The organism is Anaerostipes sp. 494a (genome assembly GCF_001940315.1).
In the GTDB taxonomy this organism is placed as follows: domain Bacteria; phylum Bacillota; class Clostridia; order Lachnospirales; family Lachnospiraceae; genus Anaerostipes; species Anaerostipes faecalis.
In genome coordinates, this window is the sequence record NZ_MJIF01000001.1 from 995,418 (window position 1) to 1,053,088 (window position 57,671).

At 36.3% G+C, this 57,671-nt stretch carries 61 protein-coding genes and 1 other annotated feature (2 of these 62 cut by a window edge); of the genes, 17 read left to right on the top strand and 44 right to left on the bottom strand.

From position 1 onward, the window contains the following. The 6 genes from BHF70_RS05020 to BHF70_RS05045 form a co-directional block, all read right to left on the bottom strand. Positions 1 to 57 carry the 5' end (the start) of a response regulator transcription factor gene (locus tag BHF70_RS05020; RefSeq protein WP_075759237.1) on the bottom strand. It extends 612 nt beyond the left edge of the window, so 57 of the gene's 669 nt are visible here — the first part of the coding sequence; its start codon is at positions 55 to 57; its stop codon lies off the left edge, out of view. Then, positions 54 to 1,376, bottom strand: a complete 1,323-nt coding sequence (locus BHF70_RS05025; protein ID WP_075759238.1) for a sensor histidine kinase — start codon at positions 1,374 to 1,376, stop codon at positions 54 to 56. Before BHF70_RS05025 ends, BHF70_RS05020 begins: the two co-directional genes overlap by 4 nt. A gap of 13 nt (positions 1,377 to 1,389) precedes the next feature. Further along, positions 1,390 to 2,367: a sugar ABC transporter substrate-binding protein gene (locus tag BHF70_RS05030; RefSeq protein WP_075759239.1), complete on the bottom strand. Its 978-nt coding sequence runs from the start codon at positions 2,365 to 2,367 to the stop codon at positions 1,390 to 1,392. Between the two features lie 59 nt (positions 2,368 to 2,426). Then, the gene (locus BHF70_RS05035) at positions 2,427 to 3,242 is read right to left on the bottom strand and encodes a Cof-type HAD-IIB family hydrolase (RefSeq protein WP_075759240.1); all 816 of its coding nucleotides are present in this window, start codon (positions 3,240 to 3,242) and stop codon (positions 2,427 to 2,429) included. Next, a complete protein-coding gene (locus BHF70_RS05040; RefSeq protein WP_075759241.1) occupies positions 3,227 to 3,979 on the bottom strand; it encodes a DeoR/GlpR family DNA-binding transcription regulator in 753 nt (250 codons plus the stop codon). The genes BHF70_RS05035 and BHF70_RS05040 overlap by 16 nt, the downstream gene beginning before the upstream one ends. 68 nt (positions 3,980 to 4,047) lie before the next feature. After that, entirely contained in the window at positions 4,048 to 5,058 is a 1,011-nt protein-coding gene (locus BHF70_RS05045; protein ID WP_075759242.1) for an NUDIX domain-containing protein, read from the bottom strand. Between the two features lie 94 nt (positions 5,059 to 5,152). Between BHF70_RS05045 and BHF70_RS05050 the strand changes: the two genes are divergently transcribed. After that, positions 5,153 to 5,983, top strand: a complete 831-nt coding sequence (locus BHF70_RS05050; RefSeq protein WP_083638297.1) for a Cof-type HAD-IIB family hydrolase — start codon at positions 5,153 to 5,155, stop codon at positions 5,981 to 5,983. Here BHF70_RS05050 and BHF70_RS05055 read toward each other — a convergent pair. Then, entirely contained in the window at positions 5,976 to 6,743 is a 768-nt protein-coding gene (locus BHF70_RS05055) for a DeoR/GlpR family DNA-binding transcription regulator (protein WP_075759244.1), read from the bottom strand. The two genes, BHF70_RS05050 and BHF70_RS05055, sit on opposite strands and share 8 nt — an antisense overlap. 196 nt (positions 6,744 to 6,939) lie before the next feature. Between BHF70_RS05055 and BHF70_RS05060 the strand changes: the two genes are divergently transcribed. Then, a complete protein-coding gene (locus tag BHF70_RS05060) occupies positions 6,940 to 7,158 on the top strand; it encodes a hypothetical protein (protein WP_075759245.1) in 219 nt (72 codons plus the stop codon). Beyond that, the gene (locus tag BHF70_RS05065; protein ID WP_075759246.1) at positions 7,139 to 7,450 is read left to right on the top strand and encodes a YbjQ family protein; all 312 of its coding nucleotides are present in this window, start codon (positions 7,139 to 7,141) and stop codon (positions 7,448 to 7,450) included. Before BHF70_RS05060 ends, BHF70_RS05065 begins: the two co-directional genes overlap by 20 nt. 75 nt (positions 7,451 to 7,525) lie before the next feature. Here BHF70_RS05065 and rd read toward each other — a convergent pair whose 3' ends face one another. Both rd and BHF70_RS05075 read right to left on the bottom strand, forming a co-directional pair. Then, complete coding sequence (gene rd / locus BHF70_RS05070; protein WP_075759247.1) at positions 7,526 to 7,684, bottom strand: rubredoxin; 159 nt, start codon at positions 7,682 to 7,684, stop codon at positions 7,526 to 7,528. Between the two features lie 3 nt (positions 7,685 to 7,687). Continuing rightward, on the bottom strand, positions 7,688 to 8,056 hold the full coding sequence (locus tag BHF70_RS05075; RefSeq protein WP_075759248.1) for a desulfoferrodoxin family protein: 369 nt from the start codon (positions 8,054 to 8,056) through the stop codon (positions 7,688 to 7,690). Positions 8,057 to 8,158: 102 nt separating this feature from the next. On the opposite strand from BHF70_RS05075, the gene BHF70_RS05080 reads away from it, so the two are divergent. Further along, the gene (locus BHF70_RS05080) at positions 8,159 to 8,836 is read left to right on the top strand and encodes a Crp/Fnr family transcriptional regulator (RefSeq protein WP_075759249.1); all 678 of its coding nucleotides are present in this window, start codon (positions 8,159 to 8,161) and stop codon (positions 8,834 to 8,836) included. Here the strand turns inward: BHF70_RS05080 and sfsA are convergent. Continuing rightward, on the bottom strand, positions 8,810 to 9,517 hold the full coding sequence (sfsA, locus tag BHF70_RS05085; protein ID WP_075759250.1) for a DNA/RNA nuclease SfsA: 708 nt from the start codon (positions 9,515 to 9,517) through the stop codon (positions 8,810 to 8,812). The genes BHF70_RS05080 and sfsA overlap by 27 nt on opposite strands. A gap of 30 nt (positions 9,518 to 9,547) precedes the next feature. Then, positions 9,548 to 10,576 (bottom strand): threonine aldolase family protein, encoded by a 1,029-nt coding sequence (locus tag BHF70_RS05090; RefSeq protein ID WP_075759251.1) that lies wholly within the window; start codon positions 10,574 to 10,576, stop codon positions 9,548 to 9,550. Positions 10,577 to 10,750: 174 nt separating this feature from the next. On the opposite strand from BHF70_RS05090, the gene BHF70_RS05095 reads away from it, so the two are divergent. Further along, complete coding sequence (locus BHF70_RS05095; RefSeq protein WP_075759252.1) at positions 10,751 to 11,515, top strand: ABC transporter ATP-binding protein; 765 nt, start codon at positions 10,751 to 10,753, stop codon at positions 11,513 to 11,515. Continuing rightward, positions 11,505 to 12,305: an ABC transporter permease gene (locus BHF70_RS05100; RefSeq protein WP_075759253.1), complete on the top strand. Its 801-nt coding sequence runs from the start codon at positions 11,505 to 11,507 to the stop codon at positions 12,303 to 12,305. The genes BHF70_RS05095 and BHF70_RS05100 overlap by 11 nt, the downstream gene beginning before the upstream one ends. 298 nt (positions 12,306 to 12,603) lie before the next feature. On the opposite strand, the gene BHF70_RS05105 is transcribed toward BHF70_RS05100, so the two are convergent. The 5 genes from BHF70_RS05105 to BHF70_RS05125 all read right to left on the bottom strand — a co-directional run bounded on the left by BHF70_RS05105 (position 12,604) and on the right by BHF70_RS05125 (position 15,238). After that, positions 12,604 to 12,996 carry an arsenate reductase ArsC gene (locus BHF70_RS05105; protein WP_075759254.1) on the bottom strand — a complete coding sequence of 131 codons (393 nt, stop codon included), beginning with the start codon at positions 12,994 to 12,996 and terminating at the stop codon, positions 12,604 to 12,606. Positions 12,997 to 13,046: 50 nt separating this feature from the next. Next, a complete protein-coding gene (locus BHF70_RS05110; RefSeq protein ID WP_075759255.1) occupies positions 13,047 to 13,343 on the bottom strand; it encodes a thioredoxin family protein in 297 nt (98 codons plus the stop codon). Between the two features lie 21 nt (positions 13,344 to 13,364). Next, a complete protein-coding gene (locus tag BHF70_RS05115) occupies positions 13,365 to 14,372 on the bottom strand; it encodes a permease (protein ID WP_075759256.1) in 1,008 nt (335 codons plus the stop codon). A gap of 86 nt (positions 14,373 to 14,458) precedes the next feature. Further along, positions 14,459 to 14,767 (bottom strand): ArsR/SmtB family transcription factor, encoded by a 309-nt coding sequence (locus BHF70_RS05120; protein ID WP_075759257.1) that lies wholly within the window; start codon positions 14,765 to 14,767, stop codon positions 14,459 to 14,461. A 165-nt stretch (positions 14,768 to 14,932) separates the two neighbouring features. Continuing rightward, a complete protein-coding gene (locus BHF70_RS05125; protein WP_075759258.1) occupies positions 14,933 to 15,238 on the bottom strand; it encodes a TIGR04076 family protein in 306 nt (101 codons plus the stop codon). 427 nt (positions 15,239 to 15,665) lie between these two features. On the opposite strand from BHF70_RS05125, the gene BHF70_RS05130 reads away from it, so the two are divergent. Further along, positions 15,666 to 17,099 carry an alanine/glycine:cation symporter family protein gene (locus BHF70_RS05130; RefSeq protein WP_075759259.1) on the top strand — a complete coding sequence of 478 codons (1,434 nt, stop codon included), beginning with the start codon at positions 15,666 to 15,668 and terminating at the stop codon, positions 17,097 to 17,099. Between the two features lie 199 nt (positions 17,100 to 17,298). On the opposite strand, the gene BHF70_RS05135 is transcribed toward BHF70_RS05130, so the two are convergent. Next, positions 17,299 to 18,654, bottom strand: a complete 1,356-nt coding sequence (locus BHF70_RS05135) for a citrate/2-methylcitrate synthase (protein WP_075759260.1) — start codon at positions 18,652 to 18,654, stop codon at positions 17,299 to 17,301. A gap of 136 nt (positions 18,655 to 18,790) precedes the next feature. On the opposite strand from BHF70_RS05135, the gene BHF70_RS05140 reads away from it, so the two are divergent. The 3 genes from BHF70_RS05140 to BHF70_RS05150 are packed head-to-tail and all read left to right on the top strand — an operon-like array spanning position 18,791 to position 20,899. Next, on the top strand, positions 18,791 to 19,213 hold the full coding sequence (locus tag BHF70_RS05140; protein ID WP_075759261.1) for a MarR family winged helix-turn-helix transcriptional regulator: 423 nt from the start codon (positions 18,791 to 18,793) through the stop codon (positions 19,211 to 19,213). Between the two features lie 55 nt (positions 19,214 to 19,268). Further along, positions 19,269 to 20,129 (top strand): PHP domain-containing protein, encoded by an 861-nt coding sequence (locus tag BHF70_RS05145; RefSeq protein WP_075759262.1) that lies wholly within the window; start codon positions 19,269 to 19,271, stop codon positions 20,127 to 20,129. Next, on the top strand, positions 20,126 to 20,899 hold the full coding sequence (locus tag BHF70_RS05150) for a Cof-type HAD-IIB family hydrolase (RefSeq protein ID WP_075759263.1): 774 nt from the start codon (positions 20,126 to 20,128) through the stop codon (positions 20,897 to 20,899). The genes BHF70_RS05145 and BHF70_RS05150 overlap by 4 nt, the downstream gene beginning before the upstream one ends. 22 nt (positions 20,900 to 20,921) lie before the next feature. Here the strand turns inward: BHF70_RS05150 and BHF70_RS05155 are convergent, their stop codons facing one another. The 4 genes from BHF70_RS05155 to amrA are packed head-to-tail and all read right to left on the bottom strand — an operon-like array spanning position 20,922 to position 25,091. After that, positions 20,922 to 22,322, bottom strand: coding sequence for an NAD(P)/FAD-dependent oxidoreductase (locus tag BHF70_RS05155; RefSeq protein ID WP_075760530.1), 1,401 nt, complete (start codon positions 22,320 to 22,322; stop codon positions 20,922 to 20,924). A 5-nt stretch (positions 22,323 to 22,327) separates the two neighbouring features. Beyond that, positions 22,328 to 23,167: a GNAT family N-acetyltransferase gene (locus BHF70_RS12850; RefSeq protein ID WP_075759264.1), complete on the bottom strand. Its 840-nt coding sequence runs from the start codon at positions 23,165 to 23,167 to the stop codon at positions 22,328 to 22,330. Next, the gene (locus BHF70_RS05165) at positions 23,164 to 23,697 is read right to left on the bottom strand and encodes a GNAT family N-acetyltransferase (RefSeq protein WP_075759265.1); all 534 of its coding nucleotides are present in this window, start codon (positions 23,695 to 23,697) and stop codon (positions 23,164 to 23,166) included. Before BHF70_RS05165 ends, BHF70_RS12850 begins: the two co-directional genes overlap by 4 nt. 5 nt (positions 23,698 to 23,702) lie before the next feature. After that, positions 23,703 to 25,091 (bottom strand): AmmeMemoRadiSam system protein A, encoded by a 1,389-nt coding sequence (amrA, locus tag BHF70_RS05170; RefSeq protein ID WP_075759266.1) that lies wholly within the window; start codon positions 25,089 to 25,091, stop codon positions 23,703 to 23,705. Between the two features lie 165 nt (positions 25,092 to 25,256). Here amrA and BHF70_RS05175 point away from each other — a divergent pair, with 165 nt between their 5' ends. Continuing rightward, positions 25,257 to 26,732, top strand: a complete 1,476-nt coding sequence (locus BHF70_RS05175; RefSeq protein WP_075759267.1) for a TRM11 family SAM-dependent methyltransferase — start codon at positions 25,257 to 25,259, stop codon at positions 26,730 to 26,732. 130 nt (positions 26,733 to 26,862) lie between these two features. Here BHF70_RS05175 and aspS read toward each other — a convergent pair whose 3' ends face one another. After that, on the bottom strand, positions 26,863 to 28,608 hold the full coding sequence (gene aspS / locus BHF70_RS05180; RefSeq protein WP_075759268.1) for an aspartate--tRNA ligase: 1,746 nt from the start codon (positions 28,606 to 28,608) through the stop codon (positions 26,863 to 26,865). Between the two features lie 132 nt (positions 28,609 to 28,740). Then, positions 28,741 to 28,977 (bottom strand) — a binding site (T-box leader). Positions 28,978 to 29,089: 112 nt separating this feature from the next. Here aspS and nox point away from each other — a divergent pair. Beyond that, on the top strand, positions 29,090 to 30,427 hold the full coding sequence (gene nox / locus BHF70_RS05185; protein ID WP_075759269.1) for a H2O-forming NADH oxidase: 1,338 nt from the start codon (positions 29,090 to 29,092) through the stop codon (positions 30,425 to 30,427). 169 nt (positions 30,428 to 30,596) lie between these two features. Here the strand turns inward: nox and BHF70_RS05190 are convergent, their stop codons facing one another. Continuing rightward, the gene (locus tag BHF70_RS05190) at positions 30,597 to 31,541 is read right to left on the bottom strand and encodes a tRNA dihydrouridine synthase (RefSeq protein WP_075759270.1); all 945 of its coding nucleotides are present in this window, start codon (positions 31,539 to 31,541) and stop codon (positions 30,597 to 30,599) included. 188 nt (positions 31,542 to 31,729) lie between these two features. Here BHF70_RS05190 and BHF70_RS05195 point away from each other — a divergent pair, with 188 nt between their 5' ends. Continuing rightward, positions 31,730 to 33,115, top strand: coding sequence for an alanine/glycine:cation symporter family protein (locus BHF70_RS05195; protein ID WP_075759271.1), 1,386 nt, complete (start codon positions 31,730 to 31,732; stop codon positions 33,113 to 33,115). An 84-nt stretch (positions 33,116 to 33,199) separates the two neighbouring features. Here BHF70_RS05195 and BHF70_RS05200 read toward each other — a convergent pair whose 3' ends face one another. The 5 genes from BHF70_RS05200 to BHF70_RS05225 all read right to left on the bottom strand — a co-directional run bounded on the left by BHF70_RS05200 (position 33,200) and on the right by BHF70_RS05225 (position 40,341). Continuing rightward, positions 33,200 to 35,338, bottom strand: a complete 2,139-nt coding sequence (locus BHF70_RS05200) for a glycogen debranching protein (RefSeq protein ID WP_075759272.1) — start codon at positions 35,336 to 35,338, stop codon at positions 33,200 to 33,202. A 132-nt stretch (positions 35,339 to 35,470) separates the two neighbouring features. Continuing rightward, positions 35,471 to 36,367, bottom strand: a complete 897-nt coding sequence (locus BHF70_RS05205) for an ABC transporter permease (protein ID WP_075759273.1) — start codon at positions 36,365 to 36,367, stop codon at positions 35,471 to 35,473. Beyond that, a complete protein-coding gene (locus BHF70_RS05210) occupies positions 36,354 to 37,277 on the bottom strand; it encodes an ABC transporter ATP-binding protein (protein WP_075759274.1) in 924 nt (307 codons plus the stop codon). The genes BHF70_RS05205 and BHF70_RS05210 overlap by 14 nt, the downstream gene beginning before the upstream one ends. 163 nt (positions 37,278 to 37,440) lie before the next feature. Continuing rightward, a complete protein-coding gene (locus BHF70_RS05215) occupies positions 37,441 to 39,432 on the bottom strand; it encodes a thioredoxin domain-containing protein (RefSeq protein WP_075759275.1) in 1,992 nt (663 codons plus the stop codon). 249 nt (positions 39,433 to 39,681) lie between these two features. Then, positions 39,682 to 40,341 carry a YARHG domain-containing protein gene (locus BHF70_RS05225; protein ID WP_075759277.1) on the bottom strand — a complete coding sequence of 220 codons (660 nt, stop codon included), beginning with the start codon at positions 40,339 to 40,341 and terminating at the stop codon, positions 39,682 to 39,684. A 289-nt stretch (positions 40,342 to 40,630) separates the two neighbouring features. Between BHF70_RS05225 and BHF70_RS05230 the strand changes: the two genes are divergently transcribed. Both BHF70_RS05230 and BHF70_RS05235 read left to right on the top strand, forming a co-directional pair. Further along, on the top strand, positions 40,631 to 40,999 hold the full coding sequence (locus BHF70_RS05230) for a BlaI/MecI/CopY family transcriptional regulator (protein WP_075759278.1): 369 nt from the start codon (positions 40,631 to 40,633) through the stop codon (positions 40,997 to 40,999). Positions 41,000 to 41,015: 16 nt separating this feature from the next. Next, positions 41,016 to 42,815, top strand: a complete 1,800-nt coding sequence (locus BHF70_RS05235) for a BlaR1 family beta-lactam sensor/signal transducer (RefSeq protein ID WP_075759279.1) — start codon at positions 41,016 to 41,018, stop codon at positions 42,813 to 42,815. Positions 42,816 to 42,826: 11 nt separating this feature from the next. On the opposite strand, the gene BHF70_RS05240 is transcribed toward BHF70_RS05235, so the two are convergent. Together BHF70_RS05240 and BHF70_RS05245 are read right to left on the bottom strand one after the other, a co-directional pair. Next, a complete protein-coding gene (locus BHF70_RS05240; RefSeq protein WP_075759280.1) occupies positions 42,827 to 44,077 on the bottom strand; it encodes a DUF6070 family protein in 1,251 nt (416 codons plus the stop codon). A gap of 141 nt (positions 44,078 to 44,218) precedes the next feature. Then, on the bottom strand, positions 44,219 to 44,656 hold the full coding sequence (locus BHF70_RS05245; RefSeq protein ID WP_075759281.1) for an RrF2 family transcriptional regulator: 438 nt from the start codon (positions 44,654 to 44,656) through the stop codon (positions 44,219 to 44,221). Positions 44,657 to 44,782: 126 nt separating this feature from the next. Here BHF70_RS05245 and BHF70_RS05250 point away from each other — a divergent pair, with 126 nt between their 5' ends. Then, positions 44,783 to 45,544 (top strand): EFR1 family ferrodoxin, encoded by a 762-nt coding sequence (locus tag BHF70_RS05250; RefSeq protein ID WP_143249374.1) that lies wholly within the window; start codon positions 44,783 to 44,785, stop codon positions 45,542 to 45,544. Between the two features lie 213 nt (positions 45,545 to 45,757). Here BHF70_RS05250 and BHF70_RS05255 read toward each other — a convergent pair whose 3' ends face one another. From BHF70_RS05255 to BHF70_RS05265, 3 genes are all read right to left on the bottom strand, one after another. Then, entirely contained in the window at positions 45,758 to 46,615 is an 858-nt protein-coding gene (locus tag BHF70_RS05255; protein WP_230973553.1) for a magnesium transporter CorA family protein, read from the bottom strand. Between the two features lie 384 nt (positions 46,616 to 46,999). Further along, positions 47,000 to 47,179, bottom strand: a complete 180-nt coding sequence (locus BHF70_RS05260; protein ID WP_075759283.1) for a hypothetical protein — start codon at positions 47,177 to 47,179, stop codon at positions 47,000 to 47,002. Positions 47,180 to 47,181: 2 nt separating this feature from the next. Further along, positions 47,182 to 47,502 carry a multidrug transporter gene (locus BHF70_RS05265; protein ID WP_075759284.1) on the bottom strand — a complete coding sequence of 107 codons (321 nt, stop codon included), beginning with the start codon at positions 47,500 to 47,502 and terminating at the stop codon, positions 47,182 to 47,184. Positions 47,503 to 47,805: 303 nt separating this feature from the next. Between BHF70_RS05265 and BHF70_RS05270 the strand changes: the two genes are divergently transcribed. Next, the gene (locus BHF70_RS05270) at positions 47,806 to 48,735 is read left to right on the top strand and encodes an Abi family protein (protein WP_075759285.1); all 930 of its coding nucleotides are present in this window, start codon (positions 47,806 to 47,808) and stop codon (positions 48,733 to 48,735) included. Between the two features lie 176 nt (positions 48,736 to 48,911). On the opposite strand, the gene BHF70_RS05275 is transcribed toward BHF70_RS05270, so the two are convergent. The 11 genes from BHF70_RS05275 to BHF70_RS05320 all read right to left on the bottom strand — a co-directional run. Next, positions 48,912 to 49,106, bottom strand: a complete 195-nt coding sequence (locus BHF70_RS05275; RefSeq protein WP_075759286.1) for a hypothetical protein — start codon at positions 49,104 to 49,106, stop codon at positions 48,912 to 48,914. A gap of 118 nt (positions 49,107 to 49,224) precedes the next feature. Next, the gene (locus tag BHF70_RS05280) at positions 49,225 to 49,572 is read right to left on the bottom strand and encodes a MobC family plasmid mobilization relaxosome protein (RefSeq protein WP_075759287.1); all 348 of its coding nucleotides are present in this window, start codon (positions 49,570 to 49,572) and stop codon (positions 49,225 to 49,227) included. Positions 49,573 to 49,778: 206 nt separating this feature from the next. Then, positions 49,779 to 51,002 (bottom strand): restriction endonuclease subunit S, encoded by a 1,224-nt coding sequence (locus tag BHF70_RS05285; protein WP_075759288.1) that lies wholly within the window; start codon positions 51,000 to 51,002, stop codon positions 49,779 to 49,781. A gap of 47 nt (positions 51,003 to 51,049) precedes the next feature. Beyond that, positions 51,050 to 52,756: an HsdM family class I SAM-dependent methyltransferase gene (locus tag BHF70_RS05290; RefSeq protein ID WP_242946312.1), complete on the bottom strand. Its 1,707-nt coding sequence runs from the start codon at positions 52,754 to 52,756 to the stop codon at positions 51,050 to 51,052. Then, positions 52,753 to 53,067 carry a VRR-NUC domain-containing protein gene (locus BHF70_RS12625; protein WP_230973550.1) on the bottom strand — a complete coding sequence of 105 codons (315 nt, stop codon included), beginning with the start codon at positions 53,065 to 53,067 and terminating at the stop codon, positions 52,753 to 52,755. The genes BHF70_RS05290 and BHF70_RS12625 overlap by 4 nt, the downstream gene beginning before the upstream one ends. Before the next feature lie 29 nt (positions 53,068 to 53,096). Continuing rightward, on the bottom strand, positions 53,097 to 54,728 hold the full coding sequence (rlmD, locus tag BHF70_RS05295; protein ID WP_075760531.1) for a 23S rRNA (uracil(1939)-C(5))-methyltransferase RlmD: 1,632 nt from the start codon (positions 54,726 to 54,728) through the stop codon (positions 53,097 to 53,099). A gap of 125 nt (positions 54,729 to 54,853) precedes the next feature. Then, on the bottom strand, positions 54,854 to 55,360 hold the full coding sequence (locus tag BHF70_RS05300; protein ID WP_075759289.1) for a metallophosphoesterase: 507 nt from the start codon (positions 55,358 to 55,360) through the stop codon (positions 54,854 to 54,856). A gap of 13 nt (positions 55,361 to 55,373) precedes the next feature. Continuing rightward, the gene (locus BHF70_RS05305) at positions 55,374 to 55,958 is read right to left on the bottom strand and encodes an XTP/dITP diphosphatase (RefSeq protein WP_075759290.1); all 585 of its coding nucleotides are present in this window, start codon (positions 55,956 to 55,958) and stop codon (positions 55,374 to 55,376) included. Further along, complete coding sequence (locus tag BHF70_RS05310; RefSeq protein WP_075759291.1) at positions 55,958 to 57,103, bottom strand: THUMP domain-containing class I SAM-dependent RNA methyltransferase; 1,146 nt, start codon at positions 57,101 to 57,103, stop codon at positions 55,958 to 55,960. Before BHF70_RS05310 ends, BHF70_RS05305 begins: the two co-directional genes overlap by 1 nt. A 131-nt stretch (positions 57,104 to 57,234) precedes the next feature. Next, positions 57,235 to 57,537 carry a rhodanese-like domain-containing protein gene (locus tag BHF70_RS05315; RefSeq protein ID WP_075759292.1) on the bottom strand — a complete coding sequence of 101 codons (303 nt, stop codon included), beginning with the start codon at positions 57,535 to 57,537 and terminating at the stop codon, positions 57,235 to 57,237. 98 nt (positions 57,538 to 57,635) lie between these two features. Continuing rightward, positions 57,636 to 57,671 carry the 3' portion of a hypothetical protein gene (locus BHF70_RS05320; protein WP_075759293.1) on the bottom strand. The gene runs 147 nt beyond the window's last position, so 36 of the gene's 183 nt are visible here — the last part of the coding sequence; its start codon lies beyond the right edge, outside the window — the gene reads right to left on this strand; the stop codon is at positions 57,636 to 57,638.

The following is a 57,671-nucleotide window of genomic DNA, read 5'->3' on the forward strand; positions in this document are numbered from 1 at the left end:
AATCTGAAGACTTTGTCTAATTAATTCCTGATCATCTGCAATTAAAACTTTAATCATAACTGTTCTCCCCATCGTATTGGTATTTTAGCAATAATATGAAATCCATTGCTTCCATCATAGCTGACTTCTCCATTCAGCATCTGAATTCGTTCTTTAATATGCATTAACCCGAATCCGCTTTTTATCTCTTCACATCCGATTCCATTATCCTGAATGGATAAAATGAGCCATTTATTTTCTTTCTTTATATTTACGCAGATTTTTGTAGCTTTTCCATGACGTATGGCATTTGTAATACCTTCCTGAACGACCCGATAGATCATATCTTCTTCATCTGCATTAAACTTCATAACCGGAATCTCACATTTATAATCTATAAATACCTCTGATACATTCATTGTATCCTCCATCATTTTTTCCAATGCCTCTTCCAGATTAAAATGTTCAAGTGCATCCGGCCGGAGCTTATTAACAGATCGTCGAATATCTTTAATACCCTGTCTGGCAACCTTAGCAATAACATTTAACTGTTTTTTTGTTCCTTCTACTGAATAATCAATCATGGCAATACATGCATCTATTCCCGCCGAAAGTCCGGTCATGGTATGTCCTAAGGTATCATGAATTTCCCTTGCAATCCGATTTCGTTCTTTGGTTTCTCCCATTTTTTCACGTATTCCCGCATATTCCTGAAGCTGCTGATTCATCTCTTTTAATCTTTCATTTGCTGTCTGAAGCTGAATATTTAATAATGCGATTCTTGCATTTTCTTTCATCTGATTTCTCATTAAAATAATCATATAAACAATAAACGCCAGAATATTCATAGATATAAGCATGTTTCGTATGCCAATTAACAGCATATTGATTTTTGTACTGTATACTCCAAGAATTTCCTGAAAAGATACCATCTTAACTTGCATAGATACAAGATTATAATCTGAAAAAATATAAATAATTCCCATAATCACAAGGAATAAAACCCTGTTATGCTTGTCACGAATGGATGTTACAATATCTGCAACAACAAGCAGAATAATCCCGTTGTAGCTGACATATAAACATTTGATGATCAGCAGACACAGGAAAATCTCCATTCCATAAATACTAACTGATATAAAAGTGTACTTTGTCTCTTTTCTACGTATTTCGATTATAAGCAAAAGCAAAAAGAATGCAATAAAAACAGTAATCGATGCTTCCAACGGTTCCATTGGAAGATAAGTTACATTTTCCAGAAAATTTCTTGCTGAGAAGCTTTCATTTATATTCTGAATTGTAACGATTGTAACAATAGAAAAGAATGCAAGGATCATAAAATTTATGAAACTCATAAAAATTTTCAAATAATATAAATTTCGGTTTTTTACATCCATATTTACTCTCCTGTTACCACCGATTAATGTCAAACTGATCAATATTTTTCTCTGTTATCATTTTCACCGGTATAATTCTATTTTTTGAAATCTTTTTTCCATCCAGCAGCTGATATGCAGATTCAATGGCCGTATCCCCCATCTGTTTTGGAAACTGTGCAGATGTTCCTGTCATCATTCTTTCTTTAATCAGTTTTTTTGCTTCCGGAGAACCATCTACTCCATATACCAGAACATTTCTCTGATAATCTTCACTATCCAATGCAGCAAGTGCTCCCATAGCAGCCGGATCATTTAATGCCATAATTACATCAATATCCTCATGATCCTTGATAATCTTTTCTACTTTCGGCAGTGACCTTTCAATCTGTCCTTCTGTATCTGCTGATGCGATAACCTGATACTGGTTGTGTCCGTCAATGGCATCTAAAAATCCCTGAATACGATCCACACCGGATTTGGTTTTCGTATGAGTCAGTAATACAATATTGGCATGATTTTTCTTTTTCATCATATCTTTGGCACATTGAACTCCTGCTTTGTAATTATCTGATACAACGGTCATATCTACCAGTTCTTCATTATATACCGGTGTATCGATAACAATTACAGGAATTCCCGCTTTTTTTGCTGCCTGAAGTCCTGATTTTACCTTTTTCCAATCCACGGGATTAAGAAAAATCACATCGACTTTTTTCTTAACGAGATATTTTATCTGTTCATTTTGCTTTTTCTGATCCAGGGCAGGATCCAGTGTGATTAGTTGATCACCCTTTTTTTCTATCTGCATCTGAATTTCATTATTTACAATCTTATAGAACTGATTATTCATAGTCATATAGGTTGCACCAAACACTCTTCTATGCTTTCCGTATTGCTGCGAATATGATATATATGTTTTCATATATATCAATAGAAATAAGCAAAAAAAGGAAATAACAATTCCAACTCCAAATCTTTTTTTCCATTTTTGTTTTTCATTATTATCCATCCAATATTTCTCTCCATTTTCATATTATACTTTATATTATAACATGAAATTAATATCAATTAAAATGCCATATCAAGAACTTGCCGCAACCCTTCCCGATCATTGATATCAGTCACATAATCAGATGCTTCCTTTACCTCATCTGACGCATTTCCCATAGCCACACCAAGACCTGCATATCTAAGCATATCTATATCATTATGTCCATCTCCAAAAGAAATGATTTCCTCCTGATTAACGCCAAATACTCCTTCCAGCATATGGACAGCATCTGATTTGGATGCTTTCATGGACATAATCTCCAGATATGTATCTTTGGATTTATAAATTCTAATTTGCGGAAACAATTTCTGCAGTTCTTTTTCCAGTAACGTAATATCCTCTGCCTTTCCCATACACAAAATTTTATGCACTTCCTCAAAGACCGTTTCATCCTCAAAAGAAACTTCTTTTGCCATAACTCCTGTAATATCCATTTCCTGGGCAACCCAATATTCTTCCAGATCCTCTGCCATCCAGCAATCATTTGAATAAATATTGACTGAAACTTCCGGCACAATTTCCCTTATACTTTTACATAGCTTTTTTGATTCATCTTTCTTTAATGCCACACTATAGACAGGCTGCAGATTTCCATCCACTACCAGTGCTCCGCTATAACAGATCATTGGATTTTTTGCACCTAATTCATCTCTGATCGCCTTCATTCCTTTTGGCATACGGGCAGAAACCAATACAAAAGGCACTCCCTGACCACTCATTTCCATGATTTTTTCCTTTGTCTGCTCTGGAATTTTATGTGAAGTATTTAATAAAGTTCCATCAATATCACTAAAAACTGCTTTATATATTCCTTTTTCTATACGACAATCCATTGTACATCCTCCTCTATTAACCTTTGTTTCCATCCTGCCTCTGGCTCACGGTCTAAAATCAATAAATCAATCTGATTCAGACCTACGGCTCGATATTTGCTTACTCTTTGAAATTTAGGATAGTCTGCCATCACAATAACTTGTTTTGCCCTTTGTGCTGCCAGCGCTTTTACTTGAGCATCTTCTTCCTCTTCATAATAAAGACCATCTTCTGCTATTGATGCAACTCCAAGTAAAGCTGCATCAAAATTCAAATTTAATATCTTCTCCCAAACCTCAAATCCATAAAAAAACCGATTTTCTTTCTGTAAAACACCACCCAGACTGTGTACCTGAATCTTTGGCTCTGATGCCAGTAAAATCAGATTGTCCAGAGAATGCGTATATATTTTCATATGGCTGTTCAGCGATTCACACACATATGGCATATGAGTTGATACATCAAAAAAATAAATTCCCTGTTCTCTTAATAATTCTGCTGCCTTCACTCCAATTTTCTTTTTTCCTTCTGCATTCTGCATCATTCTGGACTGATAATTTTCCACTCGAACCTGAAAATCCGTTCTTGCAATTCCTCCATGGGTACGAATTGCTTTTCCTGCTTCCGTCAGTTTAATAATATCTCTTCTGGCAGTATCCCTGGAAATTTCTAAACGTTCCATCAACTCCTGATTGGATAATGTCTGTTCCTTTTGTAGCCAGTCTGTAATTTTTCGTAATCGTTCTTCCTGATACATAATACCTCCTTTTTAAGTAATTATAAGTATTTTTACCTATAATTTCAAGTATTTATAAGTATTTATGCTTATTTTTTCTCCAGCATTTCAAATTCATCTTCAAAGATACAATGCTTTAATTCCCCACTTTTCATCTTCTTTTTACATTCTTCATAATCCACCCATCTAACAGATTCTACTTCCTCTTTCTGAAGTTTTAAGTTTTCTATTTCTACAGGCTCTTTGTAAATATAGACCGCACTGATTTCATGATTGAAAAACTCTCGTCCATAAAAAACATCTTTTATAATTCCATGATGAACTCCTATCTGCTGCAATTGATTCTCCGTTGCATGAATTCCAAGTTCTTCTTCCAGCTCCCTCACGGCAGTTTCCAGATAATCATCTCCTGCTACCATATGTCCGGCAGAAGAAATGTCATAACACCCCGGAAAAGAATCTTTATGGGCACTTCTTTTTTGCAGCAGTACATCAAACCCTTGTTCTTTTTCTCGAATCACCCAGATATGTACCGTTCCATGAGGATCTCCATCTTCATGAACCAATGATCTCTCCTTGATGCGCCCAGTGCGATTTCCTTCTTCGTCCATCACATCAAAAAACTCCAAATCACTTCCATCCAGACAGGCTGAAATCAGATTTCCTTGAATATACTCTAATTTTAAAGAGAAAAATGGCCGTTTTTCTTCCATATAACGTAAAAACAGACGGTCACCTTCCCACAATTCCAGTTTTAAGATATCTTCTTTCTTCACCCACTCCAGAGTTCCTTCATCGCATTCTTTCAATTCTCCTTCGAAACCATCCGCATGATATAAACACATATATTCCCATGCTTCTTTTGAAGTTCCCATATCTGAAAGAAAAGTAACAATGCCGCAGAACCTGAAAGATGTCAGTGTCAGACCTGTTTCCTCCTTTACTTCACGAAACAGACAGTCTTCCGGACTTTCTCCGTGTTCAAAGTGTCCTCCAACTCCAATCCATTTGTCTTTATTAATATCATTCTTCTTTACAATCCTATGCAGCATCAGATAACTGTCATTTTTTTCTATATAACATAGTGTGGTAAGACCCATTTTCTATTTCCTCCATATTTCATCAGCTAAATGTATTGTAAATGCAAAGAACAAAAGATACAATAGTATGAACAATGATAAAGGAGGATTTGCTATGGATATTAAATGTATTGCACTGGATCTGGATAAAACAACTTTAAATAGACAGGGAAAACTTTCCAAGGGAAACAGGGAAGCTTTGATCAGTGCCATGAAAAAAGATGTCCACATTGTCATTGCAAGCGGACGGGCCTTTTCCACACTTCCCAAAGATGTGACCAGTCTTCCGGGAATCGAATATGCTATTACTTCTAATGGTGCTGCCATCTATCATATTCCAACAGGCACGTGCATGCACCGTTATCATCTGACTCCTGCATCTGTCAATGATATTCTGACTGTATGTAAATCTTATCCTGTTGTATTTGAAGCTTTTATTGACGGGACTGCCTATGGAGAAAAACATTATATAGAAAATCCTGTCTTTTACGGAACACCACCAAATGTAATTTCTTATGTTCAGCAGACAAGAAATCCCATTAACCATATGCCTGATTTTATCAGACAGCATGCAAACTGCCTTGACAGCATCGATGTTGTCACAGGAGATATACGGATAAAACAAAAAATCCAGACAGAACTTGCCCGGATTTCCAATGATATCTATATAACTTCTTCTGTCCCCCGCCTTCTGGAAATTTCCCATAAAGATTCTGGAAAACATTCTGGGTTGAAATATATCCAAAATCATCTCCATCTTAAACCGGAACAGACTGCCGCATTTGGTGACGGAGATAACGATATTGATCTTTTACTGGCTGCCGGTACTGGAATTGCTATGGAAAATGCTTCTCCTTCATGCAAAACAGCAGCCGATGCCATTACAAAACACCATGATGAAGACGGTGTTGCCTGGGGAATGAGACATATATTGCATATTATATGATTTCTACATTATATTTACCTAACTGATCCTGTATTTCTCTGGATGGAATTTTCTCGCAGATTATACCGTCAATTTGCGAAAAAGTGGTATAAACATAGTTTGCCTGAAACTCAAATTTCTTGCTTTCCATACCAAGATATACCTTACTGCTTCTTTCAACTACACTGCTTTTCATTAATCCGTCATCTGGCACATACGTAGTGATAATGTTTTCTTCCACGTTAGCCCCTACAACACCCATAAAGCAGATATCAAACCGGAAATTATTCATCATCTGCAATGTAAGAGGTCCAAGAAATCCATTCTGAGAACGGTTAAACTCTCCTCCAATGAGAATAAATTTTACATTCTTGCTGTTAGAAAAAACTGCAGCAATATCCATCATGCAGCTTACAACTGTTACATCCAGCCCGGAATCTATTATTTCTTTTGCCAATTCAATATTAGTTGTTGAAGTATCAAGGAAAATCATATCTCCATTATGAATCAGTTTCACTGCTTTTTTGGCAATCTTAATCTTTTCTTTGATATTCTGATTTTTTCTGGTTGAGACACTGTTACTATGACCTGGATGCAGTGCATCCTTTAAAACTGCTCCTCCATATGTTCTTTTTAGAAGATTTTTTGCTTCAAGGCTTGCCAAATCTTTTCGAATACAATCATCTGTTACCTGAAATCGTTCACTTAATTCTTTTACTTTTACTTTTTCGTTTTTTTTCAATAATTGTAAAATTTCCTGATGTCTCTCTTCTACAAACATATTTATATTTCCCCTTCTGTTTTATTGTTTTTTATTATTTTATTTCGTTATTATTGTTTTGTCAACTTCATTCCTTTCGATCTTTTTCACGATTTATTATATGATCTTTTTCTTTACAGCAAGAAAACTTCTGAAATCGAAACTGAAGCTTTTATAAATCTGGTGCCTATAGTATAATAAAAACAAGGAGGAGCTTATGATAAAAAAGATTATTGCACCCATTATAATTACCATCATTTTAATCTTTGTGGAACTTATCTATCTGGGTATTTATATTGCACTGATTCCATGGATATGGTTAAAAATAATTCTTGCAGTAATCCCTCTTGGATCTATTGGTGTTACAATCTATGTTCTGATAGAACGTATCCATGAAGTAAGGAGTGGTGAGGAAGATGATCTTAGTCAATACTGATTATATTAGTGGAAAAGAATTGGAAACTCTTCAACTGGTAAAAGGAAGTACCATCCAGTCAAAAAATATCGGAAAAGATATTACACAAGGCTTTAAAACACTTGTTGGCGGAGAATTAAAAGCCTACAATCAGATGATGGATGAAGCCCGTGCCCTGGCAACCAAAAGAATGGTACAAGAAGCAGAAGAACTGGGAGCAGATGCCATTGTTAATATTAGATATTCCTCATCTGCTGTTATGCAAGGTGCTGCAGAAGTTATTGTTTATGGTACTGCCGTAAAATTCAAATAAAAACAGGAAAATACGACAAAAAATTCCCGGTAAAACATTGATTTTACCGGGAATTTTTATGTACATTTTCACAATTTATACTTCGACAAACACTTCTTTTCCTAATCCGCAGACCGGGCATACCCAATCTTCTGGAAGATCTTCAAATTTTGTTCCAGGAGCAATTCCATTATCTGGATCTCCAGCTGCCTCATCGTAAATATATCCGCATGGTTCACATTCAAATTTTTTCATAATTTATCCCTCCTGATATTCTGCTTTCCATAATCCATGTAAGTTGCAATATTCATAAGCTGCAATCAACTCATCACCTTCAACCAGTGTGAACACTGCCTTTGGTTCATCATCTGGCTGAAATTTGTGAAGCTGTCCACCGTTTTTCGTTTCAATATATACTCCCTGAATATAATGTTCTTCCAACATTGGATGTGCAACAGAACCAACTTCTACAATAACTTCCTGTCCATTTACGGTAATCTGCGGTACATGTTTTTCTCCTGCTGCATCCGTAGAATTTGCTTTTAACTGCTCAATTCCTTCTAACGATGGGCTAGAACCAAAAATGTCAAATAAAATATGTTTATCTTTTTTATAGAATCTGCTCATTGGCATTTCCTCCTTTACTCTCATTGATTATGGTTCTATAATAACCTTGAATATAAATTATTTCTGTAACATATGTTACCAATCTAAGAAAAGGTGAAAAAAATGGAAATAAAAGATACTCTGTTATTCCAAAATCTAAATACAGATGAGATTCAGCGAGTTCTTCATTGTTCCAGTGCAAAGCTGCTGGCTTTTGAAAAAAATGAAGAAATTATATCTCCAGAAGATCAGCCAAAAGTCATCTATTTAATTTTAAAAGGGAAAGTCATCCTGGAACAATTTAATTATATGGGAAAACCAATGAATATTGAATACCGCATGCCGGGGGAATTATTTGCTCAGGAAGACCTTTTTCTTGACAAAAATACCTTTGAATATTCCGTTCGAACAACCGAACCCTGCCAGATATTAACCGCAAATAAAAATTTCTTTTTCCAGACCTGTGAAAAAAGCTGTGAACACCACAGTAAAATTATTTATAACATGCTCCATATTTTTGCTTTGGAAAACCAGCAGAAACAACAGCGTCTTGAATTGCTGACCTGCGGGGATCTGGAACAGCGGATTGCCCGCTATCTTATGGAAGTCAGCAACGGAAATCCCTTTGTTGATTTATCCATGAACCGCAATGAACTGTCGGCATATTTAAATGTCACAAGACCATCTCTTTCCCGAACTTTATCTTCCATGCAGGAACAAAATATCATTCAGATTCATGGTCGAAACCAGATTGAAATTTTAGATTTTGAAAACTTACATGCCATGATTGACGGTCTGTGATTCTAAACAGATCGGGACCGGCTGGTCAATGACCAGCTGATCTTCTTCCACCTGACAATCCATGGCAAGAATATGAACACCTGCTTTTTCTGCCCTCCGCAATGTATCACCAAAGGCTTTATGAGTACGATCATTTGGTTCAAAAACATGTACACCTTTCATCTGGATCACAAATACAATATAGGCATCATACCCTTCTTCTTTGGCTTTCATCAGCTCTTCTATATGCTTAATTCCTCTCTCTGTGGGTGCATCCGGAAATCGAGCCACCCCCTCTTCCTCAAGTGTTACCCCTTTCACTTCCAGATAAGCTTTCTTCCCATCACCTTCCAAATAAAAATCAAAACGGGAATTCCCATATTTCTGTTCTGCCTTTACAAGATCAGGACTTTTATAGATTCCTCCATCCATAAGCCATTCTCCAACCACCTGATTGGGTGCCTGAGAATCCATATTAACCATTCTGTTCCCCTTCATGACTCCAATTAACGAAAAACGGGTTTTCCGATTGGGATTATCATGCTCCTGCAGAAATATTTTCGTCCCCGGAACCAGCAGCTCCCTGCATCTTCCAGTATTCTTTACATGGGCCTTTTCTTCTTTCCCGTCAATTTCCACTATTGCAATAAATCGATTTGGACGGCTGATAAATTTCCCTTCTGTCATTCTTTCATATTTCATAGTGAAAACTCCTTTTACCGACTACTTTTGCTAATCTATTATATCAAACAATTCCTCAATATTTTCTTTCTTTGTTGCCCAGCTTGTTGCAAAACGTACAACTGTATGATTATCATCCTGCTTTTCCCAAAAACTGAATTTTATCTTTTCCTGAAGCTTTTTCATTTCTTTATTATCCAGAATAATAAATTGCTGATTGGTTGGTGAATTCAAATAAAATGTATAACCTCTGTCTGCAAACCCTTTCTTTAATAACTCTGCCATGTCAATAGCATGTCTGCTGATTTTAAAATAAAGATCATCTGTAAACAATGTATCAAACTGAACCCCAAGAAGTCTTCCTTTTGCCAGCAGAGCTCCATGCTGTTTTACAATAGTCATAAAATACTGTGGTGTATTATTTTTTGTAAAGACCACTGCTTCTCCACATAAAGCACCTACTTTTGTTCCTCCAATATAGAAAACATCACATAATTGTGCAATCATTGGCAATGTTACATCGGTTTCACTGCTCATTAGTCCATATCCAAGCCGAGCTCCATCTAAATAAAGCGGAATCTTATATTCACGACAAATTCCTGAAATAGCTTTCAATTCATCTGCGGTATACAATGTACCATATTCTGTTGGATGAGAAATGTATACCATCCCTGGAAATACCATATGTTCATGATTCTCATCATTCCAGAACATACTCAAATAAGATTTTAAATCTTCTGCTTTTATCTTCCCATTATATTCCGGTATTTCTAACACTTTATGTCCTGTATATTCAATAGCTCCAGCCTCATGAACGTTTATATGTCCTGTCTTTGCCGAAATCACACCTTCATAGGGCTTTAAAAGACTATCAATTACTATTTCATTAGTCTGGGTCCCGCCTACCATAAAAAAAATATCCGCTTCAGGACATTCACATAATTCTTGAATCTTTTTTTTTGCACTTTCACAATATGGATCACTTCCATATCCGGATACCTGTTCCATATTTGTTTCCACAAAACGTTCTAATATTTTCTCATGAGCTCCTTCTGTATAATCACTTTCAAAGGATAACATATTAAATTCCTCCTTTTATTCTATTACCTTTTCCTTCAATTATACAAAAGTCTCACAATTGAAACAATTGAAAGTTCGTGACTCACTCAGGAATCAGCTCACATCTGATATACCTCTTTCACATTTTCTATTTATTTACATAAACTATCTTATGATAACTTTTTGGAGAATGCCATGGCCACTGCTCTATCAGTAAATCACGTTTCTTACGCATATCACTCTTTGCAGCAGGAAACACTTGCTCTTCTTGACGTTTCCTTTCAAATAGAATCCGGAGAATTTGTATCTGTTGTTGGTCCAAGCGGATGTGGCAAATCAACACTTTTGCATTTGATTGCCAGACTCCTTCCTTTAAAAACAGGAGAAATTTTTATTAATGGCTATCCTTTGACTATCTCTAAAGAGAAGGTTGGATATATGCTTCAGCAAGATCAGCTTCTTCCATGGAAAACAATTTATGAAAATGTCATTCTTGGATTAAAAATACAGAAAATTCATAATCCAGATATTCTGGAGAAGGTAGACGGACTGCTATCGGCCTATGGGCTCAATGATTTTCGTAATTCCTATCCAAGTCAGTTATCCGGAGGAATGCGTCAGCGTGCTGCACTTATAAGAACGCTGGCACTGTCTCCCAATCTTCTTTTACTTGATGAACCATTTTCTGCTCTTGACTATCAGACACGTTTAAATGTTTCCAATGATATCGCCTGTATACTAAAAAAGGAGAAAAAAACCGCCCTGTTAGTAACTCATGACCTGTCAGAAGCAATCAGTATGTCAGATCGTGTTATCGTTCTCTCCAAAAGACCTGGAACAATTAAGGCAATTGTTCCGATTAAACTTTCCTGTAAAGAAAAAACCCCGCAGAATGCCAGAAATTCTGTAGAGTTTAAAGATTATTTTAATTTGTTATGGAGTGAAATCAATGAAACCTGAAATATCAAGGGAACAACAATTGTATATTCAAAAAATACAAAAGGAAAAATACTGGGTTCTTGTTACCCAGATATCACTTTTGCTACTGTTTCTTTTTCTGTGGGAATTTTCTGTGGATGAAGGTTATCTAAACGGTTTTATTTTCAGCAGCCCCAGCCGGATTATTCAATGCTTTTATTCCATGACAAAAGATCACAGTATCTTTTTCCATGTTGGTATAACTTTACTGGAAACCATGATTAGTTTTTTTCTCATTATGTTTCTGACCCTTGCCTTTGCCATTCTTCTATGGTGGTTTCAAATCCTTGCAGATATTCTAGAACCTTATCTGGTAGTTTTAAACAGTCTTCCGAAATCTGCCCTTGCTCCCATATTAATCGTATGGCTGGGAAATAATATGAAAACCATTATTATTACCTCTATTTCCATTGCAGTATTTGGCAGTATCCTGAATTTATACAATGGCTTTATGAAGGTTGATCCCCAACGGCTTATGCTTATCCGAACTTTAGGCGGAACTAAAACAGACTGTCTTCGATTGGCTGTTATCCCGAGCTGTATACCTTTGTTTATAAGTCTTATGAAAGTCAGTATTGGATTATCTTTAGTTGGTGTCATTATTGGAGAATTTTTAGCCGCCCGAGCCGGACTGGGCTATCTAATTATTTATGGAAGTCAGGTATTTAAAATGGATTGGGTTATGATGTCAATTATCATTCTATGTCTGATTGCCATGCTCCTTTATAAACTTTTACACATTTTAGAAAAATATGCCGTAAAAAATATGTAGAACATCAAAAAGCCCCACCGTTTTCCGATGGGACTTTTACTTTTATGAAAAGAGAGGATTAAAATTAAAGACTCGCGGAGCGTATATCAGATGGGGGATTGAAACCCGCCACTGATACATAATTGTTGCTCACCGCCTACAGAGGCGGGAGTCATCCCTCATCTGATATATATGAAAAACTATGTCTTTATTATACCTGATTCTTCTCCCGATTCAATTTACTCCCTGTAAACTTTTCTAAACAAAATATAAAATCATTCCAGATATTTTCAAACATTAAACAATTCATGTTGCTTTGTCATTCAACTAATTTTTTTATATTTTTCTCTATCTGCTGTATTACCTGAAAAAATGTTTCATCATCTTGTCCTGTCGGATCAGGTAATCCCCAATCATCATCAAATGGTCTTCCAATAAAAGGACATCTTACTCCGCATCCCATGGAAATTGCGATATCAGGTTCGGGTATGTCTGAAATAAGTTTATTGTATTGTCCGTTCTGTTCCATATCAATCCCATATGTTTCTTTCATAATGCGTACGGCATCTTGATTAATTTCCGATTTTATCTCTGTTCCTGCAGAATAGAACTCAAAATAATCTCCCAGATAGTAATTACCTAAAGCCTCTGCTATCTGACTTCTGCAGGAATTATGTGTACAGATAAAAGCCACCTTTTGTTTATTATTCATTTTTAACCATCCTCTCGTATTAGTTACCACCTTTCCAATCACAGCATGACCTAATATCCTAACTTATGAAGCAGTTTTTCCACATCATTAGCCTTTAACACTTTCCCCATGGAAGCTACTTTATCGTTTACAATCAGTGCAGGCATAGACATAACACCATAAGACATAATTGTTTCCATATCTGTGATATACTCCACTTCCATATTAAGCTGCATAGCTGATACAGCAGCTTTTGTATTTTCAAGCAAAGCGTGGCATGATTTACATCCAAAACCAAGTACCTTTAAGCTGGTTAGTGTCGCTTTTGTTTCTTCCTCTTTTTTCTTTTCTGATCTAAATAAACCCATCTTAAAATCCTCCGTTTAATTTCATATTAAAATTCCTTGTATTAAATTAAAGAAATAGCCTACAAGGATAATTCCCACTGTACAAATTGCAATAAATATTCCAATTAGTTTCGGTTTTACTGCTTTTTTCAGCATAATCATAGATGGCAGTGAGAGTGTTGTAACCCCCATCATAAACGACAACACAACACCCAGCCTGGCTCCTTTTGCAAGTAAAGCTTCTGCAATCGGAATACATCCAAAAATATCTGCATACATAGGAACACCTGCAACTGTTGCAATAATGACACCCAATGGATTACCTGTTCCTAAAAATCTTACAATAATATCCTCTGGTATCCAGTTATGAATAAATGCACCAATCAGCACACCAATCAATACATAAGGAGTAACCTTTTTGACGGTATCTAATACTTGATTCCATGCAAATTTCACTCTATCCCTCTTTATTAATTTTTCCTGCGGAACATCTATAGAATGTCCATTACGAATAAATTCTTCTACTTGACTTTTCAAATGCAGCCGCTCAATTAAAGTGCCTCCGGTAACTGCAATGACAAGTCCAACGATTACATATACAATTGCTACCTTTGCTCCAAAAATACTCATTAAAAGAACAAGAGAGCCTAAATCCACCATTGGAGAAGATATTAAAAAAGAAAAAGTAACTCCTAATGGCAGTCCTGCACTTGTAAAGCCCATAAAAAGCGGAATTGATGAGCAGGAGCAAAATGGAGTTACTGTTCCAAGTAATGCAGCAGCTATATTTGCCCATATTCCATGAAATCTCCCTATAATCTTTTTTGTTCTCTCTGGTGGAAAATAGCTTTGAATATATGAGATTATAAAAATCAACATTCCAAGCAAAACCATAATTTTAATACAGTCATAAATAAAAAAATGAATAGAACCACCTATTTTCTCATTTGTATTCAGTCCCAACTGATTAAGACCAAGCTCAATCAGCCCCTTTAACCATTCCATTCCAAGAATATCATCTTGAAAAAAAGACCAGATACTCTTTATCATTTCATCTTCTCCTTATACATTTAATTATATGCATATTTAAATATATCGATTTGTATTTCAAATGCAATCGCACCATAAAGGCTATATTATTCTTTACAGCACGACTTTTCGTTTTGGATTGATTTCTTTCCTTTGATTTTTGCAAGGTACTCAATCAGTTGTGAAATACCATCATCTGCTATCCTATAGTGTGTCCACCTGCCTTCCTTCCAGCACTCCACAACACCAGAATCACAAAGTATCTTCATATGATGAGAAAGTGTTGGTTGGCTGATTTTCATCTCATCAAGCAGATTACAGGCACATCGTTCACTGCCCATTAACAGTTCAATAATCTGTATTCTATTTTCGTCTCCTAGAGCCTTAAACATATTAGCAATTTGTTTCTGTATCACATTATCACCTCATATTCATGTTTATCTATTTGTCATTATATCATTATATTTACATATGTCAATATAAAGGTAGAGGTTGCAATAAATATAAATTATGCTTGTATATTATCTTCTCGTGCCAGACATGTGATATACTCTGTTCAGATATGCCTGTGTTACTGGTACCTATTCATCTATAGTTTCCAGCAAAAAGCTAACTGGTCGAAACCCATCATTACAGGATATCATTGCAGACTTTTTATTCTTCATCCAGCCATCATAAAAATTCTCTCCACCATGAGCAAGCGTCATAACAAATGCTGAGATACTATCCCATGCACTATCGCAAAAGCCCTCTGGTTTCTGCCATCCATCGGCAATAAATACCTGTCCCTCTTTCATGTCACAGGCATGTTCCATTGGATTTTCATATTTTTCCATTAGATCTGTATAACAGGCTATTTTCATAACAGTAATTCTTACTTTCTTCATATAGTTAATCTCCATAAATTAGTTGTATATTAATTTTTTTGTCTATTAAATATCTATCTCCATGTAATTATAAAAAATTTATTCCTTCATTACAATTATATGTAACCAAGAAAACGTCAAAAAGTCCCACCGTTTTCCGATGGGACTTTTGCTTTTATGAAAAGAGAGGATTAAAAATATATGAAAAACTATGTTTTTATTATACCCGATTCCTGTCCTTATTCAATTTACTTCCTATAAACTTTTCTAAAGAAAAAATAAAATTATATAAAGAAAATTTTGTATATCTTATAATTTTCTTATTGACAATTAGAAATGAAGGGCGTAGAATAAAAACCAATTTAAAGCGTAAAAAGACAAAGGGGTCTTATCCTTGTTTCTTTTTACGCTTTTTCTTTTAAAAATTATTATCACGGAGGGAATTTATATGGATACTTTGAATTTAATCGTCCAACAGATTGACAGTTTTGTCTGGGGACCTGTTATGCTGGTTCTTTTAGTTGGAACTGGAATCTTTTTAACCATTCGAACCCGCTTTGCTGCATGGCGAAATCTTGGATACGCATTACATAGCGTTCTTAGTAAAGAAGCACGTACCACAAAAAGAGGAAGCGGTGACGTTTCTCCTTTTTCAGCCTTAATGACTGCTTTGGCAGCAACCATTGGTACCGGTAACATTATCGGTGTTGCAACTGCCATGTTTGCAGGTGGTCCTGGTGCGTTGGTATGGATGTGGATTTCCGCATGTTTTGGATTGACATCAAAATTCAGTGAATGTATGCTGGCAATTAAATACAGAACAGTAAATGAAAAAGGTGAAATGTCTGGTGGTCCTATGTATACCATGCGCAATGGACTGAAGAATAAAACCTTTGGAAAAATTCTTGGATTTTTATTTGCCTTATTTACCGTCCTTGCTTCTTTTGGAATTGGTAACATGACACAGGCAAACTCAATTTCCGGTTCTGTAAAAGAAATCTTTGGTATTTCTACTAACATTACAGGAATCATAATTACAATATTAGCTTTAGTTATTATTTTAGGTGGTATTACAAGTATTTCCAGAATTTCTTCTGTTGTTGTTCCTGGAATGGCTATTTTCTACGTAATTGCCGGATTAATTGTTATTATCATGAACATAACCAATCTTCCAGCTGGTCTGGCTCAGATCTTTATTATGGCTTTCCATCCACAGGCCGTAGGTGGTGGTGTTGTTGGTGTCATTACTGTCACTGTTATGAATTCTGTTCGTTATGGTGTTGCCCGTGGAGTATTCTCCAACGAAGCCGGTTTAGGTTCTGCAGCTATTACTGCAGCAGCTGCAACAACAGATGATCCGGTTCGTCAGGGATATATTAATATGACCGGTACTTTTTTCGATACCATTGTAGTATGTAGTATTACAGGTCTTGCAATTGCTTCTTCCGGTGTACTTGGAACTGTTGACGGTACTGGTGCCGCACTGGAAGGTGTACAGCTTACCATGGCAGCATTCTCAAGTGTACTTGGACCTCTTGGAAAATATCTGGTAGGTATCGGTATTATTTTATTTGCATTTTCTACCATTCTTGGCTGGGAATACCATGGCGAAAAGGCTTTTGAATATTTATTCCAGAGTCACAAATATAACATCATTTACCGTGTATTTTTCTCTCTGATTGTTTACGTAGGTGCTACACAGACTCTTGAGCTTGTTTGGAACTTATCTGATATCATGAATGCATTAATGGCAATTCCAAACTTAATCTGTATGCTGATTATGAGTAAAGAAATTGCTCAGGAAGTCGAACGTTTCCAGCCTATTATCGAAAAAGAAAAGGCTGCCGCAAAGATTCGCAATCGGGCAAATGTCGAAGCATAAATACACCTCAAATTCAAGACTCGCTCGCGAGTCTTGGCGCGGAGCGTATATCAGATGGGGGATTGAAACCCGCCACTGATACATAATTGTTGCTCACCGCCTACAGAGGCGGGAGTCATCCCTCATCTGATATATCATATCTAAAAAGTGGACTGTCAAAATTGACAATCCACTTTTTTATTATAAAAATTATATAATACTACCGGTTTTCTAACTCTGTATACTCTTTGTTCTGTAATACACTCTGATATGCAGGCCGGATAATCTTGTCCACATTTGTTAGTTCTTCTAAACGATGGGCACTCCATCCTACGATTCTTGCCATAGCAAAAATTGGCGTAAACAGTTCTAATGGAATATCCAGCATACTATAAACAAATCCACTATAAAAATCTACATTGGCACTTACCCCTTTATAGATTTTTCTTTCTTCTGCAATCACTTCCGGTGCCAGCTGTTCAATCATGGAATAAAGTTTAAAGTCTTTTTCCCTTCCTTTTTCCACTGCCAGTTTTTCTACAAACCCTTTAAAAATCTGTGCTCTTGGATCTGAAATACTATAAACAGCATGTCCCATACCATAAATCAATCCTTTTTTATCAAATACTTCTTTATGCAACAGCTTTTTTAAATATTCCCGTACCTGATTTTCATCTGTAATATCGTTTACATTCTGTCTCAGATCCTGCATCATTTCCACAACTTTAATATTAGCGCCTCCATGCTTTGGTCCTTTTAGTGAAGACAATGCTGCTGCAATAACAGAGTAGGTATCTGATCCGGCAGAGGTTATCACATGAGTGGTAAAGGTAGAATTATTTCCTCCTCCATGCTCCATATGAAGCACTAATGCAATATCTAATACTTTTGCTTCCAGTTCCGTATATTTTTTATCCGGACGAAGCATTCGCAAAATATTCTCAGCCATAGTACAATTTCCATCTGGCCGGTGAATGTAAAGGCTGTCATCATTTTCATAATGATTGTAGGCCTGATATCCATAGACCGCAAGCATTGGAAATACACTGATCAGCATCAGACATTGACGCAATACATTTTCCATAGAAATATCAGATGCTTTATCATCATAGGATGCAAGCGTTAAAATACTCTTGGTCATTGAATTCATTATATCTTTACTTGGTGCTTTTAATATAACGTCTCGTGTAAAATTTTTCGGCAAAGTCATGCTACCTGCAAGTACCTGCCTGAACTCTTCCAATTGCTTCTCATCGGGCAACGTTCCAAACAACAGCAGATATGTTACTTCCTCAAAACCATATCTTTCGCCCTTTAGAAATCCCCTGACAAGATCATTTATGTCATATCCTCTATAAAATAATTTTCCCTGACAAGGTACTTTCTTCCCGTTGACAACTTTATTTGACTGAATGCATGAAATATTGGTAAGCCCTGCCAGGACCCCCACTCCATCTACATCTCGAAGTCCTCTCTTAACTCCAAGTTCAGTAAATAAATTTTTATCAATTTCACAGTTTTCTCGGCAGATGTTTGCCTGATTTTTCATATATTGTTCCATTCTTTCTGTTTCCATTCTGCTTCCTCCTAACTGTTTTATTTGATATTTATCAACAAACATTCTACATGAATATTTGATTTTTGTCAAATATTGACCTTTAGCAACAACATGCTATAATAGAAAAGATATGAAAAATGGAGGATACACTATTATGAAAGATATTTCTGCACTTTTTGAAATATTTCCAATCTGCCAACGTATTTTAATGAATACTGTTGTCTTACATGATACACAATTTACAAAAACACAACTGTTTATTTTATACACTTTGTCTGCCAAGGGAAGCGTAAATATGTCCGAAATTGCATCCTATATTGCATCATCCAAAGAACAGGCAACCCGTGCAGTAGCTCCTTTGGTAAAACAAGGGTATGTAGCCCGTTTTCACAATGAATCCAACCGTAAAAAAGTTTACATTCGTCTTACAGACCAAGGCTATGACGTCATAAAACAGGAAAAAGGACTAATCAAAGATTTCCTTGCCAATAAATTAAATTCTCTCTCAGAAGAAGACCTTGAAATACTCCGCGAGTCTCTATCAAACCTTTTGAAAGTTTTAAGAAAACTCGAATAAGCTGTAATTTTATGCTATACTTAGCTTAATTCAAAAAAGTTATTGGAGGATTCATATGAAAGCTGATTTACATTGTCACACTGTCCTGTCTGATGGAGCCATGGATCTGGATTCACTGCTTCGCTATGCAAAACGAATTGGTCTGGATTATATTGCCATTGCGGATCATTCATCTACACATTCTATTCCTGTTGCCATAGAGCTTGGAAAAGAACTTGATTTACATACAATTCCTGCAGTGGAAATACCTGCCAATCACAAAGAAACATCTATTAATGTCCATCTTCTTTGCTATTATCCAGTAGACACAAAACGTCTTCAAAAACATTTGAACAAAGATTTATCCGCATTTTCTGATTCAGTTACACGTTCCTACAAAGCTCTGATGGACAAATACCCTGTCACAATGGACCAGCTCTACGAAGCATCTAGACAAAGTACCGGTATATATTATACTCATATTATGCAGGTTTTATCTCTGATGGGATACACAGCAACTCCCATTGGTGAATTGCACAACGAACTATTCCATTCTGGAAGTCCTTACAAATTTCCTAATAAATATATGGACGCCAAAGAAGCCGTTGAATTAATCCGATCCTGCGGAGGTGTTGTAGTACTGGCACATCCCGGTCAATACAAAAATCCAATGCTGATGGAAATGATGATAGAAGAAAATATGATTGACGGTATAGAAATCAATCACCCAAGAAATGATAAAAAAACAATGGATCAGATTCGTGCTTTATGTAAGGAACATGATTTGTTTATGACTGGAGGAACAGATTTCCACGGTCTCTACACAAAAACACCGTATCCTTTAGGATCTTTCCTCTGTCCTGAAGAAGAACTGGAACGATTAATCGATGCTGGAAAAAAAGCCAATAAAGCATTTTATGAAAAGAGGAAATCATGACAAAGAAACTTATTTTTTTTGATGTAGATGGAACTTTAGTAGACCCTGCAACAGGTCAGATACCTGACAGCACTTTAACCACACTGGAAGAATTACAAAAACGTGATCATCTCATCTGTATTGCTACAGGACGTCCTCTTTTCCACCCGGAAAATCCGAAATTTTTCTCAACAATTTCCTGGGATGGATATATCTGCTGTAACGGACTTGCTGTTTACAACAACAAAAAGGAACCTGTTTCCCTTCATGCAATGACTTCAAAGTCCATTGAACAATGTATCCAGGTTACACAACAAAACAACTTTAATTTACTTTTTGAAGAAGAACATAATTTTTATCTTCTGAATGACCAATTGGAATATGTGGAAGAGACCCAGCGTTTTCTGAACCAAACCATTCCTCCTTTGGGAACATATAACGACCAGGATATTTACGGATTGATGGTCTATGCTCCAAAAGGATATGATTACAAAGAATATTTTTCCATTGATGGAATCGATGTTTTTCCCGGACAGTCTGCCTATGCAGATATTGTGAAAGTCGGTGCAAACAAATACTCTGGAATTTCTGAATTGATGGATTACTATGGTTATTCGTCCTATATTGCTTTTGGAGATTCCAACAACGATCTGGAAATGCTTGAAAACGCAGATCTTTCCATTTGTTTAGGACAAGGTTCCAAGGAGGCAAAGTCTGTCAGCAAATATATCACAACACCTGTTGATCAAGATGGTATTTATCTTGCTTGTAAATATTTTAAACTTATTTAAAAAAGAGGCACAGGCCTCTTTTTTAATTCATCTTTTTCAAAATGCTCTTAGCTACACTTAAACCATTGGCAGATGCCTGTTGCAGTCCTCTCGTGACTGAAGCCCCATCACCAATAGCCCGTAATCCTTGAATATTTGTTTCAAAATCGTCATTCACCAAAATTTTATTGGAGTAAAATTTAACTTCTACTCCATAAAGCAATGTTTCATCACTGGCCATTCCCGGAGTAACCTGATCCAGTGCATATATCATTTCTTCAATATCTTTCATAATTCGATACGGAAAAACCAGTGATAAATCCCCTGGTACTGCATCTTTCAAAGTTGGAGTTATATTATTTCGAACCAACCGCTCTTCTGTCGTTCTTCTTCCTCTTACAAAATCTCCAAAACGCTGCACAAGAATTTTTCCATCACATAGCATATTAGACAACTGGGCAATATGTTTTCCATACTGAATCGGTTCTTTAAACGGCTTGGTAAAATTTTTAGAAACCAGCAAAGCAAAATTGGTATTTTTCGTCTTATAGGATTCTGCCTTATATGCATGTCCATTTACAACTGCAAGTCCATTTTCATAATACTCTGTTGCCACTTCACCTGACGGATTACTGCAAAATACCCTGACTTTATCATCAAATGTCGGTGTGTAGTACACAAGCTTTGCTTCGTAAAGGCTTCTGTTTAGTTCCTCCATAATTTCATCCCGAACTTCAACACGAACACCTACGTCAACTGTTCCTACCTGAGTTTCAATATTATATTTTCTGCAGATATCACTTAACCATTCAGAACCTTCTCGTCCAACAGCGGCAACGATTTCGTTGGCATAATATATCTCATCCTGATCTGTAATAACAGCTTTTGCCTGTCCCTCTTCAATCATGATATCCCGCACCATTGTATTAAATTCCATTTCAACGCCCTGTTCCTGCAAATGATGCTGAAGTCGGGAATAAATCTTATACCCCTCTTCTGTTCCCAGATGACGGATTGGACATTCAATCAGCTTAAGATTTGCCCGAATGGCTTTTTTTCGTATTCTAGCTATTTCTTCCTCTTCATCAATTCCATATACTTTTGTATCTGCACCAAATTTCAAATAGATATCATCAGACTCTTTCAAAAGTTCAACGGTTTTGTCGTATCCCAGTATTTCCGGAAGATTTCCTCCTACATCTGGCGATAATGATAATTTCCCATCAGAAAACGCTCCTGCTCCTGCAAATCCTGTTGTTATGGAACAAGGTTTACAGCTGACGCACACTTTTGTATCTCGTTTCGGACATTTTCTCTGTTCAATTCTTCTTCCTTTTTCAATCATCAGGATTTTAATTCCCGGACGGTTTTTCACCAATTCATAAGCACAAAATATAGCAGAAGGACCTGCTCCAATTAAAATAACATCATATTTTTTCTGCATAAGAATCACCTCGTCTTATCTTCCTGAATTTTCATTTTTATAATCGGACGTTCTTTTCCCTGTCCATCATATTCATTACAGTCGTATTCTTCAAATCCCATATGGCGATAAAAACCTGCTGCCAGTGGATTTTGTTCATTAACATCAACAAATGTCAGGTGATCATTGGAAAACAGATACTCCATCATCTGTCTTCCATATCCACAGCCTCTCCAATCTGGATCAAGAAACAGCATTTCCAGTTTATTTTCTTTCATTCCAGCAAATCCTAAGCTAACTCCGTTTGAGTCTGTCAGAATATATAGTCTTGGAATTTCTTCCAGACTGGTTAAAACGAAAGGTTTTAATTCCCTGATATCCTCCTTTGATAAAAATGCATGGGTTGCCCATACAGATTTCTCCCATATTTTTAAGAGGTTTTCAATTAATGCTGTTGATCTGTTCCCTGCAGAAGTATCTCTGATAATAACGGGTTTGGTTGTATTTATACTATATCCATATAACTTTAGCATTTCCAAAGCCCTCTGAAAATGCTCTTCTTTGGTAAAGATATAATCTGTATTATAGGTGGATACTGCATAAATGCCAATTTGTGCTTCTGCAAGAATTCCTGTTATCTGTGACAATATTCCAACCAGTGAAAAATCCAGCTTTCCTTCTATTCGAAATCCCTTCCAGCCTTTGTCACACTCCAGACAGTCATTTGGTAAACAATCTATTGAACAAACCAATGATAATTCTTCATCTGTCTTCCCGATAAAACAATATTCATCTGAAAAATCAATCTCATTTATGTCCCTGATTTTGCATATAGCAAACTCATTCTCCAGTATTTTCAATTTCATTGATTTTCACTTCCTTTCCCAAATAACTGTTTCCTCATGATAATTCTTGGAAGACCTCCGTATTTTAATTTTTCCATAGCTTCTTCATATCCCATAGCAAGCAGATTTCCTCTGCTGTAGCGGTTTTCCGGGTGAACTGTTGCCAGAGCATACCGGTATATTCTTCCTTCAAGCCACTTTTCTGCCTCATAAAGTAATTTCCTTTGAAGTCCCATTCCTCTTGCTTCAGGTCTTACAATAGCTGACTCCATCAATACTGTTAATTCTCTTTCCTTTTTAGAAAAGCCTAGATCAAATCCCAGATTTTCCTCGTCTTCACCTGGTATATCCACAATGAGAAAACCCATAATCTTATTTTGTCCACAGGCTTTTAAAGTTATCCCATTTTCTCCTAAATGCCTTTTTACATATTCCCTGTTATCTTCCACAAACCAATCTGGGTTCTCCACTGTATCTCTGGCAGTAGTCATCATCTCCATGATTTCATCCAGATCCTCCATTTCTGCCACTGTAATATTTATGTCCATCATTACAATCACCTATGCCTTATGACTTCAAATCGCTCCATTTTTACATTTTCATCATCTTCTGCAATTCCTGCTTTTTGTCTGGTTACCTCTATCTGCTGTTCAATGGTATCAATACCTTCCAGGTTTGGAAGCAGTAACCCTCGTTTTACACCTTTTGTTAAGATTAATCCATATTTCTTCACATCCAGCTGTTCTTTCGATGTGATTTCCTCTGGTTCTCCAAGAACATCTACACTATATTCAATCTGACTTAGTTCATCCGCTCTAACTTCTGGAAATCTTGGATCTTTGTATCCTGCACTCACTGCATTTTGTATGATTTCTTCCGCAATAGAATCAGTTGTAGAACAAATGGTTCCAATACAGCCCCTCAGTCTTCCGTTTTTCTTTAAAGATACAAAAACTCCTGCTTTATGATCCATCATTTCATCTGGCAGTCCTTCCGGAACAGAAATAAGTGTTCTTCCAGTCATATATTCTTCCAGAGATTTCCTTGCCAGTTTAACAAATTCATCCTCTTCCTGCTTTTGTTTCTCCAGTCTTTCCCGCTGACATTCCATATACTTTTCCCGGAAATTCCGGTTTGTATCGTCACCATTTGGACGGTATGCACAGATTCCATATCCGACACCAAACGGTCCTTCATAGGATAATTTTTCTGTATCCACAGCTGTCTGGTCCAATGCACCTGCCATAATCAAAAATGCTCTCTGTCCGCACTCCCCAGCTTTCTGACAAAATTCTTCTGATAACCCGAACAGTTCACCAAAATCTGCCATTCCCATAATTTTCATGATTTTCTGATCATAAACCGGTCCCTCTTCTGCAAATCCATATGGTCCGTCTTCCTTTAATCTATGAGATAAATCTCCACTGGCAATTACCACTGTTCGTCGTCCCAAACGTAATGCTGTTTCTTTTATATATTCACCTAGCTGATAGTGCTCTGCAAAGGATAATCCTGATAATCCAATTCTCACAGTTTTATAGCCACTGTATATCTGATTAATAAAGTACAGCGGTATCATAAATGCATGATCCAGCCTTCTGTCTCGCTCTCCCAGTGTTCCTGCCATAAAATCATGTTCATCTGCCTCAAGGCTTAATTCCTGCACAAAAGGAACATCATAATCCACATGTATTTTCACATCTGGTGCACGAAACTGTCCAAAATCCCCATCTGCACCGGTTCCTGGTGAAATATGAAAATAATCACCATACATAACAGAATGAGGTGTCGCAATCACAATAGTTTCAGGCTTTAAAGCTGCAATTTTCCCAGCTACTTTTTTATATGCTGCCACAGTATCGCTTATTTTCTGCTGCTCTCCACATCCAACCTCAGGTATAATCAATGGAGGATGCGGAACCATAAATGCTCCTACAATTGCCATATATCATCCAACCTTTCTCATCATTTTCTATTTATATTTCTATTTTTATCGTATCATAAACCTCAGAGAAAAAAAAGCAGACAAATCTTTCAGACTGGACGCACCTGGTTCAATAAGGTATACTCCTAATAAGATATTATGTCTATAAAGTGAAAGGATTTATCTATGATTTATAATTTATGTCGAAGATTAAAAAATGAAATAGAAGTACGTAAGACCTTAAGTCAGTTACGTCAGGAAATAAAAGATTCCACAAACAAGGAAATGGTCATATCCTGGCTTTTGAAAGATGGTCTGGATCTTTCTCATTTTCTACAAAATGATGATGCCAAAACACGTAAAAATGCGGCCTTGCTGATTGGTGACCTTAATCTGTCCAGTTATGCAGACAACTTATTCCAGGCTTACGAAAAAGAAAAGACCTTATTTGTTAAGGAAGCCTATCTCCGTGCCATGCAGCATATGGATATTACACCTTTTCTTCCACAATTAAAGGAGCATCTGCAAGCTCTTTCTGAAACAGAAACAACCTCTGAAAATAAAAAACATATGGAAAAGGAACTTCATGCACTAACAGATCTGATTCTTTCTGCCAACGAAGATCAGATTCACTCTTTCCGTGACGGAAAAAATACGTTCCACTGCCTGTTTCGTACAAATTCACTGTTTCCTGAAATCACAGAGAAACAAATGAATACCTCTGAAACTTCAACATCCAGACTGGGAGTCCGTATTTCCACAAAAAATATCCGGCACTTATTGAATATCCGTACCTGGAACGAACTATTATTTCAGATACCAGGCATGATATCATGTGGTCCAGAACCTGAAGTTCTTGGAAAAACTATTGCTTCCTCCAGTTTATTGGATTTTTTATTCAAATCCCATGATGGTTCTTTCCCATTTTATTTTCGTCTTGGCGTAAAAAATAAAATGGCATTAAAGGATCGCAGTATTTTTACTCAGAAAATTGCTTCATCCATTGAAAAATACAGTCATCGTAAACTGATAAATTCTACTTCAAATTATGAATTTGAAATCCGCCTGATTGAAAGAAAAGATGGAAACTATTATTTATTTTTAAAATTATATACCATAGATGATCATAGATTTGATTACAGGAAAGAATATATTCCAACAAGCATTAAACCTGTAAATGCAGCACTTCTTGTACAGCTTGCGAAAGATTATATGAAGCCTGATGCCCAGATCCTGGATCCGTTTTGCGGAGTTGGCACAATGCTGATCGAACGTCAGAAAGTTATTAAAGGAAATACTTCCTATGGAATTGACCATTCTCCAGAAGCAATTGAAAAAGCCATTATCAATACTAATCTGGCAGATCAGATCATTCATTATGTCAACAAAGACTGTTTTGCATTCGCCCATGAATATCCATTTGATGAAATCTTCACAGAAATGCCTTACGCAACCGGACAAAAAAGTGAAAACGACATTTACGAAATCTATAAAAATTTCTTTCCAATGGCAAAACGACTCCTGCGCCCAGAAGGAACCATCATTATGTATACCAGAAATCACGAATATGTAAAAAAACTCTGCACAAAATGTAATTTTCAGATCATCAAACAGTATAAGATAACGGAAAAACCGGAAACATGGCTGATAATCCTCAGATAAGGACATTATTTTGGGGCTGGTGCCTTCCTATTTATCGTCATCTATATTAAACGAAAAACCCACTTCATAAGCAATCAATCTGCAGGACTGTAAGGTCCGAAGCCGTTGCTTAGAAGTGGGTTTGTAGTATTTAGTCTCTTACTTTAATGTGTACTTCTCTTAACTGCTGTTCTGTGATTTCACTTGGGGCTCCACACATAAGATCCTGTGCGGTTCCGCTCATTGGAAATGCAATAACTTCACGAATATTTTCTTCGTTACGAAGCAGCATAATCATTCGATCGATTCCTGGTGCCATTCCTGCATGAGGTGGTGCACCAAACTGGAATGCATTGTACAATGCTCCAAATTTATCTTTTAATGTCTCTTTATCATATCCTGCAATTTCAAATGCTTTTTCCATGATTTCCATATCATGGTTACGAACTGCTCCAGATGATAATTCAACACCGTTACATACAATATCATACTGATAAGCCAGAATATCCAGTGGATTCTTTGTATTTAATGCTTCCAGCCCACCCTGTGGCATTGAAAATGGATTATGTGTAAATCCAAGTTTTCCTGTTTCTTCATCAATTTCATACATTGGGAAATCATTGATGTAACAGAAACGATAAGCATTCTTTTCAATTAAATCCAGACGTTTTCCTAATTCATCACGAATCTGTCCTGCAAAAATACATGCTGCTTTTTCAGGTGCAGCAATGAAGAAAATAGTATCGCCTTCTGCCAATCCTGCCATTTGTGCCAGTTCCATTTTCATATCATCTGGAATAAATTTATCGATTGGTCCTTTGTACTTCATTTCTTCTTTCACTTCTAAATATCCCAGACCACCCATACCGATGGATTGAGCAAATTTCAGAAGTTTCTCATGCTGTCCCTTTGACAGTTTAGCGTGTACATTGATGGCACGAACTGTCTGACCATGGAATGGCTTAAAAGTACATCTCTGGAAAAATTCTGTAACATCTACGATCTTTAATGGATTTCTAAGATCTGGTTTATCTGTACCATATTCCAGCATAGCCTGTTTATAACTGATAATCGGATATGGTGCTTCTGTAATTTCAAATCCTTCTGGTGCAAATTCTTTAAATGCTGCAGTCAGTACTTCTTCTCCAACTTGAAATACATCTTCCTGAGTTGCAAAACTCATTTCATAATCCAGCTGATAAAATTCTCCTGGAGAACGGTCTGCACGGGCATCCTCATCACGGAAGCATGGTGCAACCTGATAATATTTATCAATTCCAGATACCATCAGAAGCTGCTTATACTGCTGTGGTGCCTGAGGAAGTGCATAGAATTTTCCTTTGTATTTTCTTGATGGAACCACATAGTCACGAGCACCCTCTGGAGAAGATGCACAAAGAATTGGTGTCTGAATTTCCACAAATCCAAGTTCTTCCATCTTTTCTCTTAAGAAACGAATCACTTTGGAACGGAACAGAATATTATCTTTTACCTTTTTGTTTCTCATATCCAGATAACGATATTTTAAACGAACATCTTCTCTGATTTCCTTAGATGTCGCAATTTCAAACGGAAGATCTGTATAAACCTTTCCTAAAATATCAATTTTATGTGCTTCCAATTCAATGGTTCCTGTAGGAATCTTAGGATTGTATGTTTCCTCATCTCGGTGCTCTATTACACCTTCCACAGATAAACATTCTTCTTTTCTGATGTCATGTAAGAGGCTTGTATCTCTTAAAACCACCTGCATGACTCCATACATATCACGTAAATCAATAAAAGATACGCCACCATGGTCACGAATATTTTCCACCCAGCCGGCAATCTTTAATTCAGATCCGATATCATTTTCAGAAATCTGATCCATTGTCTTTGTGCGATACATGTCTGACATTTTCAATCTCCTTCTCTATGGTTTTTGTTCTTGTATTCATATTCAGGCGAGGCATTCTGGTTTCACAGAAAGACTCTTACGCTTTAGCATAACAAGTTCTTTCCCAATGAAAAAAGGCCCGTCCTGAAAATATTTCAGGACGAACCTGTATAGTCCGCGGTACCACCTGATTTACTGTCTTACCAGTCTCTCTTGTGTGCCTGTTAACGCCAAGCTTACGTCTCACCTACTGCCGTTGACACTTTTGTATCCGGGTTCAGATCGATGCTCTGAAGTGTTCTTCGCATAAATTCACTTTGCAGGGTTCTCACTATCTCCTGCTCACTGGGAACGATAATTTATGTTACTTTTCTCCGTCATCGCCTATTGAATCATTATAATGGAGTAAAATAATATTTGTCAATTGGTTTTTTATTTTTATTTCTGAATGTTTTTCCCATTTTGTGGAATACTCTTGAAAAACAAGCAGGAGGTTTTACTTATGTCACAAAAAATCATTGTAGTCGGTGCCAATCATGCCGGTACTGCTGCATTAAATACAATTCTTGACAATTATAAAGATATAGAAGTTACTGCATTTGATGCAAATTCCAATATAAGCTTTCTTGGCTGTGGTATGGCTCTTTGGATTGGAGGGCAGATTTCCGGTCCTGATGAATTATTCTATTCCAGCAAAGAGCTTTTAGAAAGCAAAGGAGCTTCTATTCATATGAATACTAAAGTTACATCCATTGACTTTAATCAAAAAACAGTAAAAGCAAAAAGTCTTTCCGGAAATTACTATGAACAGATTTATGACAAATTAATTCTTGCCACAGGTTCTGCTCCTGTTTCACTTCCCATCAAAGGGGTGAATTTGGAAAATGTACAATTTGTAAAATTATATCAAAATGCACAGGATGTCATAGAAAAACTAAACAATCATTCTATCGAGAAGATAACTGTAATCGGAGCAGGATACATTGGAGTTGAACTTGCAGAAGCATTTCAGCGAAATGGAAAGGAAGTTACATTAATTGATTCTGCCGACGGATGCCTGACCAGCTATTTTGACCGCCCTTTTACTCAAAAAATGGAAGAAAATCTTAAACATCACGGAATCCGTCTTATTTTTAATGAAAGTGTCCAATGTCTGGAAGGAGAAAAGAAAGTTGAGAGTGTGAAAACAAATCATTCCTCTTATCCGGCAGATATGGTGATTTTCTGCACTGGTTTCCGCCCAAATACAAAACTTGGAAATAGCATCATCCAGCAATTTTCCAATGGTGCATATTTAGTAAACAGTCGTCAGGAGACCAGCATAAAAGATGTGTATGCTGTCGGTGACTGTTCTACTGTATACAATAATGCATCCAGACGAACCGACTATATTGCCCTTGCCACAAACGCAGTACGTTCAGGAATCATTGCTGCTCACAATGCCTGCGGCACACCTATGGAATCACCTGGTGTTCAAGGCTCCAATGGCATCAGTATATGGGATTTAAAAATGGTCAGTACCGGCCTTACCTTAAAAAAGGCCCTGCAGCTTGGATTTAATGCCGCATCCACAGACTTTGAAGATTACCAGAAAGCCTTATTTATGAAGAAAAATAATTCCAAAGTCATGATACGTATTGTCTACGAAAGAAAAAGCCGGGTAATTTTAGGTGCCCAGCTTTGCTCAGAATATGATATTTCCATGGCAATCCATATGTTTTCCCTTGCCATTCAGGAACAGGTTACTATTGATCAGTTAAAACTATTTGATTTATTTTTCCTTCCACATTTTAATCAGCCATATAACTATATTACAATGGCTGCTCTAAAAGCTTTATAGGTTTCCATCTTCAAGACTCGCTCGCGAGTCTTGGCGCGGAATTCGGGTCTGCATAGCAGACATACTTCCAATCCGAATTCCTGCGCATCCTCGCGGAGCGTATATCAGATGGGGGATTGAAACCCGCCACTGATACATAATTGTTGCTCACCGCCTACAGAGGCGGGAGTCATCCCTCATCTGATATAAAATCTTCTTCAAATAATGCTTTCACTGCATTTTCATAATCCTTAAGTTTTTGTGCCTTTCGAATTTTTTTGGCATGTTTCTCGTGATTCTTAAACAGTTTAACAGGATTAGACCAGAAATCTTTCATTTTAAACAAAACATTTTTATCTCCTGACACATAACCCTGATATGCTTCATATATACGATCATGGAGCATTTTCAGGTCCTGCTTTTGTAATTCCTGTTTGTATTTTATCTGATGAATCAATGCAGGATTATGCAGTAATCCTCTTCCTATCATCACCTTATCAATTTTTGGAAAACGCTGTGTTATGGTTTCATAATCCTCAACCGTAACAATATCCCCATTGTAACAGACAGAATTTACACTATCTTTCCATGCCCTCTCAAAGATATCCAGATGCGGTTTTCCCTGATAGTATTCTTTTTGAATGCGAGGATGAATAATCAGTTCTTCCAAAGGATATCTGTTGTATATCTCCAGCAACTCCTCAAATTCTTCTGGTCCATTTAATCCTATTCTTGTCTTTATAGAAATTTTCATATCCAATGAATCAAATATCTCTGATAAAAAAACATCCAGATCTTCTGGCTCTTTTAAAAAACCTGATCCTTTTCCTTTGGAAACCACTGTTTTAGAAGGACACCCCAGATTAAGATTTGCCTCTTCATATCCCATAACTTTTAATTCTCTTGCAGTTTTAATAAATTCTTCAGATTTTCGCGTTAAAATCTGAGGAACCAGATGGATTCCCTCATTATTTTCCGGTAGAACATCATTTAATTCTCTTGTCTTAAAAATTCTCTTTCCATTAGGCATGATAAAAGGTGTAAAATATTTATCAATTTCTCCAAAAAATTCTTCATATGCATTCCGGTACAAAAAAATCGTAATTCCTTCCATAGGTGCAAAATAAAAATCCATCGGTTTCTTAATCTCCTTTTAATAAAAGCATATTGTATCATAAAATAGTACCTTTTGTCAGCAACATTTCGTTGGTTGCATAAATTCCTGTTTCTGTACATTTTTTTCATTCTATGATATGATTTAACATATATGTTTGTCACAAGCGGACATTGTATACAAAAAAAAACGAAAGGGTTTTATGTCATATGTTAGATACAATTGAATCACTAAATGCAGCCATAAATAACTTTATCTGGGGTGTCCCTGCCATGATCTGCATTATTGGAGTCGGATTATATTTAAGTATCCGCACACATTTTTTGCAAATCCGAAAATTTCCCTATGCGATCAAAACAACCATTGGCAGGGTTTTTAGGAAAAAAGAAGCTTCCGAAGGTTCTATGACACCGTTCCAGGCAGTTTGCACAGCTCTTGCTGCAACTGTAGGAACAGGAAATATTGCCGGTGTCGCAGGAGCAATTGCCATTGGTGGCCCCGGAGCCGTTTTCTGGATGTGGATTTCCGCTTTTCTTGGAATGTGTACTAAATTTGCTGAAGTAACACTGGCTGTCCACTACAGAGAACGCAATGCTGAGGGCGATCTTGTAGGCGGACCAATGTACTATATAAAAAATGGTTTGGAAAAGCATTGGCACTGGCTGGCCGTCCTCTTTTCTGTTTTCGGAGTTTTAACTGTTTTTGGTACCGGAAATGCCACACAGGTTAATACCATCACAACAGCCATAAATTCTGCTTTACTTAATTTTCATATGATCCGTCAGGACTCTCTTAATCTTTGTAATCTGATTTTGGGAATTATCATTGCCGTTTTGGTTGCTCTTGTTCTTCTGGGCGGAGTCAAGAGAATCGGAAAAGTTACAGAAAAACTGGTTCCTTTTATGGCAATTATTTATATCCTGCTGGCTTTAGGCGTTATCATTATAAATATCTCCAACATTCCTTCTGTTTTTTCATCTATTATTTACGGAGCTTTTAATCCTGGTGCGGTAACCGGAGGCGTCGTAGGAAGCTTTTTCCTTAGTTTGAAAAAAGGTGTTGCCAGAGGAATTTTTTCAAATGAAGCAGGTCTTGGTACCGGATCTATCGCACACGCATGTGCTGATACAAAAAATCCTGTAAAACAAGGATTCTTTGGAATATTTGAAGTATTCACAGATACGATTCTTATTTGTACCTTGACTGCACTGGTTATTTTGTGTAGCGGAATACCTGTTCATTATGGAACTGCTGCAGGTGCAGAACTGACTATCCTTGGATTTACTTCCACTTATGGAAACTGGGTTTCTATTTTTACTGCCATTGCTTTATGCTGTTTTGCCTTCTCCACCATTATAGGCTGGGGATTATATGGAGCCCGATGCATTGAGTTTCTATTTTCCTCCAAAGTAATTAAACCATTCATGGTTGTCTACTCTCTTGTTGCCATTCTTGGTGCAACCGTAGACCTTGGGCTTCTTTGGAGTATCGCAGAAACATTTAACGGATTAATGTCTATTCCAAACTTAATTGCCCTGTTCCTTTTATCAGGAACAGTTGTAAAACTGGTAAAAGAATATTTTAAAAACGAATAATAATTAAACGGATGTTCTTCCAAATAGAAAGCATCCGTTTTTCTTATTACCATTTTTTAATTTAGGATAGTATCATATGACAGTTTAATATGGTCTTCCAGTAAACACTGCCACTGAACGTGGACGTAGAATAAACTCCCTGTCAATTCTTACTTCTTCTCCTTCTTTATAAAAATATTTTCCTTTTTCATCACCGTAGGTATTAACACTTAAATACCATTCTCCGTTCCCGTGCAGCTGCGGTAGCGTAATCACTGCATCATTCCAGTCAGAATTCACAGAAATATATATCAGATCATCATGTCCTTTTTCTTTATCATATCCTGCAAAACTGACAGAAACAGTTTTTGCATCATTTGGTAGAAATGCTTTCTCTGCATTCAGGTCATGTGCATGCATTGGATCCATCCCGCAAACGGCATTTGGAAGCTTTTCTCTTATGATTCTGTGTTTCTTTCGAAAATCTATCATAAACTTAAAGAATTCAAATAAATCTTTGTTTTTTTCCAGATATGACCAGTCAATCCATGAAACTTCATTATCCTGACAATATCCATTATTATTACCGTACTGGGTATTAGCAAATTCATCACCTGCCAGAAACATTGGTGTACCTCTGCTGCACATTAAAACAGCACAGGCATTTCTTATCATCCGGAAACGAAGGTTCAACACATCCTGGTTATCCGTGTCACCTTCAATACCACAGTTCCAGCTTCGGTTATCATCAGCTCCATCTGTATTATTCCATCCATTACTCTCATTATGTTTCATATTATAAGAATACAGATCATATAAAGTAAATCCGTCATGACATGTCAGGAAATTGACACAGGAGTTATATCCGGCATACATTTTATGATTATATGGAGTATATCCTCCATATAAATCTCCTGAACCACAGATACTCCATGCAGCCTCCCATGATGCCCAACTGTCTCCCTTTAAAAAGGATCTTAAAGCATCTCTGTATCTTCCATTCCACTCTGCCCATCGCTTACTTGCCGGAAAATTTCCTACCTGATACATTCCACCTGCATCCCATGCTTCCGCAATCAGTTTTACATTACTTAATATTGGATCATTTGCGAGACTTCTTAACAGTGGAGGGTTATTCATCGGCATTCCGTCTTCATTTCTTCCAAGGATACTTGCAAGGTCAAAGCGGAAACCATCAATTCTGTAACTGACAGTCCAGTATCTGAGAGATTCCAGAATCAATTGCTGAACGATTGGATGATTACAATTCAGTGTATTTCCACATCCGCTGAAGTTATAATAGTTTCCATCCGGTGTCAACATATAATAAATATTATTGTCCAGACCTTTAAAACAGAAATTGGTTCCTTGCTCATTTCCTTCCGCAGTATGATTAAATACCACATCCAAAATAACTTCTATGCCATTGTCATGAAGGGCCTTGATCAATTCTTTTAATTCCCTTCCCTCACGATTGGATTCATCTTTCGCCGCATAATTCTTATTTGGCGCAAAAAAACTTACCGTATTATATCCCCAGTAATCTAACAGGTTTTGACCATTATAGTCTCTTTCATTCATTGTCTCATCAAATTCAAAAATCGGCAGTAATTCCACCGCATTGATTCCCAATTCTTTTAAATATGGAATTTTTTCCTTGAGACCTGCAAAAGTACCCTTATGTGAATCATCAACACCAGACGATTCGTGCCTGGTAAATCCTCTCACATGCAATTCATATATGATCAGATCACTCATTTTTCTGGAAGACTGAGGCATATCTCCCCAGTCAAATGTATCTTTAACGACTCTTGCATGATAGGCACCCTTTAATTTTTCTCCCCATTCATGACGCCCGGTTACTGCTCTGGCATATGGATCCAGCAAAATATTATCTTTATCAAACAGTAATCCTTTCTCCGGGCAATTAGGTCCATCGATTCTGTATGCATATTCAAATTCCTCTATATTTAGACCATATATCAGCATAGAATACACATCACCAATCTTATATTCTTCCGGAAATGGCAGAACTGCAAACGGTTCCTCATGTCCTTTATGAAATAACAGCAGTTCACATGCTGTCCCCCCATGAGTATGAATGGTAAAATTTACCCCATTGGGAAGAGCCATGGCTCCATTAACATCAAATAGTCCCGGACGTACTGGAAATCCTTCGATTACATCCACTGGTATCTGCGGTACCGGATAATCTGTTATAAAACTCTGACTATATAACTTCATATGATTTCCGCCTTTCTCTTTTGTTTCACAGTTTATTTCCCCTATTATATTTCAATAGGTAGAAAGTCGCAAGGTGAAATTTGACAAATCACTGGTTTTTATTGATTATAAAAAGATTCACAATCATCATTTCTATCTTTTATAAGGCCTTACTTTATTTATAAAAACATATATAGCAATCAATAAAATAACTGTACCGGTAAGAATCATATACATTGTTGACAATGAAACCTTCTGATCAAAAAAGTACAAATTGCAATCGATGGAATCTCTTATCGATTCTATGACCCCTGATGGAAATCCCACATGTTTCATTTCCTTATAAACACCACCTAAAGCATGATTACGAAGCAATGATGTTCCATAAGTACCTGGCAGAAATGAAAGGACTTTCTGTAATCCCTCCGAAAACTGAGAAATAGGCATATATGCTCCACAGATAAATCCGTAACCTGCACTGATAATGGTTCCCACTGCTGATATCTGCCCCTGAGTAGATAAAAAGAAACCTATAATACTGGATAATGCCGTTCCAAATAATACGAGAAGAAATACATCCAAAAAAATCAGGCCCAGATCCTTCACACTTAAATACCATCCTGTGGCTGCCACATAGCCAAGACAGATTACCGTTGCTGCATAACAGATAATCAAGGTAGAAATAAGTGTTGCCAAATAATAACTTAAGGCTAGAATTGAAGGTTTTACCGGTGAAATAGTCAAATCACAGATTGTACCATTGGCTTTATCCTGCACCATTAACATATTAGAACAAAAAGCAACTGTTACACAGCTGACTGCTAAAATTGAGGACATCAACTGCCCGCTTACACATCCGTCGATAAGTTTTTCTGATACTTCCAGTGTTTTTGGCAATACGCTTGTAAAACTGTCTTTATATACATTTCCCAGAAAAGTTGCATATAGTACCAGTAATATAGCCGGTGTAATTAATGAAGTAAAAAACATTCCCTTATCCATAAAAAAGAGTTTTGTATTACGTTTTACAAGTGCTTTAAGCTCTTTCATTTCCCGCACCTCCTATCAGTTTTTTTCCTGTCACCGCAAGAAATACATCATCCATTTTCCCTTTTGTAATCTCATAATCTATAAAAATATCCGGATATTTAATAATCAGTTCTGTCGCTGCTTTGGTATCAGGTACTAAAAAACGGTAAGCATCCCGAATCGGTTCATATGGGACTTTCAAGCATTCTGCCTGCTCTTTTGTAATACCATAAATTGTCACAAAATCTCCTGTGTAACAGTTTTTCAGCTCCAGCGGTGTACCTTTGGCAACAATTTTTCCGCTGTCCAGAATAACTACATAGTCTGCATCTGCAGCTTCTTCCATATAATGTGTAGTAAGAAATACCGTCATATTATTATTCCTGCGTAAACTACTGATTACATTCCATAATGTTTTTCTTGTCTGTGGATCCAATCCTGTAGTTGGTTCGTCCAATATGAGAATTCTTGGATTATGTAACAGAGCTCGGGCAATATCAATCCGTCTGCGCTGACCGCCTGAAAGCTTTCCTACAGAACGCTTCAGCAAATCTTCAAAATCAAGGATCCGGGCAATCTCAGCAAGCCTTTCCTGAAATTTTTTTCCTGTAATACCATATAAAGCTCCACGGACTTCCAAATTGTCATAAACAGTCAATGATTTATCAAGAACAGAATTTTGAAAGACCACTCCTAAATCTCTCTTGATTTTATCTACACTTTGATCAAGATTTCTTCCATTAATCACAACCTCTCCCCCATCTTTGGCAAGCTGCCCACACATAATATTAATCGTGGTAGATTTTCCAGCACCATTAATGCCAAGAAAAGCAAATAGTTCTCCCTCTTTTACATGAAAACTTAAATCCTGTACCGCTTTTACTTCACCAAAATTTTTATTTAGATGTCTGATTTCTATAATATTCTCCATATTGGCATCTCCTGTCTAATGAAAAACGCAGAACAATTTTCATATTCTTAAAATAATTGTTCTGCGTCATAGCGTCTAATTCCTTTTACATTTTTTCAGTGTCATTTTATATTTTCTTTTATCATAACTTACAAAATACCTGATGTCAATCTGACAAAGATATTCATTGCCTGGTTTTATTTTCTCCTTTAGTCATCATCTTTCCAAACACTCCGGTCTCTTCAGTAAATTCATTGGATGGTGGAAGACAGGTATGGTTTTCACAGACATAATATGTTGTTTTTCCATTTAGCAACTGATACTCCTCTGTGGTTTTTGAAAGAATCCTAACTTCCGCATATAAAGGCATATGAGACCACATTTCGTCTGATTCATTTTTCGAACAGACTACTGTAATTTTCTTCGGTGGATAAAGATAAAAAAGCAATGCCGTTTGAAACAAACTATATCCTGCCGGATAATCTTTTGCTTCCCCAGACAGAAATGCCAGCTGCTTTTGAACTCGCTGCTGGTATTCCTTTTCATCTGTAATCTGAGAAAGTCTCACAAGACAATAAGCCATTACAGAGTTCCCGCTGGGCATGGCACCATCATATGTTTCCTTAGGCCTTGTAATCAGATTTCCATTCTCTGTTCCATACAGAAAATATCCTCCACCATCCTGATCTGCGAATTGCCTTTCTGTTTCTTCTATTATCTGCTTTGCCTCCTGTAAATAGTCATTCTGTGGATCAGCCTCAAATAAGCAGAGCAGTGCCGCTGCATAATAGGCATAATCATCTAGAAAGCCTTTTACAGAATGTACCTTATTTCGACAGCTGACATATAAAAAATTGTTTTCGGTGAGATACTGTTGAATAAATTTCTGATTTTTTTTCGCTGCCAGCAAATAACGTATATTTCCAGTTACACGATAAAGAACTGCCAGTGCACAGATCATAAGAGAATTCCATGAGGTCAGGATCTTGTTATCCAAATGAAGGCTGGTACGTGATTTTCGGTAATCATACAGAATCTTTATCTCCTGATTGAATGTTTCAGAAATATCCTTTTCATTTAAAAGATTTGGAATATTTTTCCCTTGAAAATTACCTTGCTCGGTAATCCCAAAATACTTGCAGAACTTTTCCCCGGATTCTTTTCCCAGTATTTTACCAATTTCTTCATAGCTCCAGGTATAATATTTCCCTTCTTCCCCTTCACTGTCCGCATCCTGTGCAGAATAGAATTCTCCCAACGGTCCTGTCATTTCCCGAAAAACATACTCCACTGTCTTTTCTGCTGTATCAAGAAACATAGACTTTCCCGATACTTTATAACCTATGGCATATGCTAAGATCAGCAAGGCATTGTCATAAAGCATTTTTTCAAAATGAGGCACCAGGAAATATTTATCTGTGGAATATCGCGAAAATCCATAACCAATATGATCAAATATCCCACCTCGTCTCATTTTTTCCAAGGTTTTTTCTACCTGCTGGAATACCTTATGGTCCTTATGGATCACAGCATATAACATAAGAAAAATCAGGTTATGAGCAGCAGGAAATTTCGGTGCAGGACCAAATCCACCATATTCTCTGTCAAAACTTTTTGCAAAAAGCAGTGCAGCTTCTTGTGGCAGGTGTGGATCTATTTTTTCATATACCCTTTTGCTTTCCGGTATTATATAAGAAAGGATCTGATCTGCAGATTCCAGCAACTGTGTTTTGTTCTTTTCCCACTTCTCTGCAATGGCAAGGAGCAGATCGCCAAAACCTATCATCCCATTATAAGATACCAGTGGAAAATAAGTACCTGTATAAAAAGGTTTTTGCTGTGGCGTCAAAAAAATACTCATAGGCCAGCCACCTCTTCCTGTAAGGGTCTGGCAAACCGACATATAGACACTATCAATATCCGGGCGTTCTTCACGGTCAACTTTGATGGATACAAAATATCGATTGAGAATTTCTGCAATTTCTGCATTTTCAAAACTTTCATGGGCCATTACATGGCACCAATGGCAGGTACTGTATCCAATACTTAAAAAAACGGGTTTATCTTCCCGCTCTGCTTTTTCAAAAGCCTCCTTTCCCCATGGATACCAATTGACAGGATTTTCTGCATGCTGCAAAAGATAGGTACTACTCTCATTTTTCAGATGATTACTCATATTTGTTTTTCTCCCTTCTATTTGTCACTAGTATGTAGCAGTAGCGGTAATTTATGCATATTCCAGGCGATTTCCAAGAAAGAACGTTTGCCTTCGATATAATCACCCAATACTACTTCCGGTGATTTTCCGTGGTAAATAGCACAGAATCCACAATAATCACAGTCTTCTTTACACTGAAAAGTTTCAAGAACGTATTTTTCACGTTCTTCTCTTGTTATATTTTTAATTAATAAACTCTTTTTTTACTCATTTATCTAACTTGGACAACAACTGTAAATTATACGTTTCATAATCATTGAATACCGAATCAGAAAACTCCTTACTGTTGTATTTCGGCTGATACCATGCACATCCCATAAAATAATTGTTCAAATCTTTATCTTTGAATATATAGCCACGCCTTGCATATATCTCATTTTTCGCCAAATGTATAATCTTCGATGGAACATTCTGAAACTCTTCTTCTGTGTAGTATTTCATGTCTGTATAAAATAATGGTTCTATTCTGTTCGCAATATCTTTGACGTCTCTTGTATTCTCCCAATATTCTATTGCAGTTTCATAATATCTGCTGGACTGATAATAGGAAGTTCTTTCTATTACTCTTTCTTCAATTTCTTCATAGGAAAGCCCTGGATAAAACTGTGCGTAAAATTCATTCAGCATTTTCTCATCAGAGACATCACTTGCCATCATTTTATCATTAGATATCTCGGTATTTTTTCCCTCTGCTGCTTTTTCAGTTGTCATATCCTCTTTTGTTGATACTTTTTCAGTTGTCATACCCTCTTTTGTTGATACTTTTTCAGTTGTCATACCCTCTTCCTTGGTTTCTTGAGTTCCACAAGCGCATACTACGCTTATCATACATACGCAAACAAGCAAAATAATAAATTTCTTTTTCATCATCAATCCTCCTAAATATTTAGCCTGAATTATTCATCCAGGACATCTACATCCTATGCTTCTACATTCACATCTGTCACCTGCAATTCTTATTTCTTCACATTATTATCCCGTATTCATTGTCCAACTAAATTTTATTATTTGTTCCAACTATATTCAATATCTGTTTTCGAATATTTGACGCTTATATGAATAAACTAATACTTATCCAATTGATCCAATTGACATTTCGTAGAATGAAACCTATAATAATATTATTACATTCGTAAGATTTAAGGAGGAACTGGATATGAGTCATCTGCCACAAATTTCCGAGGCCGAATTTGAAGTTATGAAAATCATATGGAAATATGCTCCAATCAGTACCAATGACATAACAGAAAAATTATTGCAAACCACAACATGGAGTCCTAAAACCATACAGACTCTGATCAAACGTCTTGTGAACAAAGGGGTTCTTTCTTATGAGAAGGAAGGGCGGGTATTTGTTTATACACCTTTAGTAAAAGAAAATGAATATCTTGATCAGAAAAGCCATTCTTTTGTAAAACGTTATTACGATGGAGATATCACTGCTATGCTATCTGCATACATTGAAAATGATAAACTATCGAAACAGGAAATAGAACACTTACGTTCTCTTCTCAATAAAAAATGAAAGGGAGATCATGAATGTGATTGATTTTATCGTACATTTTTTTATATGTAATATATTTATCAGTGTTATCATCGGTTTTTTTTTAATATGTAGAAAATTATTCAAAAATCATTTAACCAGCCGGATGCAATATAACTTGTGGTTTCTGCTTCTGGCACTTTTGGCTGTTCCCTTTCTCCCATTACGTTCCTTAGATTTTTCCCGGATGTTATCATGGATCATAAATCTGAAAACTTTTTCTGTATCAAATAGCGATTTTATCAAAGAAAAAGCGATAGACAGTACAAATCCAGCCGGATTGTCAAATTGGATGAATGATTTTGCAATTTCTGTCCATAGTAAATCTCCATCGACCATTGGAATCATCTTATGGATCATCTGGATTTCCGGGATCCTAGTGATGATTACATTAATGGTAAAATCATTTCTCCATTTGCAAACTTTAAAAAAATCCGCTCTTCCCCTTCAGAATATAAACATCCGCAAATTGTATCATGACTGCATGGAAGAAATGAAAATAACAAGAGAAATTCCTGTCTACAGCACTGCTTTTTTAATGTCTCCTGTTTTTTCAGGATTGTTCAAACCATGTATTTATCTGCCGATCCATTTAATATCTGACAGCACCTTATCTGACATACGCTATATATTGTTACATGAATTGCAACACTACAAACACAAAGATACTTTTTCCAACTACCTGATGAATCTTGTAGGAATATTATACTGGTTTCATCCTTTGGTATGGTATGCACTAAGAGAAATGAGAAATGACCGGGAGATTGCCTGTGATACTTCCGTTTTACAGATGCTTGAGGAAACTTCCTATATAAATTACGGCAATACATTGCTTAACTTTGCAGAAAAAATTTCCCTTGTTCCTTTCCCTTTTTCTTCCAGTCTTGGTGGAAACACAAAACAGATAAAACGTCGTATTATCAATATTGCTTCTTATAAAAAACCCACCTTATTGAAAAATGTAAAAAGCATCCTTATTTTTATGCTGATCCTTTTTCTTCTTTTGGGGATCAGTCCCATATTATCCATATCTGCAACAGACAAAGACCACTATCATTGGAAATCTTCATCCGAGAATATTTCCTACAGGAATCTATCTGCTTTTTTTGGAAAATACGAAGGAAGTTTTGTTTTATATAATTTAAAAAAAGACCGTTGGAACATATATGATATGGAACATGCCACTAAAAGAGTTGCTCCAGACTCCACCTACAAAATATATGATGCACTGTTTGGTCTGGAAGAAAATATAATTACCCCAGAGGATTCTTTCATAGTATGGGATAAAAAAACTTATCCATTTGCATCATGGAATGCCGATCAAAATCTACAGTCTGCAATGAGATTTTCTGTTAACTGGTATTTCCAATCTATAGATCAACAGCTTGGAGCACACACTGTAAATGATTATTTCCATAAAATAAAATATGGAAATGAAAATTCCAGTGGCAATCTTTCTACCTACTGGATGGAATCTTCCTTAAAGATTTCCCCTGTAGAGCAGGTTGAACTTTTAAAGAAATTATATCATAACAGCTTCGGCTTTGACATCAGAAACGTCAATACAGTGAAAAACTCTATCCTACTTTCTTCTTCCAAAAAGGGCAGTTTTTATGGAAAGACCGGAACAGGACGTATCGATGGTATGGATGTGAATGGATGGTTTATTGGATATATAGAAAAATCCAGAAATACATACTTTTTTGCTACAAACATCAAAGCCGACAAACATGCCACCGGAAGTAACGCAGCCAAAATAACCCTGTCTATCTTATCTGACATGAATATATGGAAATAGAAAAGGATAACCTATTTCCTGTTCACACGATATTGATAGTCCGGTATTTTCCTGATTCCACCATTTAAAATTTTATTGCTCAGATATTGAAAACTTCCATCTTTTTGAAACCGTACTGTAAGCTTATGGGTTATCACTGCATCATCACATACAACCATGTCACATACTGCATCAACGGTTAAGGTTACAGTTCCATCCTTATTTTTTCTTACATCCGTAACCTCCGGCAGAGAAGTTCCAAAAAAAGTTGGAGAATAATTACCACATTTTAGTTGTTCCAATGGATACGTCTGTTTTTTATCATCAAATACTGCATATGTTTGTATTTGCTCCGCTGTTATCGGAAGGTAATCCATGATCAAATGCTCAAATTGTTCTTTTGGCACACCATCCGGATATCGTTCAAATGAAAACTCCTTTTTATGTTTCATTTGATATAGATATTCAAACATTCCGTTATAATCTAAATCCTGCATATGTTTTGTATCCCAATTGGAACATAAAAGATTATTTCCCTGATAACCTAATTCCTTCACACATTTCTGAGACATTCTCCGCTGTTCCTCAGTCATTGGCTTTACTCTCACTAAGCAGCTTCCATCTATAACTTCACTGACTTCTGGTGGTTCCGGAACACATAATTCGTAACAGAACCATCCCTTATGGGTATACTTCCAATCTTTTATCCTTGTGTATGAAATATAGGTCATCTGAAGATCATAATTTTTATTCCATATTACATTTGTATTGAGAAGATACATGCAGGTCCCATCAAATATATACTTCATTCTTGCGATACTTCCATCGGAACATATATTATACGCCACAATAGATCCTTTTTCCCCTTTTACAGACTCCTTTAGAAAACGATCCATATTTTGATAATTTCCCATATCAGAATAAAATACCGTTGTGGTTACCGGACACTTTGTCTTCTTTATTTTGTCCCTCATTTTCAAAATCGTATTATCCGATAATACAACATTTAATGCAGTTCCTTTCTCTGCATTTTTATAAATATCTCTGGTAAGTTCCATAACTTTTTTACAATCATTTTCTGATTCTTTTTTTTCTTTCTCCTCTATTGGAATATCATATCCCCGTTTCTTGGCTTTTTTTATTTTTTCTTTCAAACGAATTATCTCCGTAGAACGTTTTTGGGACAATTCTATACTTTTTTGATAAATACAAAAAATAGCAACAACCATCAGTATCATAATTATATATATAATTTTTTTCTTACATCTGATTTTTCTTTTCATCCTAACCTCCTCTTTGCCTTTAAATCCTACAGTTGTAGGATTTAAAAATAAAAAAATTTTCGCTTTGTTTCTCTTTCCTATTAATATCTTACACTTGTAGGATATTAATGTCAAGATAACTTTATCTCATAATATCAGCCTTTATTTTACAGTCCTGGTTTCATGATATTCGTCTAAGAAATTTTTCAATGTAATAGATTTCATACTGTTGATGATATCTTCCTGTAAAGATTTATATGTGGTATCTAGTACACTTTTAATATTTCTTCCAACCGGACAAAAAGGTGAAGGTGAAGAATGGACACCCATTATTTTTTTTATAGCATTTGGTTCAACTGCCATACATATCCGATATAAAGAAATCTCCTCAAAAGGACAGTTTAACATTGTACCACCAGTACCAAATCTTACAGAAATAATACCATCTTTCTTCAGTGCACTCATAATGGTACGAATTGTGACTGGATTACAACCGGTGGAAAGAGATAAAAGTTCACTTGTTACTTTTTTATCCTTACCATATTCATTTATAAAAATCAAACAATGAATTGCAATAGAACATTTATTACTGATATGCATACAAACCTCCTGGATATCTGTTATGTTAACATAGTCTTTCTTTGGTGTAAATATTGACACTACATCACCTATAAGATAATATAGAACCAAGGTGTAAATTTAAAAATTACACAAGAGGGATATAATATGAGATATATACAATTTATTTTCAGTCCAACTGGTGGAACTAAAAAAGTAGCTGATGCTATCACAACGCATTTGTCATCATCCGTAGATACTATCGATCTTTCAAACCCGGAAACTGATTTTTCACAATACAGTTTTCAAGATGATGATGTTGTTTTGATTGCTATGCCATCTTTTGGTGGACGTGTTCCTTCAATTGCTGTTCAACGTCTCAATGAGGCAAAAGGGAACAATGCCAAATGTATTATTGTCTGTGTTTACGGAAACCGCGCTTATGAAGATTCGCTAGTCGAAATGGAGGATGCTGCAGTGAAAAGTGGTTTTCAGGTAATCGCTGCGATTTCTGCTGTAGCAGAACATTCCATCATGCATCAATATGCAACAAATAGACCGGATGAATCCGATGTTTCCCAGCTGAAAGACTTTGCATTGAAGATCAAAGACAAAGTTGAAAAACATGATACTACAAAACCGGATATCCCGGGCAACAGACCATACAAAAAAGCCGGCAGTGCAGGACTTGTTCCAAAAGCAGATTCTTCCTGTATAAAATGTGGCCTATGTGCCAGACAGTGTCCGGTTCAGGCAATTAATATGGATCAACTGAAATCCGCTGACAGCAAGAAGTGCATTTCCTGTATGCGTTGTGTTTCAAACTGCCCAAACCATGCACGAAAAGTTAATAAAGCAATGGTAGCCATAGCTTCAGTAGCAATCAAAAAAGCCTGCTCAGAAAAAAAGAGTAATGAACTATTCATTTAGTTCCACTTCCGGTTCATCATTCTTGCAAAATCATATCATGTATATTTATAACTTAAGGAGAAATGACATAATGACATTTCTCCTTTTTCCGGTTTAGAGTAAAGAAAAATGACCCTGAACTGAGGTTTTCCTACATTCAGGAGCCATTTTCTTGAAATTCAGGCTAATGCCAATCACTATGCCTTTTTCTTCCTGTGGATGATCACATATTTTCTACAACAATTTTTTCTTTTTAAAATAAATGATTTCAAGAATAATCGTTATAACTGCAATAACAATCACTGTAACATATCCATATTTCCACTGCAATTCCGGCATATGGACAAAATTCATACCATACCACCCAGTCAAAAGTGTCAGCGGGAGGAATAACGTTGTGACAACTGTCAGAATACACATGACCTTGTTCTGCTGTGCATCCTGCTGCGACTGATACAGTTCACGTAACTGCAGTATATTTTCCCGAAGCAAATGTACATGGTTTTGCAATCGTTCTGTCCGAAGTGCGTAACGATTCCACTGTTCTGCATTATGGATGATAGAAAGTCCATCTTGAGACTGGAGTAAGTCACCGATCACAGTCAACTGCTCATAATAAGCATTCAGCTCAGAAAGCTTCTGACGATACCTTGTAAGAACCGTAAAGAAATCATCCGGAACACCTTTTATAAGCTGATCCTCCATCTTTTCAATCTCTTTTTCCAGATGTAACAGATACAGAATATCATTTTCAATCATCAACTCCATTATCTGAAGAAGGCACTGATCTGGCGATTTCAGTTCCTGAAACTGATCTTCCTTTTTTTCTACCCAGTGCTTCAAATCTCCACTGCACCCAATCAAAAAAAGTTCTTTATCTGTCAGGTAAAATCCAAAGACAATCTGTGGTGTACGTTTTTCATTTTTTCCTGGAATCCGCAAAGTTCCCAGAATACAATCCCGAAACACTTCTGCCTTACAATACCGGATTGATCCGATACTGTGTAAAAATTCTTTATCATGTGGAAAATCCTTCTTCAACTCACGAAATTCATCTTCCTGCATAATCGTAAGAAACTGTAACTTTACCATAGGATCTCTCACACTCCTTTCTTTCATCACTCTTCTTTAATAAATCAGAATACTCTTTATTTTTATAAAATGCAAATACAATATGGCACGAACTGCCCAGGAAACCAATACAAAAATAGAGGTTTTTTTATGAGAGAAATCAGAAACACAAAAATCATCATCTTGGATCATATGCTATAGATATATAATATTTATTATCCAAGGAGTACTAATAATTATGTCAGTACGTTACAGTGAATTCATTTGTTGGGATTTTGTTATGTTCTGCAGCTGTTTCTATTACCGATTTACTTTTGGAAGTGTAGAAATGCTCGATGAGAGATGACAAAAAGATATATCAATTGGTACAATTATGTGAGACCCTATTCTTACAATCATTATTTATCACTGATGGAAGCGCGTTTTCATTAGATTATTTTTCGAACAAAGTGTTACCAAAAAGGTTGACCAGTACAATGCTTCCAACGCTTTATCAGCTGTTTCGTCATTCTCTGGTAAATCTGGCAAAAAAGCCATAACAAAAGCATATTCAACTCTTTCTTCATCTCTTTCAGTAATAGCCATGTTTACCCCTCCCTACCGAGAAAAAAATCCAATTTTTCTTCTAAATCATTACTAAACCCAGCTAAATCATCCTTCGTAATCACACCACTATTGATCAGTGCCACAATATCGAAAATCATATTTCCTTTGCTTAATTCAAGCATAACTCCAGGATGTTTCTTATCCTTCTTTATTCGCTCTTCCAGTTTCCAGAACTTATCCGAGGCGTTTCCGGTTTCCTTCAACATATCAATATATTCTTTCACTAAGCGTTCCATATAGGCTTCCTGCCATTCAGTAATGCGTGTTCTGAATAATTTCCAATCACTTTTTGAAACTTCCATGTAAACATCCTCCGATCTTATGTTATCAAATTCATACACTTCCCTATTGTCCCAACAAAAATATACATCTGTTCCAACTATATTTCAATCATATTTTTTCTTGTTTCGAACATTTGTTTGTGTTATAATTATTTCAAGAGTTGCATATCATATAATCACTACCAAAAAGCATTTGACATTCTGTCCGGAATGACTTATACTTTCCGTAGTGAATGAGTTACGGAAACTTGAGAAGCCCGTAACCCGAGCGGCTCCTGCGGGGGCCGTTTTGTTATTTATACAGAATTTATCGAGGGTGTTTTTATGGCTAACAATCTACAAAAGAAGCCTTTTTTAGATTATCAGGCACAAATTAAATATCTAAAGCAAAAACAGTTATTCATAAACGATGAGGTTTCTGCAATAACAGCTCTTGAAAAAGTCAGTTACTATGGTCTCATCAATGGATACAAGGATATTTTCAAAGACCCTGCTACAAATAACTTTTATCCTGGTACTACCTTTGATGATATCTATAATTTGTATCTATTTGATGCTGAATTAAGGGATGTATTCTTAAAATATATATTAATCTTTGAAAAACATGTAAAGTCTTCCATCTCTTATCACTTTAGCAATACATATGGTAATGGCATTGCTTTTTATCAGAACATCAATAATTACGACTATGGTAATCATCTATCCGATGTACAATACCTTTTTCGCAAGATGAATGGGAAAATTAATGGGCGTCACCCATCGCCGCAGGTCGCACATTATATGAACACTTATCAGGATGTACCTTTGTGGGTTCTTACAACAGACCTTACAATTGGTGAAACTGCCAGTATGTATAGATATTTAAAAGGACATTGTAAAACCCTTGTTTGCAACGACTTCCATCACATCGGAAGAAATGAACTTGGAAAGATGTTGGTTATTCTCACTAAATACCGTAATATCTGTGCACATGGTAATCGTTTGTTCAATGCCAAAACTCAGGATTCCATTCCTGACCTTATTGCTCACAAGAAATTGCATATTCCAAAAGTAAATTCCAGATATCAGCAGGGAAAGTCTGATTTATTTGCAACGGTAATCTCCTTGAAATATTTGCTTGATGCTACAGACTTCCGGATATTTTATTATGAATTAAAGAAGGTTATCAAAAAGTATAATTCTTCTGATAAAACCATGGAATTAATGGGGTTCCCGTCAAATTGGATGTCCATCTTACGAATCAAAGTATATTAAAAACTTTTCTTATTATCCTATATAATCAAAAACCTCCACCGTTACTGGTGGAGGACTACACTATCAACCCGACTATTTCTATACCACCTATCGATCTGTGGTAAATTTTCAGTCTTATTATTTTGAACGCTCTTTCGTATGTATCACATCCCACTCTCGCAGGATGCCGATAATCCTTATGCTGCTTCCATAAACCGCTCCAGAAATCTCTTCGCATAAATCTCATACCGAAGTCTTTTTCCTTCTGCATCATCATGCCAAGTTTCCGGATCAAACTGAAGCTCTACAGCTATATCACGCAAAACCTCAAGACCGTACTTTCCCATCATCTCAGCAAGAAATGTGCAGCAGCGTTCAAATTCCTTATTCAAATCCTCCCTCCTTCCTTAGTCGCTTCTGCATCTTTTCAAAATAATACTGATAATTCTTTTCTTGATGATACAGCCTCGCTACGGAAAAGGCAATATTTTTGATTCAAAAAAATTCCGCTTACATCTTTCCGGACTGTCTTTCACTTATCACTTCGTAAACTTTATTCACTTCTACATTCAGCTTTCTCATATATGCCACCAGTTGTTCTTTATCCGTCTCTGAATATAATCCGGAATTATTATTATGTACAATCTGGTTAATATTCGTACCAATATGATTTACTTCATTGATAAGCTCCCTCAATAAAATCCTCATCTCCGGATAATCAGTAGGTTTCTGCGAAATCATAAACCTCAGATACTCCGACTCGGACATATTCATCTTCTCTGATTTTTCTGCCAGTTCTGCGGCCACCTCTGGACTCAATCGAAACTTCTTTACAAGACTTAATCTGCCCTGGGACATACCATTGCCTCCCTTCTACAGTTCTGCTCAAAATTCATATTGAAAATTTCTCATGGTGTCTTCTGCAAGATACGCATTTTGTGGCCACAAGCCATTTTCATGCATCTTGTTAGGGGAGGCCCCCTAAAACCCCTGATATTTATATAGGTGCTCCACTTATTGACGCACCTCTGATTAATATATTAGCACTATGGATATATGCCTTTTTATTTATTATATAAAGACTCCTCTGCCACCATCAATGTATCGTGTTCTATTACTTCTTCATATGTAAACGGTTGATTTAATATACCTGCTTTGGTATCTTTTCTTGCGGCTGTCACCTGCTTTGTGACCTTTATTTTTTCATCCGTATATATAACAACTTCTTTTATTGCAAGTTTAATAATTGCAGATATAAAGTGATTCATAAAATCAAGATCAATTTTACCGTTTGCTTTTGGTAGTGAAATATATTTATCTTTCACTACATTCCATCCGCCAAGCTTGTTTTTATATGAATATATAGGCAAATCCGTTACTTTGTTAATGCACATAACCATAAACAAATACTGATTTCTTGTTAATTTGCAATCATCATATATCCAATCTATTGCATAGGCATCAGATAAAACAGTAAAATCTTTAGGCTGATAATAAGCTCGATACACATCACTGTTCTGCGGTATCGTAATTACATTCTTCAAAACAGTAGCTCCGTCTATAGGTGCATAATAATTCAAGCCTTGATTTTGGAAACTAGATGTTAAACAAGGTAATATATTCTTACCTGTTGGAGAAGTCGGCAATTTTTTTGCTTTGTAAGGAAGCTTCTTTGTTTTTAACTTATCAAACAAATCACCTATCCTATATTCATCCCATGAAATCGTTTTTAAACTCTCAAGAGCCTCAAGCTCTTGAGCCGACAATTCATAATTGTTGAATCCGCTTATTTTTAAGTAAGCGGATAACTCCGCAATGCGCTCCGCTTCTAACTCCACTATAAATGATTCCATAAAATCAAAATCCAATTTTCCTTCTTTTACTGGCAATTTAACTTTCAAATTTTTAAATATATCATCTACATTACGTACAAGTACTGAAAGCAATATCGGTTTTTGATGATTAAGTACCGCCGTGAAGAACGGAATCACTCTTGGTGCTAATTTAATTTTAGGAACTATTTTTCTGACAAATTGCCCTGCGTACCATTTTTTCTTTCGATAAAAGAAATCCATTTGAAGCAACCCTAAACTCCACACACCTGCCTCATTTATATTCTCCTTATTTACAAAACCGGTACTTTTTAAAATCCCCTGATTAGTCGATGTTCTTGTAACATAATCATACTCATCACCATCGACCAATTTGTCAGTATTAAAACTTAATGTATTGTTAATATCAAATAGATCACCAAGTCTATATTCGCCCCACTCAACACCATTGAGCATTTCATTGAGTGAGGCATTTATTTTCCCAGGCGTTCATCCTCATTTCCTTAACACTTTAATAAGTTTGACACTTCCCATGCCAAATAATCATTTACCGTTTTCTTAAAATCATCCAGCGTAGGTATAGTATCAATTGGAGCAGTTTGATTCCAATCCGAACCATTTTCTATATCTATTGTACCTTCATAATATTCTTTTTCTGTAAAAATCTTAAGCTTTGATTTTCCAAAACGTACCAAATCTACAAGTTCTTTATATCTTTCCTTTGCTCTATCAGTATCCCTTAGATTACAACTTGACTTTTTTCGGTCGCTTCTTGTATACCCGTCGTTTGAAAAATCAATAAATTTAACAATATCATCATTTTGGTGGGCTTCTCCAATTCTGAAAACGTATATATTTGTTTGCACACTTGATTTTCCTACAAATAAATCTAATGGCATTTTTATACTCGCTAATAATGTGCTATGTTTCAGGATATTCTTATTATATGTTATTGCTTTTCCTGAACCCGCAGAGTTTTGAATAATAATTGCAGCATATCCTTTTTCCATCATTGACAATGCCTTTTCTACAAATATCATACCATTCCCTGGTGCAGAATATGGTGGATTAAGAATAAATGCATCTGCTGGGAATTTTTTATTTGTATTTCCAAATCCATAATTACCTTTAAAATCTTTTAAAGAATCTTTATTAAGAATATTCGAACTTCCATCTCCCATCAAAATCATATTCAAAATAGCAAGCATATAAACACTTGGTAAAATTTCCAAACCTAGCAATTGATTTGCCTTTATTTCTGCTGATTTAATAGCAAGTTGTTCTGGCGAATTAATTTTATTCTTTGCATCAATAAGCATTTCATTCATAGCTGCCACGAGTAACCCCGCAGAACCGGTAGCAAAATCCCACACATATGAATCTTTATTTACACGAGCAAGTTTTACAAGTAAATTTGCCACGTATGATGGTGTAAGCACTACATCATTCAATTTATCCTGAGTAAATCCAAGCCAACTATACATTTCATTAAAGAGTTTTCCTGTAAAATCTGTTGATAATCCAATTTTATAGTAAATACCTAAATCATCTACAATTTTAGTAAATACACGCTTTAATTGGCTCTCTCCATTTTCAACCTTGTTAATATTCTCAGTTGTAAGTGTATTTTGTAATGTTCGAATAATAAGTTCCTTTTTCTCTCTTGGCAACTTTTTTTCATTAAGAAATGCTTTTATTTTTCTTACAATAATATCACCATCAGTATTTCCTTCTTCTACAGAAGATTTCGAATCCGACTTTTCAAGTGGAGCAACCTTTCCTGGTACACCTATTGTTGCAATAATAGATGCTGCAACAAGATAAACTCGATCATTTTCTCCCAAACCCTTTTCATTCTGGTAAATATCATTATTAAGCCGCACTAAACTCGCATCAATTTCACGCTCACGTTTTTCTTTGAGTTTATCAATTTCATCTTGGGATAACTGCAATTTTTTCACCTTCTCAATAAAGGCATCAAAATTTTCTTTTTTTAAAAAGCAGAAATCCGTATATTCATCAACTTTCTGTCCGATACCAAAATTACTTTTCGAAACATAATATACACCAATAGAGTGTTGTATATTTCCGTTTTCATCCTTATATCCTGTCATACCTATAGAAATAATATCCGTATAACTTGTATAATGTAACAGAGCATTTGCGTAATGAACAGCACCATTTACAGCATAAGCATTTATATTCTTCAATATAGGTTTATTCTTTGCTGTGCGATTTTCAACCTGCCCATTGCATCAAGTTTTACAAGTTTATCTTTATACCCCTTATATTCAATAAGTATTGGATAAAAATTCAGACTCTTATCCTGTAATAAAATCTTAGCATCTGGTCGATTTCCGCCTTTTCCGCCACTTTTTGAAAAATATTCATTCAAAGCAGTATCTATTTCTGTATTCAAAGATTCCTGCTCCAGTTTATAATCTAGTTTATATGCTTTCAGCCAACCATTTGCCAAATCAGCAATTAAAGGTTCTATTGATTGTGTTGTAGCTTTAGCCATTTTTATTCTCCTTTATCTATAATGTTTATTTACACCATCCCAAAATGCTCCAGCGCATCTTTTATCGCCTTTTCCTTCTCTTCCGGACACTGAGGCTGTCTGCTATCTTCCGATTTAGGAAGATTATAATTCTCCCCAACCTCTATTCCACATTTCCTCTTTACCTGTGAAATATAGAGATTAGATACCTTCACCCCATGTTCTTTCAGCACATAATCCTTAATCTCCGCATAAGTCGCCTTACTCTCAGCCGAAGTCAAATCCAATTCATCTAACTCTAACTCCACCTCAACATAATCATCCGGTTTTTGTTGGGACAAGAGAACTACCGTCTCCACATGCGGCGTCTCGGGAAACATATCCACGCACCCTGCCCGTTTCACCTGATACCCGGCCTCTTGTAACACTGCCAGATCTCTTGCCAGACTTGTGGGCTTACAACTGATATAAACCATCTCACGAACACCAAAATCAATGATTTTATCAATAGCCTTCGGATGAATTCCATCCCTCGGAGGATCCAGTACAATAAAATCCGGCTTATCTTTCAGTTCATCCACAACCTTCAGAACATCTCCTGCGATAAATTCACAATTATCCAGTCCATTTAATTTTGCATTTTCTTTAGCAGCCTCTACTGCCTCTTCCACGATTTCCACACCAACAACTTTCTCTGCCACTGGCGCCAGCATCTGTGCAATGGTTCCTGTTCCACTGTATAAATCAAAGATTACTTTATCCTTTGTTTCGCCTACAAAATCACGTGCTGTTTCATATAAAACTTCAGCCCCCAGAGAGTTGGTCTGGAAGAAAGAAAAAGGAGAAATTTTAAATTTCAGTCCCAGAATTTCTTCATAAAAATAGTCCTGCCCATAGAGAATTTCCATGGAATCTGCCTGAACCACATCTGCCAGACTGTCATTGATTGTATGCAGAATTCCCACAATTTGTCCATTTAACTCTAAATTCAGAATCGCATCCGCAACCAACTTCAAATCCACTTCTGCCTGAGAAGTAGTCACTATATTTACCAGAATATCACCAGAACATTCTGCACGACGAATGACCAGATGACGCCAGAATCCTTCATGGCGCATCTTATGGTAAAAACTCTGTCCCATATCTTTTACTGTAGTTAATACACATTGAACGATGGAATTATAATCCTTATCCACAATCTGACAATCTGTAATGTTCACAATATCATGAAAGGTATTTTTCTTATGCATTCCTAATGCCAATGGACCATCTTTCACCTCATCGCCAAAAGAAAACTCCATTTTATTACGGTATCCCCATTGTTTTGGACTGCCTTTGATTCCTTCCCATACTTCATCAGATACATAATCCTTTAACAATTCACGGACCTGTCCTTCCTTGATTTTCAGCTGATTTTTGTAAGAAACTGTCTGATAAAAGCATCCTCCACATATACCAAAATGCGGACATTGAGGATTCACATCCTCCAATGGAGATTTTTCCAGCACCTCCATCAGACGCATGGCACATCCGCTTTTTCTTTTCTTCGTTACCTGTCCTTTTACCGTCTGACCTTCGATGACACCTTTTACCGTTACTTTCTGCTCATCATATTCCAAAGTTCCTTTGTTTGGAAACTCCACCTTTAAAATTTTACCTTCGATAATATCCTTTTTCTTCATCTTCTTTCCTTCCTGAATTTTCCTATGATATATAACAACAAAGCGGACAAATCCGCGTCCATTTCCTATATAACAAAAAAAGGAACACATCCCGTATGCATTCCCATTTTTCTGATCAATCTCTGCTAAATCATTAATTCGTCAAACTGTTCTTTATAATATCCATGAGCGTAATGAGCCTGCCCCTCTTCATCAATCTCCATAATCAGGAACGTTGGCTTTCTTCCTGACTGTCTTGGGTAGGAAACACTGCCTGGATTCAATATCGTTACATTATCGCCAATCTCAATAAATGGCACATGGGTATGTCCGTACATTACCACATCATAACCATATTCCAATGCATAATCTCTTAAATAATCTACTCCGGAATTCACATAAAAACTATGTCCATGGGTCACCAGTACCTTATAATCACCTATCTGTACTTCTTCCTCTGAAGGAAGGTCCAGATAATAGTCATTATTTCCTGAAACCATGACCACAGGGCAACCGGCAATTTCCCGTATGTATGAATCTCCACGTTCTACATCACCGCAATGAATCATCATATCAATATCGCCAACCTGTTCAAGTACTCCCTTAACATCATCATTTCGACCATGTGAATCACTAATTACCAATATCCTCATAACCATCTTCTCCTTAAAGAACTTCCTTCATTTTTCTTAATGCCTCTCCACGGTGACTCAAGTGGTTCTTCTCGTCGCTACTCAACTGGGCACTATATTTTTTAAACTCCGGCAGATAAAAAATTGGATCATACCCAAATCCGTTACCGCCTTTTGATTCGTATCCTATAATCCCTTCCATAGTACCACGAGTTGTATATGTTTGTCCATCAGGAAATGCAGCTGCAATGACACAAACAAACTTTGCAGACCTTTTTTCCTCAGGAATATCTTTCATACGTTCCAGAATAATCTGATTTTTCTCCGTATAAGAAGTATCTTCTCCAAGATATCTGGAAGAATAAATTCCCGGTTCTCCTCCAAATGCATCGATTTCCAGTCCTGAATCATCTGCCAGTGTCAGTTCCCCGGAAGCTTCCATTACTGCTTTTGCCTTAATGATTGCATTTTCTTCAAAAGTTTTACCATCTTCTACAATATCCAGATCAATTCCCGCTTCTTTCATTGACAGAATCTCGTATCCTGTATCTGCAAGAATCTCACGTATTTCTCTCATTTTTCCTTCATTTCCAGTTGCAAATATCAATCTCTGCTTCATTATGCCTTCCTCCTTGGCGGTTTCGGTCCAAGATACTGATAGAATTCTCCTCGAATCATTCCATTATATACCTTTCGCTTTTTCGTTGGCTTTCCTAAATATTTTTCCGTATCTTCATAAGAAGTAATTACATATTTTGACCATGTATCAAGTTTATCAAAAGCTTCTTTCATCTGCTGATATATTACAGGCAGTGTTTCTCTGTCCTCAAGACGTTCTCCGTATGGTGGATTCGCAATAATAAAACCATAAGGTTTACTGTGACTTAGATCTTTCACTTCCCTTTGCTGAAAATGAATCAAGTGATCAACTTCTGCATCCGCAGCATTCTGTCGGGCGATCTTAAGCATCCTGGAATCTTTATCATATCCCTGCAGATCCATCTCTACATTATAATTTATCAGACTATCTGCCTCATCAATAGCCTCATACCATGCTTTTTTCGGTAAAAATTCCGTCCAGTTTTCCGCCTCAAAAGAACGGTTCATCCCGGGTGCCATATTCATTCCCATCATGGCAGCTTCAATCAGAAATGTTCCACTTCCACAGAAAGGATCCACCAGAATACGATCTTTATTCCACGGTGTAAGCATCAGTAAAGAAGCTGCAAGTGTTTCCCTGATCGGTGCTTCACTGACCAGTTTTCGATAACCTCTTTTATGCAAAGGTGTACCTGTTGTATCAAGACTTACAGTCACCTGATCTTTCAAAATAAATACCCGGATAGGATAATCATCTCCTTCTTCTGAAAACCATGAAACGTGATATTTTCCTTTTAATCTCTCTACTACTGCCTTTTTCACAATAGACTGAATATCCGGTCCGCTAAATAACCGGCTTTTGGCGGTAGATGCTTTTTTTACCCAGAATCTTCCATCCTTTGGAATAAAATCTTCCCATGGAAGCTTTTTGATCTCTTCAAATAATTCATCAAATGTAAAGGCTTTGAAAGAACCTATCTTCAGTAAAATTCGTTCTGCTGTCCTTAGAAAGATGTTGGCTCTGGCTATTCCATATAAATCTGTACGAAATGTAACTCTTCCGTCTTCCACCTGTACAATATCATATCCTAAATCTTTTATTTCTCTCTTTAATACTGCTTCCAGTCCAAAATGACATGGAGCAATCAATTCTACATGATTCACATGGCTCTCCTTTCAAATACCTCTGCAGTTTACCAGAGGTTATACACTTCAGAAGGGAAGGAAACTTCTCCCGCTCCCAAAATGCCACATCTTATTCTTTTCCCCTATTCTACCTTTTTCCATTTTCTTCGTCAACTATCTTTCTGTTCATTTAGATAATAGTATACCCCTCCTACTATATTGTATACTTTATACCCTTCATATGCCAAATGTCTTGCTGCCATCATACTCTGTCCGCCAAAATCACAATACACAATAATCTTTTTCTTTTTATCCGGAGAATGATTTTTCTCCAATATTCCATAAGGACAATTCTTTGCATGTTCCAGATGTCCTTCCTGAAATCTATATGGTTCTCTTACATCTAAAAGTACATATTCTTCTTTTTTTGCCAATTCAATTCCTTTTTTTAATGATATATTTACAAACTCCATATTTTTTCCCAGTATCTTTTACTAATAGATTATGCAAAACAAAAAGAAAAAACCTTCAAAAATGATTTTTGAAGGTTTTTTCTTTAAAAATTTAAAGATTAGTATTCGCTGTTATTTGCATTCTGACTTTTGTT

Coding starts and splice junctions, on each gene's coding strand:
- BHF70_RS05065 (WP_075759246.1), top strand. CDS start 7,139: ATGATCTTAGTCAATACTGATTATATTAGTGGAAAAGAATTGGAAACT.
- BHF70_RS05265 (WP_075759284.1), bottom strand. CDS start 47,502: ATGGAAGTTTCAAAAAGTGATTGGAAATTATTCAGAACACGCATTACT.
- BHF70_RS05280 (WP_075759287.1), bottom strand. CDS start 49,572: ATGTCCCAGGGCAGATTAAGTCTTGTAAAGAAGTTTCGATTGAGTCCA.
- BHF70_RS05130 (WP_075759259.1), top strand. CDS start 15,666: ATGGATACTTTGAATTTAATCGTCCAACAGATTGACAGTTTTGTCTGG.
- BHF70_RS05200 (WP_075759272.1), bottom strand. CDS start 35,338: ATGAAGTTATATAGTCAGAGTTTTATAACAGATTATCCGGTACCGCAG.
- BHF70_RS05050 (WP_083638297.1), top strand. CDS start 5,153: ATGGATATTAAATGTATTGCACTGGATCTGGATAAAACAACTTTAAAT.
- BHF70_RS05240 (WP_075759280.1), bottom strand. CDS start 44,077: ATGAAAAGAAAAATCAGATGTAAGAAAAAAATTATATATATAATTATG.
- BHF70_RS12850 (WP_075759264.1), bottom strand. CDS start 23,167: ATGAAATTGAAAATACTGGAGAATGAGTTTGCTATATGCAAAATCAGG.
- BHF70_RS05175 (WP_075759267.1), top strand. CDS start 25,257: ATGATTTATAATTTATGTCGAAGATTAAAAAATGAAATAGAAGTACGT.
- BHF70_RS05215 (WP_075759275.1), bottom strand. CDS start 39,432: ATGAGTAATCATCTGAAAAATGAGAGTAGTACCTATCTTTTGCAGCAT.
- BHF70_RS05080 (WP_075759249.1), top strand. CDS start 8,159: ATGGAAATAAAAGATACTCTGTTATTCCAAAATCTAAATACAGATGAG.
- BHF70_RS05315 (WP_075759292.1), bottom strand. CDS start 57,537: ATGGAGTTTGTAAATATATCATTAAAAAAAGGAATTGAATTGGCAAAA.
- BHF70_RS05140 (WP_075759261.1), top strand. CDS start 18,791: ATGAAAGATATTTCTGCACTTTTTGAAATATTTCCAATCTGCCAACGT.
- sfsA (WP_075759250.1), bottom strand. CDS start 9,517: ATGAAATATGAAAGAATGACAGAAGGGAAATTTATCAGCCGTCCAAAT.
- aspS (WP_075759268.1), bottom strand. CDS start 28,608: ATGTCAGACATGTATCGCACAAAGACAATGGATCAGATTTCTGAAAAT.
- BHF70_RS05255 (WP_230973553.1), bottom strand. CDS start 46,615: ATGGTAAAGTTACAGTTTCTTACGATTATGCAGGAAGATGAATTTCGT.
- rlmD (WP_075760531.1), bottom strand. CDS start 54,728: ATGAAGAAAAAGGATATTATCGAAGGTAAAATTTTAAAGGTGGAGTTT.
- BHF70_RS05095 (WP_075759252.1), top strand. CDS start 10,751: ATGGCCACTGCTCTATCAGTAAATCACGTTTCTTACGCATATCACTCT.
- BHF70_RS05030 (WP_075759239.1), bottom strand. CDS start 2,367: ATGGATAATAATGAAAAACAAAAATGGAAAAAAAGATTTGGAGTTGGA.
- BHF70_RS05045 (WP_075759242.1), bottom strand. CDS start 5,058: ATGGGTCTTACCACACTATGTTATATAGAAAAAAATGACAGTTATCTG.
- BHF70_RS05115 (WP_075759256.1), bottom strand. CDS start 14,372: ATGATAAAGAGTATCTGGTCTTTTTTTCAAGATGATATTCTTGGAATG.
- BHF70_RS05075 (WP_075759248.1), bottom strand. CDS start 8,056: ATGAGCAGATTCTATAAAAAAGATAAACATATTTTATTTGACATTTTT.
- BHF70_RS05250 (WP_143249374.1), top strand. CDS start 44,783: ATGAGATATATACAATTTATTTTCAGTCCAACTGGTGGAACTAAAAAA.
- BHF70_RS05165 (WP_075759265.1), bottom strand. CDS start 23,697: ATGATGGACATAAATATTACAGTGGCAGAAATGGAGGATCTGGATGAA.
- BHF70_RS05155 (WP_075760530.1), bottom strand. CDS start 22,322: ATGCAGAAAAAATATGATGTTATTTTAATTGGAGCAGGTCCTTCTGCT.
- BHF70_RS05285 (WP_075759288.1), bottom strand. CDS start 51,002: ATGCTCAATGGTGTTGAGTGGGGCGAATATAGACTTGGTGATCTATTT.
- BHF70_RS05260 (WP_075759283.1), bottom strand. CDS start 47,179: ATGGCTATTACTGAAAGAGATGAAGAAAGAGTTGAATATGCTTTTGTT.
- BHF70_RS05100 (WP_075759253.1), top strand. CDS start 11,505: ATGAAACCTGAAATATCAAGGGAACAACAATTGTATATTCAAAAAATA.
- BHF70_RS05040 (WP_075759241.1), bottom strand. CDS start 3,979: ATGTATCAGGAAGAACGATTACGAAAAATTACAGACTGGCTACAAAAG.
- BHF70_RS05090 (WP_075759251.1), bottom strand. CDS start 10,576: ATGTTATCCTTTGAAAGTGATTATACAGAAGGAGCTCATGAGAAAATA.
- BHF70_RS05270 (WP_075759285.1), top strand. CDS start 47,806: ATGGCTAACAATCTACAAAAGAAGCCTTTTTTAGATTATCAGGCACAA.
- BHF70_RS05145 (WP_075759262.1), top strand. CDS start 19,269: ATGAAAGCTGATTTACATTGTCACACTGTCCTGTCTGATGGAGCCATG.
- BHF70_RS05150 (WP_075759263.1), top strand. CDS start 20,126: ATGACAAAGAAACTTATTTTTTTTGATGTAGATGGAACTTTAGTAGAC.
- BHF70_RS05305 (WP_075759290.1), bottom strand. CDS start 55,958: ATGAAGCAGAGATTGATATTTGCAACTGGAAATGAAGGAAAAATGAGA.
- nox (WP_075759269.1), top strand. CDS start 29,090: ATGTCACAAAAAATCATTGTAGTCGGTGCCAATCATGCCGGTACTGCT.
- BHF70_RS05245 (WP_075759281.1), bottom strand. CDS start 44,656: ATGCATATCAGTAATAAATGTTCTATTGCAATTCATTGTTTGATTTTT.
- BHF70_RS05025 (WP_075759238.1), bottom strand. CDS start 1,376: ATGGATGTAAAAAACCGAAATTTATATTATTTGAAAATTTTTATGAGT.
- BHF70_RS05195 (WP_075759271.1), top strand. CDS start 31,730: ATGTTAGATACAATTGAATCACTAAATGCAGCCATAAATAACTTTATC.
- amrA (WP_075759266.1), bottom strand. CDS start 25,091: ATGGCAATTGTAGGAGCATTTATGGTTCCGCATCCTCCATTGATTATA.
- BHF70_RS05110 (WP_075759255.1), bottom strand. CDS start 13,343: ATGGGTTTATTTAGATCAGAAAAGAAAAAAGAGGAAGAAACAAAAGCG.
- BHF70_RS05060 (WP_075759245.1), top strand. CDS start 6,940: ATGATAAAAAAGATTATTGCACCCATTATAATTACCATCATTTTAATC.
- BHF70_RS05210 (WP_075759274.1), bottom strand. CDS start 37,277: ATGGAGAATATTATAGAAATCAGACATCTAAATAAAAATTTTGGTGAA.
- BHF70_RS05125 (WP_075759258.1), bottom strand. CDS start 15,238: ATGAAGAAAGTAAGAATTACTGTTATGAAAATAGCCTGTTATACAGAT.
- BHF70_RS05035 (WP_075759240.1), bottom strand. CDS start 3,242: ATGGATTGTCGTATAGAAAAAGGAATATATAAAGCAGTTTTTAGTGAT.
- BHF70_RS12625 (WP_230973550.1), bottom strand. CDS start 53,067: ATGGCTAAAGCTACAACACAATCAATAGAACCTTTAATTGCTGATTTG.
- BHF70_RS05230 (WP_075759278.1), top strand. CDS start 40,631: ATGAGTCATCTGCCACAAATTTCCGAGGCCGAATTTGAAGTTATGAAA.
- BHF70_RS05105 (WP_075759254.1), bottom strand. CDS start 12,996: ATGAATAATAAACAAAAGGTGGCTTTTATCTGTACACATAATTCCTGC.
- rd (WP_075759247.1), bottom strand. CDS start 7,684: ATGAAAAAATTTGAATGTGAACCATGCGGATATATTTACGATGAGGCA.
- BHF70_RS05135 (WP_075759260.1), bottom strand. CDS start 18,654: ATGGAAACAGAAAGAATGGAACAATATATGAAAAATCAGGCAAACATC.
- BHF70_RS05300 (WP_075759289.1), bottom strand. CDS start 55,360: ATGAGGATATTGGTAATTAGTGATTCACATGGTCGAAATGATGATGTT.
- BHF70_RS05055 (WP_075759244.1), bottom strand. CDS start 6,743: ATGTTTGTAGAAGAGAGACATCAGGAAATTTTACAATTATTGAAAAAA.
- BHF70_RS05205 (WP_075759273.1), bottom strand. CDS start 36,367: ATGAAAGAGCTTAAAGCACTTGTAAAACGTAATACAAAACTCTTTTTT.
- BHF70_RS05190 (WP_075759270.1), bottom strand. CDS start 31,541: ATGGATTTTTATTTTGCACCTATGGAAGGAATTACGATTTTTTTGTAC.
- BHF70_RS05225 (WP_075759277.1), bottom strand. CDS start 40,341: ATGAAAAAGAAATTTATTATTTTGCTTGTTTGCGTATGTATGATAAGC.